The sequence below is a fragment of the Streptomyces sp. NPDC047917 genome (genome assembly GCF_043204345.1).
Lineage (GTDB): Bacteria > Actinomycetota > Actinomycetes > Streptomycetales > Streptomycetaceae > Streptomyces > Streptomyces sanglieri.
Window position 1 is genome coordinate 286,373 of sequence record NZ_JBIDCA010000011.1, and the last position, 56,223, is coordinate 342,595.

49 protein-coding genes and 1 pseudogene (2 of these 50 only partly in view) are annotated in these 56,223 nt (G+C 72.2%); 16 read left to right on the plus strand and 34 right to left on the minus strand.

What is annotated here, in order from left to right:
• Positions 1-811: the 5' portion of a helix-turn-helix transcriptional regulator gene (locus ACGF8B_RS27230; RefSeq protein ID WP_392743555.1), read on the minus strand. It extends 83 nt beyond the left edge of the window; only the first 811 of its 894 coding nucleotides appear in the window; it begins with the start codon at positions 809-811; its stop codon lies beyond the left edge, outside the window.
• 222 nt (positions 812-1,033) lie between these two features.
• Between ACGF8B_RS27230 and ACGF8B_RS27235 the strand changes: the two genes are divergently transcribed.
• Complete coding sequence (locus ACGF8B_RS27235; protein WP_392743557.1) at positions 1,034-1,885, plus strand: aldo/keto reductase; 852 nt, start codon at positions 1,034-1,036, stop codon at positions 1,883-1,885.
• Positions 1,886-1,935: 50 nt separating this feature from the next.
• Here the strand turns inward: ACGF8B_RS27235 and ACGF8B_RS27240 are convergent, their stop codons facing one another.
• Entirely contained in the window at positions 1,936-2,313 is a 378-nt protein-coding gene (locus ACGF8B_RS27240) for a TIGR03086 family metal-binding protein (RefSeq protein WP_392743559.1), read from the minus strand.
• A 159-nt stretch (positions 2,314-2,472) separates the two neighbouring features.
• On the opposite strand from ACGF8B_RS27240, the gene ACGF8B_RS27245 reads away from it, so the two are divergent.
• Positions 2,473-3,282 carry a methyltransferase domain-containing protein gene (locus tag ACGF8B_RS27245; RefSeq protein ID WP_392743561.1) on the plus strand — a complete coding sequence of 270 codons (810 nt, stop codon included), beginning with the start codon at positions 2,473-2,475 and terminating at the stop codon, positions 3,280-3,282.
• A gap of 61 nt (positions 3,283-3,343) precedes the next feature.
• Positions 3,344-3,700 (plus strand): VOC family protein, encoded by a 357-nt coding sequence (locus tag ACGF8B_RS27250; RefSeq protein ID WP_342285977.1) that lies wholly within the window; start codon positions 3,344-3,346, stop codon positions 3,698-3,700.
• A gap of 27 nt (positions 3,701-3,727) precedes the next feature.
• On the opposite strand, the gene ACGF8B_RS27255 is transcribed toward ACGF8B_RS27250, so the two are convergent.
• Positions 3,728-5,698, minus strand: a complete 1,971-nt coding sequence (locus ACGF8B_RS27255) for a DUF5107 domain-containing protein (RefSeq protein WP_392743564.1) — start codon at positions 5,696-5,698, stop codon at positions 3,728-3,730.
• Positions 5,699-5,952: 254 nt separating this feature from the next.
• Between ACGF8B_RS27255 and ACGF8B_RS27260 the strand changes: the two genes are divergently transcribed.
• A complete protein-coding gene (locus ACGF8B_RS27260; RefSeq protein WP_392743567.1) occupies positions 5,953-6,294 on the plus strand; it encodes a DUF6204 family protein in 342 nt (113 codons plus the stop codon).
• A gap of 75 nt (positions 6,295-6,369) precedes the next feature.
• On the opposite strand, the gene ACGF8B_RS27265 is transcribed toward ACGF8B_RS27260, so the two are convergent.
• The 18 genes and pseudogenes from ACGF8B_RS27265 to ACGF8B_RS27350 all read right to left on the minus strand — a co-directional run bounded on the left by ACGF8B_RS27265 (position 6,370) and on the right by ACGF8B_RS27350 (position 26,508).
• Positions 6,370-7,083 (minus strand): hypothetical protein, encoded by a 714-nt coding sequence (locus ACGF8B_RS27265; RefSeq protein ID WP_392743569.1) that lies wholly within the window; start codon positions 7,081-7,083, stop codon positions 6,370-6,372.
• A 405-nt stretch (positions 7,084-7,488) separates the two neighbouring features.
• Positions 7,489-8,826 carry an MFS transporter gene (locus ACGF8B_RS27270; protein ID WP_392743572.1) on the minus strand — a complete coding sequence of 446 codons (1,338 nt, stop codon included), beginning with the start codon at positions 8,824-8,826 and terminating at the stop codon, positions 7,489-7,491.
• A 422-nt stretch (positions 8,827-9,248) separates the two neighbouring features.
• Positions 9,249-10,676 carry a Cys-Gln thioester bond-forming surface protein gene (locus ACGF8B_RS27275; protein ID WP_392743575.1) on the minus strand — a complete coding sequence of 476 codons (1,428 nt, stop codon included), beginning with the start codon at positions 10,674-10,676 and terminating at the stop codon, positions 9,249-9,251.
• A gap of 249 nt (positions 10,677-10,925) precedes the next feature.
• Positions 10,926-11,690: an NADase-type glycan-binding domain-containing protein gene (locus tag ACGF8B_RS27280; RefSeq protein ID WP_392743848.1), complete on the minus strand. Its 765-nt coding sequence runs from the start codon at positions 11,688-11,690 to the stop codon at positions 10,926-10,928.
• Positions 11,691-12,377: 687 nt separating this feature from the next.
• Positions 12,378-12,440 (minus strand): annotated as a pseudogene (locus tag ACGF8B_RS27285) (zinc ribbon domain-containing protein); the annotation flags it as partial.
• 4 nt (positions 12,441-12,444) lie between these two features.
• Positions 12,445-13,008, minus strand: a complete 564-nt coding sequence (locus ACGF8B_RS27290) for a phage tail protein I (protein ID WP_392743577.1) — start codon at positions 13,006-13,008, stop codon at positions 12,445-12,447.
• Positions 13,005-14,966 carry a putative baseplate assembly protein gene (locus tag ACGF8B_RS27295; RefSeq protein WP_392743579.1) on the minus strand — a complete coding sequence of 654 codons (1,962 nt, stop codon included), beginning with the start codon at positions 14,964-14,966 and terminating at the stop codon, positions 13,005-13,007. The genes ACGF8B_RS27290 and ACGF8B_RS27295 overlap by 4 nt, the downstream gene beginning before the upstream one ends.
• Positions 14,966-15,391, minus strand: coding sequence for a GPW/gp25 family protein (locus ACGF8B_RS27300; protein WP_124720822.1), 426 nt, complete (start codon positions 15,389-15,391; stop codon positions 14,966-14,968). Before ACGF8B_RS27300 ends, ACGF8B_RS27295 begins: the two co-directional genes overlap by 1 nt.
• Positions 15,388-15,705: a PAAR domain-containing protein gene (locus tag ACGF8B_RS27305; protein WP_342286006.1), complete on the minus strand. Its 318-nt coding sequence runs from the start codon at positions 15,703-15,705 to the stop codon at positions 15,388-15,390. The genes ACGF8B_RS27300 and ACGF8B_RS27305 overlap by 4 nt, the downstream gene beginning before the upstream one ends.
• 132 nt (positions 15,706-15,837) lie before the next feature.
• A complete protein-coding gene (locus ACGF8B_RS27310) occupies positions 15,838-17,604 on the minus strand; it encodes a VgrG-related protein (RefSeq protein WP_392743584.1) in 1,767 nt (588 codons plus the stop codon).
• Positions 17,601-18,323: a LysM peptidoglycan-binding domain-containing protein gene (locus ACGF8B_RS27315; RefSeq protein ID WP_259929447.1), complete on the minus strand. Its 723-nt coding sequence runs from the start codon at positions 18,321-18,323 to the stop codon at positions 17,601-17,603. Before ACGF8B_RS27315 ends, ACGF8B_RS27310 begins: the two co-directional genes overlap by 4 nt.
• A 156-nt stretch (positions 18,324-18,479) precedes the next feature.
• A complete protein-coding gene (locus tag ACGF8B_RS27320; protein WP_093544217.1) occupies positions 18,480-18,905 on the minus strand; it encodes a phage tail protein in 426 nt (141 codons plus the stop codon).
• A 56-nt stretch (positions 18,906-18,961) separates the two neighbouring features.
• On the minus strand, positions 18,962-19,396 hold the full coding sequence (locus ACGF8B_RS27325; RefSeq protein ID WP_392743589.1) for a hypothetical protein: 435 nt from the start codon (positions 19,394-19,396) through the stop codon (positions 18,962-18,964).
• A gap of 2,647 nt (positions 19,397-22,043) precedes the next feature.
• Positions 22,044-22,202, minus strand: coding sequence for a DUF6760 family protein (locus tag ACGF8B_RS27330; protein ID WP_164495324.1), 159 nt, complete (start codon positions 22,200-22,202; stop codon positions 22,044-22,046).
• The gene (locus tag ACGF8B_RS27335) at positions 22,199-22,705 is read right to left on the minus strand and encodes a hypothetical protein (RefSeq protein WP_392743592.1); all 507 of its coding nucleotides are present in this window, start codon (positions 22,703-22,705) and stop codon (positions 22,199-22,201) included. Before ACGF8B_RS27335 ends, ACGF8B_RS27330 begins: the two co-directional genes overlap by 4 nt.
• Positions 22,702-23,142, minus strand: a complete 441-nt coding sequence (locus ACGF8B_RS27340) for a phage tail protein (protein WP_124720830.1) — start codon at positions 23,140-23,142, stop codon at positions 22,702-22,704. Before ACGF8B_RS27340 ends, ACGF8B_RS27335 begins: the two co-directional genes overlap by 4 nt.
• Positions 23,143-23,183: 41 nt before the next feature.
• Positions 23,184-24,710 carry a phage tail sheath family protein gene (locus ACGF8B_RS27345; RefSeq protein WP_392743595.1) on the minus strand — a complete coding sequence of 509 codons (1,527 nt, stop codon included), beginning with the start codon at positions 24,708-24,710 and terminating at the stop codon, positions 23,184-23,186.
• Between the two features lie 487 nt (positions 24,711-25,197).
• Complete coding sequence (locus ACGF8B_RS27350) at positions 25,198-26,508, minus strand: hydrolytic protein (RefSeq protein ID WP_392743597.1); 1,311 nt, start codon at positions 26,506-26,508, stop codon at positions 25,198-25,200.
• Between the two features lie 203 nt (positions 26,509-26,711).
• Between ACGF8B_RS27350 and ACGF8B_RS27355 the strand changes: the two genes are divergently transcribed.
• The 4 genes from ACGF8B_RS27355 to ACGF8B_RS27370 all read left to right on the plus strand — a co-directional run bounded on the left by ACGF8B_RS27355 (position 26,712) and on the right by ACGF8B_RS27370 (position 33,677).
• The gene (locus ACGF8B_RS27355; RefSeq protein ID WP_392743599.1) at positions 26,712-27,440 is read left to right on the plus strand and encodes a response regulator transcription factor; all 729 of its coding nucleotides are present in this window, start codon (positions 26,712-26,714) and stop codon (positions 27,438-27,440) included.
• Positions 27,441-27,640: 200 nt separating this feature from the next.
• A complete protein-coding gene (locus tag ACGF8B_RS27360; protein ID WP_392743602.1) occupies positions 27,641-30,787 on the plus strand; it encodes a hypothetical protein in 3,147 nt (1,048 codons plus the stop codon).
• Positions 30,784-31,533, plus strand: a complete 750-nt coding sequence (locus ACGF8B_RS27365; RefSeq protein ID WP_392743604.1) for a DUF4255 domain-containing protein — start codon at positions 30,784-30,786, stop codon at positions 31,531-31,533. Before ACGF8B_RS27360 ends, ACGF8B_RS27365 begins: the two co-directional genes overlap by 4 nt.
• Complete coding sequence (locus ACGF8B_RS27370) at positions 31,530-33,677, plus strand: AAA family ATPase (protein ID WP_392743607.1); 2,148 nt, start codon at positions 31,530-31,532, stop codon at positions 33,675-33,677. The genes ACGF8B_RS27365 and ACGF8B_RS27370 overlap by 4 nt, the downstream gene beginning before the upstream one ends.
• A gap of 47 nt (positions 33,678-33,724) precedes the next feature.
• Here ACGF8B_RS27370 and asnB read toward each other — a convergent pair whose 3' ends face one another.
• Entirely contained in the window at positions 33,725-35,572 is a 1,848-nt protein-coding gene (asnB, locus tag ACGF8B_RS27375) for an asparagine synthase (glutamine-hydrolyzing) (protein WP_392743609.1), read from the minus strand.
• Positions 35,573-35,926: 354 nt separating this feature from the next.
• On the opposite strand from asnB, the gene ACGF8B_RS27380 reads away from it, so the two are divergent.
• Together ACGF8B_RS27380 and ACGF8B_RS27385 are read left to right on the plus strand one after the other, a co-directional pair.
• Positions 35,927-36,883, plus strand: coding sequence for an ATP-binding cassette domain-containing protein (locus ACGF8B_RS27380; RefSeq protein WP_392743612.1), 957 nt, complete (start codon positions 35,927-35,929; stop codon positions 36,881-36,883).
• Positions 36,880-38,403, plus strand: coding sequence for an ABC transporter permease (locus ACGF8B_RS27385; RefSeq protein ID WP_392743614.1), 1,524 nt, complete (start codon positions 36,880-36,882; stop codon positions 38,401-38,403). Before ACGF8B_RS27380 ends, ACGF8B_RS27385 begins: the two co-directional genes overlap by 4 nt.
• On the opposite strand, the gene ACGF8B_RS27390 is transcribed toward ACGF8B_RS27385, so the two are convergent.
• Together ACGF8B_RS27390 and ACGF8B_RS27395 are read right to left on the minus strand one after the other, a co-directional pair.
• A complete protein-coding gene (locus ACGF8B_RS27390; RefSeq protein ID WP_384770187.1) occupies positions 38,372-38,935 on the minus strand; it encodes a GNAT family N-acetyltransferase in 564 nt (187 codons plus the stop codon). The two genes, ACGF8B_RS27385 and ACGF8B_RS27390, sit on opposite strands and share 32 nt — an antisense overlap.
• Positions 38,936-38,944: 9 nt before the next feature.
• The gene (locus tag ACGF8B_RS27395; RefSeq protein ID WP_392743617.1) at positions 38,945-39,472 is read right to left on the minus strand and encodes a hypothetical protein; all 528 of its coding nucleotides are present in this window, start codon (positions 39,470-39,472) and stop codon (positions 38,945-38,947) included.
• Between ACGF8B_RS27395 and ACGF8B_RS27400 the strand changes: the two genes are divergently transcribed.
• Positions 39,456-39,926 (plus strand): substrate-binding domain-containing protein, encoded by a 471-nt coding sequence (locus tag ACGF8B_RS27400; protein ID WP_392743620.1) that lies wholly within the window; start codon positions 39,456-39,458, stop codon positions 39,924-39,926. The genes ACGF8B_RS27395 and ACGF8B_RS27400 overlap by 17 nt on opposite strands.
• Before the next feature lie 72 nt (positions 39,927-39,998).
• Here ACGF8B_RS27400 and ACGF8B_RS27405 read toward each other — a convergent pair whose 3' ends face one another.
• From ACGF8B_RS27405 to ACGF8B_RS27425, 5 genes are all read right to left on the minus strand, one after another.
• A complete protein-coding gene (locus tag ACGF8B_RS27405; RefSeq protein WP_392743623.1) occupies positions 39,999-41,819 on the minus strand; it encodes a CocE/NonD family hydrolase in 1,821 nt (606 codons plus the stop codon).
• 127 nt (positions 41,820-41,946) lie between these two features.
• On the minus strand, positions 41,947-42,891 hold the full coding sequence (locus ACGF8B_RS27410) for an LD-carboxypeptidase (protein WP_392743626.1): 945 nt from the start codon (positions 42,889-42,891) through the stop codon (positions 41,947-41,949).
• On the minus strand, positions 42,888-44,867 hold the full coding sequence (locus ACGF8B_RS27415) for a prolyl oligopeptidase family serine peptidase (RefSeq protein WP_392743629.1): 1,980 nt from the start codon (positions 44,865-44,867) through the stop codon (positions 42,888-42,890). The genes ACGF8B_RS27410 and ACGF8B_RS27415 overlap by 4 nt, the downstream gene beginning before the upstream one ends.
• A 21-nt stretch (positions 44,868-44,888) precedes the next feature.
• Positions 44,889-46,241: a M20/M25/M40 family metallo-hydrolase gene (locus tag ACGF8B_RS27420; RefSeq protein WP_392743632.1), complete on the minus strand. Its 1,353-nt coding sequence runs from the start codon at positions 46,239-46,241 to the stop codon at positions 44,889-44,891.
• Positions 46,234-47,067, minus strand: a complete 834-nt coding sequence (locus ACGF8B_RS27425; RefSeq protein ID WP_392743634.1) for a M55 family metallopeptidase — start codon at positions 47,065-47,067, stop codon at positions 46,234-46,236. The genes ACGF8B_RS27420 and ACGF8B_RS27425 overlap by 8 nt, the downstream gene beginning before the upstream one ends.
• 206 nt (positions 47,068-47,273) lie before the next feature.
• On the opposite strand from ACGF8B_RS27425, the gene ACGF8B_RS27430 reads away from it, so the two are divergent.
• Genes ACGF8B_RS27430 through ACGF8B_RS27440 form a run of 3 tightly spaced genes read left to right on the plus strand, consistent with a single transcriptional unit; the run spans position 47,274 to position 49,642 of the window.
• On the plus strand, positions 47,274-48,218 hold the full coding sequence (locus tag ACGF8B_RS27430; RefSeq protein ID WP_392743636.1) for an ABC transporter ATP-binding protein: 945 nt from the start codon (positions 47,274-47,276) through the stop codon (positions 48,216-48,218).
• Positions 48,215-49,189, plus strand: a complete 975-nt coding sequence (locus ACGF8B_RS27435) for an ABC transporter permease (protein WP_392743639.1) — start codon at positions 48,215-48,217, stop codon at positions 49,187-49,189. Before ACGF8B_RS27430 ends, ACGF8B_RS27435 begins: the two co-directional genes overlap by 4 nt.
• 60 nt (positions 49,190-49,249) lie before the next feature.
• Positions 49,250-49,642 (plus strand): GntR family transcriptional regulator, encoded by a 393-nt coding sequence (locus ACGF8B_RS27440; RefSeq protein WP_392743642.1) that lies wholly within the window; start codon positions 49,250-49,252, stop codon positions 49,640-49,642.
• A gap of 62 nt (positions 49,643-49,704) precedes the next feature.
• On the opposite strand, the gene ACGF8B_RS27445 is transcribed toward ACGF8B_RS27440, so the two are convergent.
• From ACGF8B_RS27445 to ACGF8B_RS27455, 3 genes are read right to left on the minus strand one after another with little or no spacing between them, the layout of a single operon-like run.
• Positions 49,705-50,262, minus strand: coding sequence for a DinB family protein (locus ACGF8B_RS27445; RefSeq protein WP_392743644.1), 558 nt, complete (start codon positions 50,260-50,262; stop codon positions 49,705-49,707).
• Between the two features lie 32 nt (positions 50,263-50,294).
• Complete coding sequence (locus ACGF8B_RS27450; RefSeq protein ID WP_392743647.1) at positions 50,295-51,188, minus strand: alpha/beta fold hydrolase; 894 nt, start codon at positions 51,186-51,188, stop codon at positions 50,295-50,297.
• Positions 51,188-51,835, minus strand: coding sequence for a TetR/AcrR family transcriptional regulator (locus ACGF8B_RS27455; protein WP_392743650.1), 648 nt, complete (start codon positions 51,833-51,835; stop codon positions 51,188-51,190). The genes ACGF8B_RS27450 and ACGF8B_RS27455 overlap by 1 nt, the downstream gene beginning before the upstream one ends.
• A gap of 47 nt (positions 51,836-51,882) precedes the next feature.
• Here ACGF8B_RS27455 and ACGF8B_RS27460 point away from each other — a divergent pair, with 47 nt between their 5' ends.
• Positions 51,883-53,304, plus strand: a complete 1,422-nt coding sequence (locus ACGF8B_RS27460; RefSeq protein ID WP_392743653.1) for an amidase — start codon at positions 51,883-51,885, stop codon at positions 53,302-53,304.
• A 132-nt stretch (positions 53,305-53,436) separates the two neighbouring features.
• Here the strand turns inward: ACGF8B_RS27460 and ACGF8B_RS27465 are convergent, their stop codons facing one another.
• Complete coding sequence (locus tag ACGF8B_RS27465) at positions 53,437-54,438, minus strand: aldo/keto reductase (RefSeq protein ID WP_392743656.1); 1,002 nt, start codon at positions 54,436-54,438, stop codon at positions 53,437-53,439.
• A 110-nt stretch (positions 54,439-54,548) separates the two neighbouring features.
• On the opposite strand from ACGF8B_RS27465, the gene ACGF8B_RS27470 reads away from it, so the two are divergent.
• Positions 54,549-55,487 (plus strand): LysR family transcriptional regulator, encoded by a 939-nt coding sequence (locus ACGF8B_RS27470; protein WP_392743659.1) that lies wholly within the window; start codon positions 54,549-54,551, stop codon positions 55,485-55,487.
• Between the two features lie 97 nt (positions 55,488-55,584).
• Here the strand turns inward: ACGF8B_RS27470 and ACGF8B_RS27475 are convergent, their stop codons facing one another.
• Positions 55,585-56,223 carry the 3' portion of a chitinase gene (locus ACGF8B_RS27475; protein WP_392743661.1) on the minus strand. It continues 408 nt past the right edge of the window, so the window shows 639 of its 1,047 coding nt (coding positions 409-1,047); its start codon lies beyond the right edge, outside the window; it ends in the stop codon at positions 55,585-55,587.

The following is a 56,223-nucleotide window of genomic DNA, read 5'->3' on the forward strand; positions in this document are numbered from 1 at the left end:
TGCCGGGTTCGGCGGTGTAGACGCCGATGCGTTGGCCGGGGGTGCCTTCCACGTGCAAGGGCTGTGACGTGAGGGTGAGCGTGCCGACCTGCGGGTGCCGGAACGTCTTGCCGGCGGGCTTGCGTCCGGTCACTTCGTAGCGCTCCCAGAGGCCCGCGAACTCGGGGCTCTTGAGGAGGAGTTCACCGACGAGCCGGGTGAGGTCGGGGGCGTCGGGAGCGGTCCCGGCGGTGGCGCGCAGACGGGCGACGCAGGCGGTGATCCGGCGGTCCCGGTCGGTGAACAGCTCGCGGGCGGCCGGGTGCAGGAACAGACAGCGCGCGAGGTTTCGCTGCTTTACGGGCCAGTCGTCCAAGCCCGCGTACAGGGCGAGACCGCCGGGGTTCCAGGCGAGCATGTCCATGCTGCGGCTGATCACATAGGCCGGGTAGGGACGCAGGGAATCGAGCAGCAGTTTGAGGTGGGGTCGTACGGTGCGGCCGGGCGCGGGCCGTGGCTCGGGGATGTAGCGGGCGGCCCGGGCGGCGAGCTCGCTCAGGTGCTGGTGCTCCTGGTCGTCCATGTGCAGGGCGCGGGCGAGGGCGTCGAGGACGGCGGGGCTGGGGCGGGTCTCCTTGCCCCGCTCCAGACGCACGTAGTAGTCGATGCCGACGCCGGCGAGGGTGGCCAGCTCCTCACGGCGCAGGCCGGGGGTGCGGCGGATTCCCGCGCCGACGGTGAGGCCGACGTGTCCGGGGCGGGTCTGGGTGCGGCGGGCGCGCAGGTAGCGGCCCAGCTCGGCGCCTTCGCTCCGCACGCTCTCGGTTGCCATGACTCCGGTCTCCCCCGCGCCGGGCCCGGTGCGCGGGCGCGAGGGGGCCCTGTCATTACCCCGAAGAGCCCGCATTACCCCGAAGAGCCCGCCCTGCCGCATCGGCGCGATCCGCGCGACGGTGGACGAGGAAGACGCCGACGCGCCGGATCCCGCCGGTGGCCCCGGCGGGCACGACCTGCCGGGCCGGGCGAGAGTGAGAGTGCCGGGCGAGAACACCCCATGCAGTACGTGACCTTGAACAACGGCGTCGAGATGCCGCTGCTCGGCTTCGGCGTCTACCAGATCCCCGCCGAGGACACCGAACGCGCCGTCTCCGAAGCCCTCGCCACCGGCTACCGGCTGCTGGACACCGCGGCCGCCTACGGCAACGAAAAGGCCGTGGGCCGGGCCGTCAGATCCAGCGGCATCGCCCGCGAGGACCTGTTCATCACCACCAAACTGTGGGTCCAGGACGCCCCTGCCGAGGACAACACCAAGCGCGCGTTCGAGGCGTCGCTGGAGAAGCTGGGCCTGGACCACCTCGACCTGTACCTGATGCACCAGCCCTTCGGCGATGTCTACGGCCAGTGGCGTGCCATGGAAGCCCTGAACCGGGAGCACCTCGTGAAGGCGATCGGTGTCGCCAACTTCTACCCCGACCGGCTCCTCGATCTGATCATCGACAACGAGGTCACCCCGGCGGTCAACCAGATCGAGACCCACCCCTTCTTCCAGCGCGCCGACTACCAGGAGCTCATGCGTGAGCACGGCGTGCGGATCCAGTCCTGGGGCGGATTCGCCGAGGGCAGGAACGACCTGTTCACCAACCCGCTGCTGGCCGGGATCGGCAAGGAGCACGGCAAGTCGGTCGCGCAGGTCGTGCTGCGCCGGCTCACCCAGCGCGGCGTCGTCGCCATCCCCAAGTCGGTACGTGCCGAGCGCATGACAGAGAACTTCGATGTCTTCGACTTCCGGCTCGCCGACGAGCAGATGGCCCGGGTCGCCACGCTCGACACCGGTGCTTCGCTGTTCTTCGACCACCACGACCCCGAGATCGTCACCTGGCTGGCCGAACGTCGCGTGGATGCCTGACCCGGGAGGGGCGAGCAGCCGCTGACCGCACGGTCCGCCGCTCGCCCCTCTCACTTCCCCCCACCCACGTGCGAGCGCGCGGCGTCGGCGGCGGTGTCCCCGTACGAGAGGTCCACCGTCCGCTCCAGGGCCTCCGGCGCCTCGAACGCCCCGCGCGCCCCGGCGGCCGCCCGGTCCCACGCGGCCACGGGGTCCTCGCCCAGCACATCGCCGGCGAAGGCGCAGCCAGCCTCGGCGACGGTGCGGCCCCCGGTGACCAGCGGCGGCACCCAGAGCTGTTCGGAGGTCAGATGGGCGACCAGGTCCCGGACGGCCCATCCGGCGCACGGAGTGGGGGCGGACCACTGGTCCTCGCGCACCGCTTGCACCCGGTCGGTGAAGAGCCGGAGCGCCTCGCCGTGGCGTTCGCTCACGGAGACGGATGCCATACGTCCGCTCTTCCCGGCCCGGCGCCCGGACGTGAGCGGAAGTTGACCACATATCAAGACGCGTATCTCATAATTCGACACCACGGCGTACGGTGACGGTACCGATCAGCGCTTCGCGGCCCGCGGTCGCGGCCGCGTTCCGAGAAAGGATCCACGGCCATGCCGAAGGAGACCGCCGTCTACACCCACGGCCACCACGAGTCGGTGCTGCGCTCGCACCGCTGGCGCACCGCCGCCAACTCCGCGGCCTATCTGCTCGACGAGCTCCGCCCCGGTCTGACCGTGCTGGACGTCGGGTGCGGTCCGGGCACCATCACCGCGGATCTGGCCGCGCTGGTGGCTCCCGGCAGGGTGACCGCCGTCGACACCACCGAGGAGATCCTGTCCGCGGCGGCCGAGGTCGCGGCCGGACGCGGCCTGGACAACGTCGAGTTCACCACTGCCGATGTGCACGCGCTGGACTTCCCCGACGACTCCTTCGACGTCGTCCATGCCCACCAGGTCCTCCAGCACGTGGGCGACCCGGTGCAGGCGCTGCGCGAGATGCGGCGCGTCTGCCGCCCCGGCGGCGTCGTCGCGGCCCGCGACAGCGACTACGCGGCGATGGCCTGGTACCCGGAGGTTCCCGGCCTGGACCAGTGGCTGGACCTCTACCGCCGGGTGGCCCGCGCCAACGGCGGCGAGCCCGACGCGGGCCGCCGGCTGCTCTCCTGGGCCCGCCGGGCCGGTTTCACCGACATCACCCCGACCGCCGCCAACTGGTGCTTCGCCACCCCGGAGAGCAGGGCCTGGTGGAACGGCCTGTGGGCGGACCGCACGGTCGGTTCGGTGTACGCGAAGCTCGCCGTCGAGGGCGGCAGTGCGAGCACCGGGGAACTGGCGGAGATCGCCGCGGCATGGCGCGAGTGGGGCGCGGCGGACGACGCCTGGTTCATGGTCCCGCACGGCGAGGTGCTCTGCCGGGCCTGAGCACACCGCCCCCGCGCCGAATCGATCACATGCCCCGGTGTCGCCAACTACCCTTGCACGCATGGACATTCTGGGAACCACGCTGCGTATCTGCGTCGACGACCTGGAGGCCGCGGTGGCCTTCTACGAGGACCTCACGGGCAGTTCGGCGCTCCGTTTCGAGCGCGGTGGGGTCTCGGTCGCCGCGATCAGCTGCTTTCTCCTGATGAGCGGCCCGGAGTCGGAGCTGGAGATTCTGCGCAAGGTGACGGCGACGATCGCGGTCAAGGACGTCGACGACGCGCACGCCTCCCTCAGCCGGGTCGGCGCCCGGATCATCGCGGGTCCGGTGCCGACGCCGGTCGGCCGCAATCTGATCGCGGTGCACCCGGACGGCTCGGTCTTCGAGTACGTGGACCGGGTGCCGTCCGGCGGGTGAGGGCCGGACGGCTCCGGTGCGGCCCCGTCAGCGCTCGGGGCGCATCCGGAAGTTGTACCGGTCGGGCAGCGGCTCGTCCGTGATCCCGGCCCACACCTCGTCCAGGATCTGCGCGCCCTCACGCAGGTCCTCGACCTCGAAGCCCTCGTCGAAGACGGCGCGGGCGGCGGCCGGGTCGTCCTCGGCGGTCAGCAGCTGGGCCTCCAGCAGGCGGAACCGGCCGCGCTGCCGGATCGCCGGAGGCAGGGCGGCCCAGACGGACCGGGCCGCCGCGGGGCGCCCGGCCGTCAGCAGCGCCTCCAGCGCCTCCCGGCCCAGCGCCGCCGCGGCCGCCGTCCAGCCCTCGTCCTCGTCGCGGGGCTCCGCGCACAGGTCGTCGAACGCCTCGCCGTAGAGATCCGCGGCCCGGTCCCGCTGCCGGCCCTCCTCGGCGGCGACCGCGAGGCACCGCAGCAACGGCCAGCGGGACGGGGCGAGCGCCAGTCCGCGTTCCCAGCTGCGGACCGCCTGGGCCCGGTCGCCGGCATGCCACTGGGCGATGCCCAGGTGGTATTCGGTGAGGGGTTCGGCGGGGGCCGTCTCCAGCATGTCGCGCCAGTGCGGGGAGACCATGGAAGGGCCGGGCGGGGCCGCCCGGCGCGGCTCGGGGAAGGTGCCCTGGTCCAGCAACTCCAGCCAGGGCCGCTGCTGTTCACCGAGGGTGGATTCGGCGAACGGGGTGCCGGGGAGTTCGTACTTGCCCCGCCTGACCTCCAGCGCGCCCCAGCCCGATCCGGTGGCGAGCGACTCACCGGGTTCGGTGTCGGCGAAGGGGCGCCAGGCGGCGTGGGCGGCCTCGACATCGGCCCGCGGCAGCGCCTCGGCAAGCCGACGCTCGGTCTCGGCGCGGGCCGCCGCCCAGTCCTCGCCGTGCACGGCGAGCGGGTCCGCGGACAGCGGCCCGTACGACTCCAGCCAGCTGAACTCGGCGCCCGGTTCGAGGGGGACGTGCTCCAGCTGGGTGCGGGCGAGTCCGGCCTGGATCTCGGCGTATCCGACGGTGCCGGGCTCGGTCAGCCACTCCTGCCAGCGCCGCCCGCCCGCGCCGGCGCCCCAGAGGAACAGCTTGCGGCCGCGCAGCAGATCGGTCGACGTCTGGACGAGCCCGTGGCCGTTCTCGTCGAGCGAGGCTATCCAGCGCCGGGCGCCGTCGGGCACCTCGTAGAAGTAGTCGGCGGGGAACTCGCCGCGCAGCGGGTACGTCCGGTCGACGGAACCGGACACCGGGACCGGAACCCGGGTCAGGGTCCGTTCGTACCCGAAGTGCCAGGCCTCGTCCGCGGGGGCGAGGACGCGGGTGCGTTCCCCTTCGGGGACGGCGATGTTGGACCACCAGTACACCGGCGCGGTGTGTTCGTGCGGATTGCGGATCCGTACGCCCACGTGCAGGAAGTCGGAGTCCTCCGGCAGCCACAGGTCCACCTGGAACGGCAGGTCGCGCAGCCGTTCCCACTCCCAGAGGCGGACCATCTCGCCTCCGTCGGGCGCGGGGACCCGGGCCGCGTGGAGCGGGGCGCAGGACAGCGCGGTGTGGCCCGTGGCGCCGATGTTCCATTCGATGCCGCCGGAGAACCAGGCGCCGTTGAGCGCGAAGTCGGCGGGCTGCAGCACGGGGTTGCGGTAGAGGAGTTCCCGGCCGGTCGGCTTGTGGTGGAGGGAGTGGACGCGGCCGCCGAGACCGGGCAGCACGGTGGCCCGCAGCCGGTCGTTCTCGATGACGATCGCGTCGAGTGCGGTGGGGGTGCGCTCGCGCCCGTAGCCGTCGAGGATGCGCGTGGGCAGCACGGTGGACAGTGGTTGAAAGCCGATCTGACGTGCCATGTCGCGTGGCAGCGCGGCCCGGTCGCGTTCGTCGACCACATGGGTCTCGTCGAGCGGCCGCAGCGCGGGCAGCGGATTCTCCGGGCCCAGCGGCCCGGCGGGCAGAGTCAGTACGGTACGTCGCACGGTCGTGGCCAAGGCAACCTCGCTCCCTCGCGCGGGCCGCCACAGGTCCGGGCGCCCCCCCGATGACCATGGAACACGCTCGACAACACCCTGGCCAGGGGCTTCGCCGTCAGACTTCGGCAAATACCCGGTGGAGGCGGTCCCCGGGGTCCGCCTGCGGAAAATTCGGGTGCGCATCGCTCACACCGCCGTAGCCTTGGCCCTCGACGGGGATCGGTGGCAGTGGCCGGTGTGGCCTGCCCGAACGGAACGCGGAGCGGAACACGATGAGCACGCAGCACACCTACCGAGTGATCGTGCGCGGCACCTGGGACGGTCTGACGGACGAGGCCGGTGCCCGGCTGCTGTCCGAGGTCGACGATCACGGCCTGAGTGCGATGCAGTTCACCGAGGAGGGTTCGCTCACGTACGACCGCGTGCTCAAGCACTTCAGCTTCCGGTACGTCGTCGTCTGCGACGCCGAGGACGGCGAGGAGATGGCGGCCGCGATCGCCGAGGACCGCGCCGAGACCTGCCTCGACGGGCGCGGGTACGGGCATGGCGCACTGCGGTCCACGGTGACGGACATGGACACCATGAAGATCAACTACAAGGGGCGGCGCGGGTAGGGCCTTCCGCCGAACCGACGGCCGGGGTCTTCTGCCGAACTGCCGTCGCCGCCCGCAGGACGGCACGTGTACGGGCTACCGGGCGGCGCCGGAGGCGGCGCGGCCTGTCGCGGTGCGGCTGCCGCCGGAACGGTAGGCCGGCCTCGGTGTCCGGAACCGTCCTCCTGATCGCGGTGACACGGGCGTCGCGGGTGGTGGTGACGCGAGTGCGCCCTCGGCGGTACGGCGTGGGGAACGGTGGTCCTGGATCCAGGCCCTGAGGAATCCGACCCCGTGGGCCCAGGCGTCCTCGCACCGGGACAGGGCGGCCGGAGTGATGGCGAGCACGGCCACCGGCCGGCCGGGGCGTGCGCCGCCCCGCTCGACGCGGGTGGTGGCGGTGATCCCCCGGTCCAGGGTGAGGACGCCGTCGAGCGTCCCCGCCGGGTTCTCTCCCCCGGGATGCCAGGACCAGTCGGGTGCGTGGGGAAACGCGCGCGGTGCGATGCTTCCGGTCGCGCTCGTGGTGGTCAGGGAGTGGAGAGCGGCGAGCCATCGGTCGGGAGAGCATCGCTGTGCGGCGATCCGCAGCACTCCGGTGTCGGACGTGATGGTGACGCTCCCCCGGTATCCGGGATGCGCGGCCGACCGGGGAGCGTCGAAGCGCAGACCGATCGTGGTCGAGGGGCCGCACAGGTCGAGGGTGGCACCGCACTGCACGCCGGGCCGGTCCATACGCAACGCGTCGAGCATCTGCTGCCAGATGCCGGATGCGGCCAGGGCCGGGGAGAGGTCGTGGCAGGTGAACATGTCAGCGCTCCTTGCGACTGTGCTTGCCGTGAGCCCGGCGGGCGGGACGCAGCGGCTGGGATCGTGTCGTGTGGGGTACGCGCGCCCGGCCGCACGCCCCGTGCCCGTCCGAGCCGGTCCGGCCATCGGCCCGGGCTCACGGCGACATCTCCCGCCATGAAGATCACGAATGATGCAACGAACATCGTGCCGAAACGTTACGTCCGCGCCCCGCCAAGCGATCAGCGTCCCGGGGAAAGCGGGCGAGGTCGTGCGCGGGTTCATCTTGACGAGGGCGTACCGGGGTTCACTCGGTGGCGGCCGCGCCTCACCGCGGATCGCGATCGCTGTCACTGTCGCCGCCGCCGTCGCCGTCGCGGGCACGAATGTCGCGGGCAGTGGCGTCAAGGGCCGGTCGGCAGCGCGTCAGGCAGGGGCGTCACGGGCCGGTTCGGCCGGGGCGGGTCGCTCCACCCATCGGACCACGTGGGGTACCACGAGCCCGACGGCGAGGAAGAGTCCGCCCATCAGCAGCCAGCCGGGGGTGCCCCCGTCGAGGCACGCCCAGGCCAGAAGGGCGGGTGCGGCGACACTCGTCAGTCCGCTGCCGATGCGGAAGACACCCGAGTACTGGCCCTGGGCGTGGGCGGGGGCCAGGTTGTAGCGCAGCTCGAACGAGCCTGCCGCGTGCAGGAGTTCGCCGAGGGTGTGGGCGCCCACGCCGAGGAGGATCAGCAGGACCGAGCTCCACGCGGGCAGGCCGGAGGCGAGGCCGATCAGGGACAGCCCGGCCAGGAAGGCCCAGCCCGAGCGGCGCCAGGCGCGTGCCGCGGAGGCGTTGCTCTCGATGCCCCGGCTCGCCCTGACCTGAAGGAAGATCACCATGACGGTGTTGATCAGAACGCTGGTTCCGACGAACCAGCGGGGTGCGTCGGTGTGTCCGACGATCCACAGGGGCAGGGCGAAGACCAGGACGGAGCCGTGCATCGACATGATGCCGTCCAGTGCGGTGATCACCATGTAGCGGTGGTCCTTCAAGGCCGTCCAGCGTCCGGTTCCGGGAGGGACCGGAACAGGAGGCAGGGCAGGAAGGCGGCCCACGACGACAGCCGTTGCCACGAAGCTCAGGGAGTTGCCCAGGACCAGGCACAGATACGCGGCATGCGTATCCAGCTGCACGACCAGTGCCGCCAGGAGGGCGCCGACGCTGGAGGCCAGGTTCACGACGGAACGCAGATAGGCCCGGAACCTGGCGGGTCGCTCGCCGGCGAAACCCCGCACGATGGGGCCGCGGGCCGCCTGGCTGGCCGAACCGGCGAGTTCCGTCAGGCACACCACCACCACGAACAGCCAGAAGGTGTGGACGAGGACCAGCATCGCCATGGCGATGGCCTGCACGGTCAGGGTCACCATGTAGATCCCGCGCGGTCCGCGCCTGTCGGCGATCCGGCCGACCGGAATCCCGGACAGCAGTCCCACCAGGCCGCCCAGGCCCATGCCGAGGCCGACTTGAGACACCGGCAGCCCGACCGACCGGGTGAAGAACACTGCGGCACTGAGCATGAACACACCGCTGCCGAGCATGTTGATGAAGCTGGCGGTCGCCAGCGTGCGCCTCGGGCCGCGCTCAAGCAGGATGCCGCGCGCGACAAGCCGGCTCTCCCCACTCCCCCTGTTCCCTGAGCTTCCTGGGCCTCCTGGTCCTCCTGGTCCTCCGGTGGACGGTTCTTCGGGCACACGATCCGCGGCATCCGCCGTCAACATTCCCCCAAGTGTCCGATCGCTGTCTCTCACAACAAGTGGGGTGTGCGCTCGAAGCCTTGACCGGCACATCGCCGGGACCTTCAGCGAGCCGGCACCCCCACCGACGAGGGAGTATGAAGAGGCGAGGACACCCGTGGAAAGGCGTCGCGCCCGGGGGAAGAGTCACACGGGAATCGGGAACAACCCCCACGACGAGGAGCGTTCAGATATGTGAGGGCGTCACCGCGGAACCATGCGCAACCAACACGAATCACCCAACGCCTCCTTGATCCGGCCGGGGCACCGTCGGCGGGCCCGTGGCCGAGGTGGACTCCCGTGGCGCGGACGCGGCGTACGACCCGCAGCCGGTCGCCCGGCAGCACTTCGCCCCGCCGGACGACCGGCGGGGCGAAGTGCTGGGGCCGGGCCCCGGAGTTCGTGGGCTACTGGCCCGCGGCCTTCTTCCGGCGGAGGAAGAACACGGCGCCGCCGCCGAGCACGACGAGGGCCGCCGCGACACCGGCGATCACCGGCGTGGCGGAGGAGCTGCCGGTCTCGGCGAGGTCACCGTCGCCGGTGGCGGAGCCGGTGGCCGAACCGGTCGAACCACCGGTGGCCGGGCTCTCGGACGTGACCGGGGTGGGCGACTCGGACGGGGCCACGGTGGGCTTGGTGCCCGGGGTCGCCGTCTTGCAGTCGAGGACGCCCTTGAAGCTCTTCTCGAAGCCGTTCGGGCCGGTGATGGTGAAGTCGTAGGCCGCGTCCTCGGCGACGGGGACCGTCACCGTCTTGGTCCCACCGGCGGGAACGGTGTACTTCGCGCCCTTGAGGTCGAAGGTCCAGTCCTCGTCGCCCTCGTTGGTGGCGAGGACGCTCACGCCGCCCTTCACGCAGTCGTTGGCGACCGAGACGGCCGGGACGGCACCCTTCTTGGCCCATGCGGCGGTGGCCTTGGCGGTGACCGACGAACGGCTGGAGCCCGCCAGGATCAGCGTCTGGCTGGGGCCGTCGGTGCTGACGAAGGCCCGCCCGAGCGGCACCTCGGTGCCGGCCTGGGCGATCAGGTCGGTGGAGCCGTCGGCGGAGCCGGCGGGCACGTCCAGGAACACCTGGGAGCCGTCGCCCGCGGACTCGACCGGCTTGCCGTCCTTGTCGACGATCCGGGAACCGGCCGGGGCGCCGGGGGCCAGGGAGAGCGTGGCCGCCGACGAGTTCGTGCCGACGGTGATCGGTCCGAGCTTGTCACCGGACTTGCCCGCGACGGACGACGGGGAGAGGCTGAGCGACGCCTCGGGCTCCTTCAGGGCTTCCGCCTTGTCGAGGAGGTACTCGGTGAGCAGCTTGGCGTCGGCATCGGCCGGGGTGGCGGTGACCTTGTCCGAGAAGTGCCAGATCGCTGCCTGCGTCGCCGCGGCGGCGTCGCCCTTGTCGAGACCCTTGGCGCCCACCTTGCCGGCCAGGTCGTTCACGCCGACCTTCGGGTAGGAGTTCTCCAGGATCCAGAGGATCTTGCCCGCGTCGGCGTTGTTGTGCAGCGACGACTCGCCCCAGCCGACTTCCTTGTAGTTGTAGCCCTGCTTCGCCCCGGTCCGCAGGTCGATGCAGTACGTCGAGAGCGTGCCGCCCTGCTGGACTCGCATCTCGAAGAGCCCGGCGCGGCCGACGGACCAGCGGCTGCCGTCCGTCTCCTTGATTTCGACCTGGCCGTAGTCGGTCATGCCGCCGAGCTTCGCCGTGGCTCCGCCCGTACCCCGGGTGTTCTCGTCCGCTGCCGCGGAACCGGCCGTGGCTATCGCACCTGTCACGACCAGACCCGACGCCAGGGTCGTGGCGGCCAGGCGGGCAACGCGCCGCCGGAAGATAGAGATCATGGAATTCCCCTCTAGGGCAGGCCACTCCGCGTGGTCATTGCATGCGGAGGTGCCTGCGGAAGACTCAAAGGGCATATGCACGCCCCGAGTACGCGAAATCCTAGAGACGGAAATCCCGCTGCTTCCGGGCCATATGGCTCAGATAAGGATTCCGAGTCGGAATCGTGACCAAGAGGGAGGCGGAGCACGGAACGTGACAGAGTCACAGTGATCCCGCCCCGCCCCCTCTCGACTGCGACCCTGCGGGTCTCAGGTGCGTTTGAAGAACTCGACCTCCCCGACCGCGATCGGCCGCCCCTCGCCCTGGCCGGCCGCGGCCTTCAGTACCAGCTGGACGGACACGACGTCGCTGATCCCGGTCCGTACCGTCTGCCGGCCCGGCTTGTCGGTGAGCGTGACCGCCTTCTTCCGGAGCTCGCCGTCCTTCGTGGTGATGACCAGTTCGGCCTTGGTGGGCCTGGCCCCCTGCCGGAATTCCTCGGGCTTCGTCGACACGCCCGTGTACACCACGACGCCGACCAGCCGGAACGGCTTCTCGAAGACGCACGTCAGCGACGAGCCGAGGGCGGGCGCGCCCCAGTACCTGTTGGTGAGCCCGTCGATGGCGGCGGATGCCGGGTGGCCGGGGGTGTGGGCGCTCGCGGTGGCATCGGCCGGGCTGATCTCCGCCGTGCCGCCGAGTTTGTCCCGTACGTCCTCGAAGACGTAGCGCCCGGCGGGTACGAGCAGGAAGCCCGCGATCAGCAGCCCGACGATCACCAGCGCCAGCACGGTCCGCCGCAGCGCCCGGCCCGATCCGTTCCTGACCCGGCGGCGGAACGGCCACACCGTGCGCCACCAGGGCAGCGGTGCGGGCTGCTCCCGGGTCCGCAGCGGTGCGGCACAGCGGCGGCAGAACTTGCGTTCCGGCAGGTTCGGGGTGCCGCATGCCGGGCAGGGTGGCCCCTCCGGCTCCTCGTCCGCCGCCACGGGCCGCACGACGGGCCGCCGGACGATCGGCTGCGCCGGCTGCACCGCGCCCACCTGCTCGTCCGCAGCCGGTGAGTCCGGCCGTACGGGGGCCGGTTGCGCCGGTCGTACGGGGGCGGGCTGGGGCGGTCGCGCGGGCGGCGCCGGGGCCGTTGCGGGCGGTCGCGCAGGGGGCGGCGCCGTTGCGGGCGGTCGCGCAGGCGGCGGCGCCGTTGCGGGCGGTCGCGTGGGCGGCGGCGGTGCCGTTGCGGGCGGGACGGACGGTGGCTCGGCGGGGGCCGGGGCCGGTGACTCGGGCCGTGCGTCGGGCAGGGCTCCGGCCGAGGGTGGTGCGGGCTCCGGGTCGGGCAGGGCCTCGGGCACGGGCGGAGTACCTGCCGCGGGGCCGGCTGCCGGGTGCGCCGGGGCTGACGGCCCGGCAGGACCCGCCGCCGGGGCGGCCGGTTCCGTCGGGGCGGCCGGTTCGGTCGTGGGGCTGGAGGGCTCGGCCCCGGGACCGGCGGGTTCTGTTGCGGAACCGGCCGGTTCCGCCATGGGACGGGCCGGGTCGGTCGTGGGACGGGCCGGTTCGGTCGTGGTGCCGGAAGGCTCCGTCGCCGGAACGGCGGGCGCCGTCGTCGGAACGGCCGGGGCCGGCTCCGGAACGGCGGGCTCCGCCGTAGCTGGAGGGGCGGGCTCAGCCGTGGCGGGAGGGGTTCGCGGCGTCCGGGAGGACCAGCCCAGGTAGGAGCCGCAGTTCCCGCAGAATTCGTCGTCCTCGCGGTTGGCGGAACCGCACGCCGGACACGAGCGCATCGCGTCAGTCTCCTGTCTCGTCCGGTGGGCCCGGCAGGATCTCCACCCGGCATGTGAGGTGTACGGGGCACGAGGCGGCGACGACGTCCCGGACGCGGTCGGCGTCCACCGGTCCGCCGTGCGGCGCCCAGACCCGTACCAGCAGTTCCCCGGTCGGTGCCGGGGGCAGTCCGGCGCCGGGACGGGACGACCACGCGGCGCCGCCGCCGTCCTGGATGTCGGCGTGCACACCGAAGCAGAGCCGCAGTTGCTCGACCAGTCCGCGGCGGGTGCCTCGCCACCGGTGCAGCTCGACGGCGCGGGCGATGACGGCCCTTCGCAGCTCCTCGGGCCACTCCGGATCGACCTCGGCGGCCACCCACGACGAGAGCCAGGGCAGGAAGTCGGCAGGGGTCAGCGACGGGTCGAAGTAGGCGGGAAGGTTGTCCAGCGTGGACAGGACCGGCGCCAGGACGGTGTCCAGGCCCGCCGTGAACCGCTGGGCCAGGTCGTCGTCCGCGTACAGCGCCGGCAGCAGCCCGCCGATCGGATAGCGGCTGGCCAGCCCGGGTACGGCAGCTCTGGTCATGAGCCGTCACCGGCCGTGCTCGCGGTGACCTCGACCTGGTGCTGGTGCGAGAAGACCAGTGCGCCGGGGGCGACCTCGATCCGGTCGACCGCCGCCCCGCGCCGCCCGGTGATCGGGTCCGCGGGGAACAGCCGCACCTCGTCCACCAGGCCCACCCCCCGCACGCCCTGGAGCACGGCGAAGATCTCGCCGTACTGCACCGGCCTGCCGAACGGCCATCCCGTCCCGTCCGCCCCGCCGCGCAGCGGGTCGATGTGGCGGAACAGCGCCGCGATCGCGTCCGCGCGGACCCGGTCGACGTCACCACCGCTCGTCACCAGCCTGGCGACCACGGTGACGCCCTGGTACGCGGGCGGTTCCACCAGCAGCCGGGTGCCGAGCAGGCGTCGTTCGTCGAGCCGCGCCGTGACCGTGGAGAGCACCGGGTCCGACGGGATCAGCTGCTCGAACCGGAGTTGGCCGCCCTGGTCGATGACCGCGTCGGGAACCACCAGTACCCGTACCGCACCGGCCTCCCCCGCGACGGCGGGAACGCAGCGGACCCTGCGCAGGGAGGGCGCGGCCTCGCGGGCGATGGCCTCGTAGTCCCCGGCCGTGACCGCGCGTTCCTGTACCCGGAGGATGTTGGGCGCCCGGATCTTGGCGTTCTCCACGGTCTCGCCGTCGACCCCGCCGCCGGCCGCCTCTCGGTTGTCCACGCCCGCCACGTACGGCACCGAGCTGCGCAGTACGTTGATGGCGCCGCGGGCGACGTTGCCGGCCGCCCCGCCGCCCGTGCGGTAGCGGGGGACGCGCAGTTGGGCGCCCTTCTCGGGCACCGCACCGTAGGAGCGCATCGTGCCGTCCGGTTCGCGTACCTCGGGCGGGAAGGCGAACTCCCCCGACACCGCGTCGATCCGCACGTGCCGGTCGTGCGGGGCGGAGGCCCCGAAATGCTCCACGGCCGTCCAGACCTGCCAGCCCTCCGCGGAGGAGACCTGGACGACCGGCGGCTCCCCGTCCAGCAGCAGCGGCGCCCGGCTCACGGAGAACCGCTGCCCGGCGACGCCCTCGGAGACGCCGAGCGGCACGTCGAGGACGGTCTCCGCGTGTTCGACGTCCGCCGTGCCGCCGACGGTGAAGACCTCGGCCTCCCGGATCGTCGGCGACTCGGAGTAGAACGGCTGGCCCGGCTCCGGAGCGGTGACCCGGCAGCGCAGCCAGCCCGCCCGGGTCCCCGCGGTCACCGAGGCGGTGTGTCCGGCGGGGACGAACACGATGATCTCACCGGGCCTGTTCAGCCCGCCGGTACTGTCGGTACCGGTCCGGCAGGTGATCCAGCGGGCACCGTCCCACGCCTCCCAGACCAGCGGCGGCTGCCGCGGGTCGACGCCGACGCCCTCCACCCGGCTGTCCAGACGGACCGCGACGATACACCGGGGTACGGCGGTGGGCAGCCCGAACAGCAGGGCGTCGCCGGGTTCCGGCCGGGGCTGGAAGCACGGGATGTCCTTGCCCGCGCCGAGCGGTGCGGTGCGGTCGGTCTGGTCGCCCGACACCGGCGCGGTGACCAGCCGGATCAGCGAACTCGGCACGATCGGCAGTTCCTCGGAGGTGGAGAACACCACCGCCTCCTCGGTCTCGCCGCGTGAGGTGGCGACCTCGGTGCCCGCCGGGAGCCGCACGGTCTCCGGCTGCGGCGCGGAGAGCCAGAAGTCGACCTCGGCACGGGCCACCGTCGGCGGGAACAGGGTGACGCCCAACAGGTCCAGGAAGGCCGAGTAGTTCTTGTCCGGTACCCGGTTCAGCCGGTACAGCAGCTGGTCGACCATGTACGCGAACGTCTCGATGAGCGTGACCCCCGGGTCCGACACGTTGTGGTCGGTCCACTCGGGAGAGCGCTGCTGGACGTACCGCTTGGCCTCGTCGACGAGTTGCTGGAACCGGCGGTCGTCCAGATTGGGTGAGGGCAGGGCCATCAGCGCACTCCCGTTTCTTCGGAGCCCTCGGAGGACGGAATGGTGTAGAAGGGGAAGACCAGGTTGCGCAGGTCGTTGGTGGCCCGCACGGTGTAGTGCACGTCGATGTACAAGGTGCCCTCCTCGATGGCGTCGAAGGCGATCACCACGTCGGTCACCTCGATGCGCGGCTCCCACCGCTCCAGCGAGGTGCGGACCTCGTGCGCGATGCGCCCGGCGGTGGCGCCGTCCCCGGGTGCGAAGACGTAGTCGTGGATGCCGCAGCCGAACTCCGGGCGCATCGGCCGCTCGCCCGGCGCCGTGCCGAGCACCAGCCCGATGGCCTCCTCGATCTCCCGGTCCCGCTCGACCATGCCGATGCCCCCGGTGGCGCCGACCCGCAGCGGGAAGCCCCAGCCGCGTCCGATGAACCCGCTGCCGCTCACATCGGGCCCCCGATCAGGACGTTCAGCGCGCCGCTGACGACGGACCCGCCGCAGCTGGTGTTGTCCCGCATCCGGGCGGCGGGCAGTCCGCCGATCAGGACCTGACCGGTGACCGCGGCAGCCGGATTGGGCATGATCACATTGCCCGGCCCGAGCGCGGCGTGATGGGGGATGACGCACACGTGCAGGCTCCCGGTGACGGCCGCGGGCCGACCGCCGATCAGCACGGTGGCGACAGCCACCGCACCCGGGGGCGGGGTGCCGATGACGCCGCCGTGTGCGGTGCTGTCGCCCGTGCGAGCTGCGGGGGGCATGATCTCTTCTCCTTGCTGTGATGGGACTTCGCTGTGCGAGGGGCTCGGTCGTGATGGGGTTCGTTGTGGAACGGGGTTCGTCGCGGAAGGGGCTTCCGCGGCCGTCGAGCGGCACGGGCCCGGGTGCAGGCCTCAGTTGATCCGGATGAGCTTGGCCTTGAGCACCGCGAGCAGACCGCCGTCCACCGTGACCCCCGTCTTGCCGTTGATGGTCACCGAACGTCCCTTCACGTTGACGTCCCCCGTTCCGGCGTCGAGGGTGATCCCGGACGAGGAGAGGGTCACGGAGCTCAGCGCACGGGTGCCGCCGCGGGCGAACACGGTCAGGGCGATCTCGCCCCGCCGCTCGTCCAGGGTGATATCGAGTCGCTTGTCACCGGTGGCCAGCCGGACGCCGGACGGTCCGCGCGGGGCGTCCAGCAGTTCCAGCCGGTTACCCGAACGGGACACCAGCGAACGGCGGTTGACCTTTCCACTGGTCGGGTCGACCAGCGGCACGTCGTGCGGCGAGGGCTTGTCCACCCCGTTGTAGAGGCCACCCAGCACATAGGGGCTGTCCAGCATCCCCTGCTCGAACCCGACCAGCACCTCGTCGTTGACCTCGGGGCTGAACACCCCGCCGCCGCCCTGCCCGCCCCACTGCACCGTACGGACCCAGTCGGTCACGTAGGTGTCGTCGAGCCAGGGGAACTTCAGCTTGACCCAGCCCCGTTCGGTCTTGCCCTCGCGGATGTCGGTGACCACACCGATCGCGAGGCCGGGCATCCGCGGGCCGCGCGAGGGTGCGTTGGAGCCACTGGTCAGCCCCGCCAGCGAGCGGTCGGGCGCCGCGCTCACCTGCACGGTGGTGCGGTAGCCGCCGTTCGGTTCGAGCACGTGGTGGGCGGCGGTCGCCGTGTAGCGTCCGGCGAACGCGGGCCCGACGTTGCCGAGGGCCACCGGCAGGCCCGCCTTCAGCCGGGGGTTGCCCTCGGCGACCGCCTCGATCTCACCGAATCCCGAGCTCACCGACGCGGCCACCGACCCGGCCACGGCCCTGGCCTCGGCCTGGGTCCGGTACGGGGTGTCGGTGACCGTCATCCGGGCGCCCGAACCGAACGCCCCGGCGGCCAGCGACGGGCTCATCCCCGGGACCACGGTGTCGCTGCGGACGGACTGCTCGCGTGCCACCAGCCGGGTCTTGGTGTCGACGTTCCAACCGCGCACCTCCACACTGTCCGCCCCGTCCGCCCCGGTCAGCACGGCCCGCAGGGCCAGCAGGTTGCGCCCGTACTCCAGAACCATCGGGTGGCGGGTCGCGGAGGTGGCGGGCGAGGGCGCCGACGAGGCGGGCTCGGGCTTCACGAACTGCAACAGGCCCTTGTCGTCCACCCGTACGTGTGCGCCGCTCTCACCCGCGAGGTAGTGGAGGAACTCCCAGTCCGAGACGTTGGGCTGGGTCAGCTGCTTGTACATGATGGGCGCGGCCTCGATCTTCCCGCAGCTCAGCCCGGCACCGGCGGCGACCTTGCGGACGATGTCCGCGGTCTTCATGTTGCGGAAGGCCACCACCTTCCGGCCGCGCTGGAGCCGGTGTGCCTTGGAGAAGGCGCGCACCACGGTGAACGAGCCGGTGGTGTCGCTGTCCAGCTCGACCGCCGTGACCTCGCCGGTGAACAGCCGCTCGCGCACCCGCTCCTGCACGGTGACCACGGAGATCTTCAGCGGCGTGCCGATGGTGATTCCGGTGGCGGTGAGCAGTTTGTGATCGGGGTCGCGGTAGGTCAGCACGGCGGCGTCCGGCAGGCCCACGTTCTCGTCCACCACACAGCTCACCAGCTGGGCCACCCAGGCCGCCGGCAGCTCGCCGGGGGCCTCGACGATCGGATCCGCGGCGAAGGAACGCCCTGCGGCGGTCACCGGCCGGCCTCCGAAGCACGGTCTTCCAGTCCGGGCACGACCAGCTCCCTGCCGGGTGTCAACTGCATCGGGTCGTCCACGTCGTTGGCCTCCGCGATGGTGCGCCAGGCGGTGGCATCGCCGTACTCCCGCCAGGCGAGCAGCGGCAGACTGTCCCCGGCCACCACCCGATGGGTACGGCGCGCCTCCCGCGAGCCCGAGGTGGGGTTCTGGCCGGCCGGATCGACGCTCGCCTCCTCGATCGAGAGCGAGCAGGTGGCGCGCAGCGGCTTCCCGTCGACGTCGAACAGGGTGTACGAGACGGAGAGGTTGGACATCACGCCGTCGAACGAGGTCGTCTTCGACGTGCCCCAGTCGAACCGGACCCAGGGGCTGGCGGGCGTCTTGCGGGCCAGGCTGCTCGGGGTGGGTACACAGGCCGTCATGAGTTGTTCCACCGCCTTCTCCACCGAGTTGTCATGGGTGGCGGTGGCGTCCAGGAACACCTCCAGGGACAACGACCGGGGCCCGCTGCCCACGAATTCGGGCAGTGCGGACTGGCCCGCCATCCGGGACGGTGTACGCCGCCACTCGGTGCTCTTGCTCAGCGACAGCTTCGCGGGGTTGAACTGCAACGTGATCCGGGCGAGGCTCCCGCCGGGCTTGGCGCCGACGGTCGCCGGCGGTTCCATGATGGTCAGCTGGGCGCGAGCACGGCTCGTACGGACAGCGGGTGACATTGCGTTCCTCCTTCCCGGTCTTCTCCGGTGTCGGTGTCGGTGTCGGTGTCGGTGTCGGTGTCGGTACCGATGTCGGTACTGGTTTCGGAGTCGGTGTCGGTGTCAGTACCGGTTTCGGTGTCGGTGTCGGTTCCTGCTAAGGCATGTGGCGGAGCGTCAGGAAGGTTCCAGCCCCTCGTGTGCGATCTCCAGCGTCTCGATCGCCGCCTGCGAGTTGGCGGGGTCGAAGGACGGTCCCTGCCAGCGGACCGGCACGATCCCCTGCACCTGCCAGCTGATGATGCGGCTGAGGTCGGGGCGGAGCGCGACGATCTCGCCGTCCTTGGGCTCGACCCGTTGGATGGTCTCGTTCAGCCAGCGCGCGATCTTGAGCGTGTCGGCGGTGACGGGGCGGGTCAGTGTGATGTTGGTCCAGGTGATCCGTCCCGGCAGCTGCCAGGTGAAGCCGTTGTTGCCGCCCTCGGCGTACTGCTCCATCTCCACCTCGGCACCCAGACCCGAGCAGGTGTGGAAGGCCCCCAGGTCGCTGCCTCCGATGACGAGCTTGAAGAACACACTCGTCGCGAAGATGTTGTCCGTCATGTGCTTCTCTTCTTCTCTGCTGTCGCCACGTACGTTGCGGAAGGGAGCGGGCCTTGTCAGCGGCGGCCGTCGTACAGCCGTCCGGTACGTTCCCGCCCTCTGCGCAGGTCCGCGCGGATCAGCCGGCTCACCGGATCGATCAGCCGACGGGCCAGTTCCTCGATGTCCGTCGCGGTGACCCGGTTCGCGGTCGCCGGGTCACCGGTGGCCGGCGTGTCCTGGCCGGCCGGAGTGGTCCGGGCCGGCGGACCGGAGCGTCGCACCGGAACCGCCCGCACCGGGACTCCGGTGATCCCGGCGTCGGCCGCCACTCTCTGGAGCACTTCGGCCGTGGCCCGGGAGGCTGGGGTGGCGGCGGCCGGCGCGGCAGCCGGTGCCACGGCCCGGACGGGGCCCTGTGCCGTGGTCCGGGTGGGGTCCGGTGCGCGTTGCGGAACCCGTACCGCGAGGGTCGGTGGCCCGGAGGGCGCGGACCCGGCGGACTCGGGCATCGGTGCGACGGTGCCGGGAGTGGCTGATTCGGGCACCACCGGGAACGCCACCCGCTGCACGGGCGCGACGGCCGCGCCCTGCCGGTCCGTCCCGGGCGGGTGCGGACGAACCACCGGGACGGGCCGCGCGGCCGACCCCACGGGCGGGGTGCCCGGAGCGGCAGGCGCGGGGCGCGCCGGGGGCGGTGTACCGGGGCGGCGGGCGGCATGTGCTCCTGCGGGGCCCTGCTCCGGCGGGTGCGCGTCGGTACGGGACGGCGCTGTCGCGGGTGCTCCTGCCGCGCCCTCGCGTGGCGAACGCTGTACGAGCCGCAGGAGGGAACGGGCCGGCCCCGGGCCGCGCCCCGGTCGCGGGCCGGGCTTGGTGCCGGATCCGGCCCCGGTTCCGGCGTCGCTGCCGGGCATGCGGCCGGGGACACTGGGGGCCGTTCGGCCCGCGGGCGCACCGCTGGTCCCAACGGTGCCGGGCGCCGGGTTCCCGGACACGAGGCGCTGGGCAGTGCCGCCGGGGGCCGGCCCACCGGTCGCCGCCCCCGGGCCGGCGGCACGGGGGCGGCGGGTCGGAGTGGGCTCGGTGGGGCGGGTCTCGGTGGGGGTGGGGCGGGTGGGCGCGTGAGGAACGGGCTGCCGGGGTGCGGCGCCCGGCTGCGCCCGGTCTTCTCCACCACGCGGGTTCCCAGGCCCCCGCGAGGACGGCGAGGACGACGAGGACTGCGACGGCGCTTCGGACCCTGGCTGCCTTACGTCACGGCGCCAGGTGGCTGCCACTACGGGCCTGGCCGTGCTGCCCGCCGCCCTCTGTGCCGAAAACCCCTCGGCGGAGCCGGTGCTCACGTCCAGGGCCCTGCCCGCCAGGAGACCCCGCGACCGCTGAACGACGACCGCCGGTCCCCCGGCACCGGCGGTGGGCCCGGCCGCCCGCCCCTCCTCCCGCTCCCGGGTGATCCTGCGGACACGTACCGGCGCGACGGGACCGGACGGAGACGCCGAGGAGGACGGCGCCGGGCCGGCGGGGGGCGTGTTCGGACGCGCCGGGTCCACGACGCGCTGGACGGCCGCAGGTCCCGGTGCGGACCCGCCGGACCCACCGGACCCACCGGGCCGAGCGGGCGTGGTGGACGAGCGAACCGGCATCCCGGCAGGCGCGTCCGGGGCCTTCGGTACCGGCTCGACGGCTGCCGAGGCCGGGGACGAGGCCGGGGACGCAGTCGACGGCGGGGGCGCGCTTCCCGGCCGCGCCCGACGCCGGTCGCCGAGCAGCGGTGCGTCGTTCTGGAGCCTGGCGGTCGACGGAAGCGAGGTGAGCGGGGCACCGATCCCGCCACGGGCGCGGGCCGGTGAGCCGGACACGTCGCGCGGCGACGGCCGCGGAGCAGGGGACTCCGGCACCCTGCCGCCGGCAGGGGGAGGCTGACGTACCGACGGCCCGGCCGCCCCCGGCGACGACGTGTCCGCCGCAGTGGCCGCCGTGTCGGATGCCAGGCGTTGCAGTACGGGCATGGCCGCCGCTCCCTGCCCTTCCGGGGCGGACGGCACGACTCCGCCCGACGCCGCCGGGCCGGGGGTCACGGCCCCGGTGGGCAGCTCCCGTAGCGGCTTGCCCAGAGCGGGACGCACCGGTGCGGCGGTGGGACCGCCGGCAGTCCGGTCCGTCGGCAGGACGGCGCCCGGCGGGGCAGCGGGAGCCGCATCACCGGATCCGCCCTGCTGCTCAGCGTTGTCGGAGGCGGGTGCGGCGGCCGCAGCGGAGGCCGTCGGCGGCAGTACCCCGGCCATCCGACGCAACGCCATCGCCGGACGCCGGGCGATGATCAGCGGCGGGGCGGTCCGCCGAGGACGTACGGCGGCGTGCCCGGCCCGCCCGGGCGAAACCGGTGCCGGTGCGGTGTCCGTGGCCTGCTGTGACGCCGACGCGGTGGCCGGTTCCCGAGCCGTAGCCGCTCCCGCTCCCGGAGCCGCGCTGCCCGCCGGGGCCGCTGCTCCCGCAGTCCTCCCCGCGATGGCACCGCCCGCACGGTCCTGGTGCCCGGGATCCCCGTTCCCGGAGGAGCCGGGGGACTTCGTGCTGCTCGACCTCTGGACCGGCGTGGGGGCCGAGGACCGCCCGCGCGCCCTGTCGCTGCCGCCGCCGGTAGCCCTGCCCGCCGGGGCGGACGCCTGGCCCGCAGCGGCTTCCGCCTCCCCGTCCGTCCCGACCGGGGCGGCGCGCAGCAGCAGCGGCCCGCCGGGGGCCGTGGATCGTGCGCCGCCAGGACGGGCGACACCGTGGATCAGACCCACCGGTGCGGACGGCAGTACGGCATGGCCGAGTTCGCCCGAGAACGCGAGGTTCTGCCAGGACGCGAGGCCGTCCCGGAACCGCAGGCCGTCGCTCACCCCGATCGAGGACCGGGCGACGGTCACCGCAGGCGGGGCGACCCGCCGCCAGCCACCGTCCCAGTCGCCGTCGCCCTCGCCGGAGCCGCCCCGGGGACCGTCACGCCGATCGGCCCCGATGCCGTTCCGGCCGGGCTCCGGTTCCGGAGCGACGGCAGGGGCGGACGCGGGGCCGGCGCCGGCCCCGGCTCCGTCCCCGGACCTGTCCCGGGAAGGTGTCGGAGGCTGCTGTCCGCCCCCTCGGCGGAACCAGTTCCCGAGACCCACACGATCACCCGCCTTCGTTGACGCGGGTGTTGATCCGCGCTATCTCCCGTACCCACTCCTGACGTTCGGCGTGGGTGAGGTCGAGAATGTCCTCTCGTGGCCAGTGGAAGTGGTAGGCGACGTACGCGATCTCCTCCCGCAGCCGGGGAAGCGCGTACGTCACGATTCCCCCAGGCGCCCACCCGAGAGGTCCACCTCGAACGACCCGTGGCACAGCGGGCAGGTCACCGCGGCGTGCGTGTGGCCCTCGCTGTTGATCCGGCGGTAGAAGTCCTGGAGGAACGCCACGTCCGTGGCGTACATCCGCTCGACGACCCCGGCGTGCACATCGGTGATGGTGCCGAGCTGGGTGATCACCTGGCTCAGCAGCACCACCGACAGGTACGCCGGGTTCTCCTTCACCCGCAGGTCGATCTGCGGGCGCAGCTCGTCCCGTGCCGTCGCGAGCCGCATCGACCCGTGCCGATGGACCTGGCCCTCGTCGTCGACGTAGCCGCGCGGGAGCTCGAACTCGAACTCCGTACGCAGCTCCTGCTGGTCCCGGTCACGTTCCCGGGGCCGCGCCGCAGCCGGTGCGGGAGCTTCCTCGCCCGCGGCGGACGGGCCGGCCGCGAGGCTGTCGAGGACTTCGTCGAGCCCGCCCGACGTAACGGTCCTGCGCCTCATTCGACCACGATCTCCTCGAAGGTGATGGTCACCGTCTCGGTCGCGGCACTGGACTCGCCGGCCTTCAGCGACGGACCCTCCCACTTGCTGGCCCACCCCTGCATCAGCTGGATGCGCCGGACCGTCTCACCCTTCGAGTCCTTGATCTCGATGGTGAGGTTCTGGCGCGCGGTGTCGACCGCACCGTTGTTGAGCGTCTCCTTGATCCATTTGGTGAACTCGCTGCTCTTGTCGAGCCCGCGGGTGATCGTCACCTCGCCCGCCTGGCGTGCGCCGGGCTGCTTGCGGATGATCTGCTTGCCCTCGGCGGTCACTTGACGGACCTCGACGACTTCCTCCTCGACGGTCAATCCGCTGATCTCTTGGATCGACTCGACGAGATAGCCGCCCAGCTGCACGCCGAAGACGTGGGTGGAAAGAGCGTCGCCCTCTGCCATGACTCTGTGTCACCTGTTCTGTTCGGGGGGACCCTGTCGGGTCACTCGTTGACGAGGCTCGTGCTGTCGGAGAACTGCGCGAGGCGGAAGATCACGAATTCCGCGGGCTTCACCGGAGCCACGCCGATCTCGCACACGACCTGGCCGAGGTCGATCGACTCCTGCGGATTGTTGTCGCGGTCGCACTTGACGTAGAACGCCTCCTCGGCCGTGCGTCCGAAGAGGGCGCCGCGGCGCCACTCCTCGGTGAGGAAGGCGGTGACGTTGCGCCGGATGCTCGACCAGAGGCGGTCGTCGTTCGGCTCGAACACCACCCACTGGGTGCCCAGGAGGATCGACTCCTCCAGGTAGTTGAAGAGGCGGCGTACGTTGAGGTAGCGCCAGGCCGGGTCGGACGAGAGGGTGCGTGCGCCCCAGATCCGGATGCCGCGGCCGGGGAAGGCGCGCACGCAGTTGACGCCGATCGGGTTGAGCAGGTCCTGCTCGCCCTTGCTGAGGCGGATCTCCAGGTCCAGCGCGCCGCGGATGACCTCGTTGGCGGGGGCCTTGTGCACACCGCGCTCACCGTCGCTGCGCGCCCAGACTCCGGCGACGTGACCGCTGGGCGGCACCAGGGAGTTGTGGCCGGTGGCCGGGTCGAAGACCTTGACCCACGGGTAGTACACGGTGGCGTAGCGCGAGTCGTATCCGGCGTCGTCGTTGCGCCAGGTACGGACGCGCTGGGCGTTCATGCCCGGCGGGGTGTCCAGGATGGCGACCCGGTCGCCCATCTGCTCGCAGTGCGAGATCACGGCCAGCTGGACGGCCTTGACGCCGTCGGCGTCGATGTCCCCGCGCTGGTAGGCGCTCATCAGGTCCGGGACGGCGACCATGGTGATCTCGTCGATCGCTTCGAGGCCGGCGAACCCGGTGCGGGCGGCGGCGTCGCCGACGTATTCGGACGGGTCGAGCCGTGCGACACCGGCTCCGGGGGCTGCGGCGGGTGCCAGCGGGAGGCTCTGGTTCCCGGGGCGGGTCTGGGCCGTGCCGGGCTGCTCGGTGACCTGGATGAGCTTGGACTGGCGGGCCTGGGTGACGAGATAGCCCTTGACGTTCTTGCGGCTGGAGGCGTCGTAGGTCTCCACCACCTTGCCGGCCTGCCGCACCAGCAGCCGGAACCGGTCCTCCGGGGGGTTCTCGCCCTCGGCGTCGGTGATCTCGACGGTGAGGTCGGCGCTCGTACCGGGCCGCGCCGAGACCTGGAACCCGCCGAGTGCGGCGGCAGGCGCCGGCTCGGACACGGAGTTCCGCGCCGAGTCCTGCGCGGGGCCGCCGATGCGCACGATGTACGCGGCGCCGCCGCCGTTGGCGAAGTAGCCGTAGACCGCGGGGGCCAGATAGGTGTCGGCGGTGAAGGTGCCGAAGGTCTGGACGTACTGGTCCCAGTTGGTCACCAGCGTCGGCTGGTGGAAGGGGCCGGACTCCGCGAAACCGACGAAGGCTGCGACCGCGGTGCCGACTCCCTCGATGGGCCGCGCACCGGACTGCACCTCCTCCACGTAAACACCCGGGGTGAGGTACGACGGCATGCTCGCTCCTTCGCGTGGTCATTCGTTCGTCGCCGAGTCTTCCTCGGCGGCTGTGGCGGACAGTAGGTCTCAAGGTCCTGGGCACGGGGCAAGGGTGCTGCCTTCCCGGGCACCCCGGGGGGCAGGAAATACTTCCCTTCGCGGGCCGGGCGCCCGACGGCCGGCACATTTCCTGTTCCGGCCATGTGACAGCGGTGTGAACAATGGATTTCCGGAACCCACTCACCAGGGCAACGGCCGGTGTCCCGGGGGAAATTCGGGTACCCGGCCGCCGGTGTCGCATCGGCGGAAATCAGCCAGAATTCTCGGGCCTCGACGGCTCTGTCGGGCTTTGGCGACCGGATCCGGTCCTCGACCACCCTTCCCCACCTCCCGATGTGGGCAGGGGAAGGAAACCGCCAAAGACCGGCAAGCCGGGTTTCCTTGGAACGGGATGTCTGCTGTTCTCATCTTCTGCGGAGGAAGCAGGAGGTCAGACGCTTTGTTACTACGGTGCGACGTCGCTCAGCTCACCGCTGACATTGAGCACCTGGTGGCATTTGGAAGCCTGAGTTCCGGTTGCCGGGGTGCCAGGTTTGTTGCAGGTCACGGAGGCGGTGACGGTGTCGTTCTCCTGAATCTCGATGGGGGTGACCCAGTGATAGTCCTGGTTGCGGAAGGTCTCCAGAGCAATGGTGGTGATCTTCCGCTTTCCGAAGGAGATCGTCAGCACGCCTTCGTCACCCTGGAAGTTCGCCACCACGATGTCCGTGACTCCGAACACCTTTCCTTCCGGAACCTTGTACGTCCCCTTCTTCTGGGCCCCGGACCCGGTCTGCACATCGATCGTCGCCGAGCTCTGCTGGGTGCCACCGGTCCCGCCACCCGTCCCCGAGCCGCCCGAACCGGCTCCCCCGGACGTGCCGGGCTTGCCCTTCCCGTCACCCTTGTCCTGCCCCTGACCGCCGGTCGGGTCGCCCGTACCGCCGTCCGCCGAACCCTGCTGCCCGTCGGGCTTCTTCTCCTGGGCGGCCTCGTTCGCCGCCTGCTTCGCGGTGCTCCGCACCGCCGGCCTCACCAGCGCGAACCACGCAAGCAGCAGTGCGAGCAACGCGGCCAGAACGATCAGCAACCACCGTGGCAGGATGGGCCGTTGGGCGAACTCGCCGGGCAGCGTCTCGGACCTGCCGACCCGCTCGCCGTCGGTGTTCCCCTCGCTGCCCTCGGCTGCCTCGACCTCGAAGGGCCAGGTCACCGGCTGCCCGAACCAGATCAGTTTCCGGGCCCGTACCCGCAGGCCGGCCTCGGCGGACTCGCCCGGTTCCAGGCGCTGTTGGCCCTGGGTGAAGGCCAGACGGAGTTCCTCCCCGGCCTGCTTCCCGGAGAGCGCGATGTCGACCGGGGTGTTGCCGCGGTTCTGCACCGCGGCCCGGAAGCGGGCACCCCGCCAGCCGGAGCGCCGGCCCGGGTCGAGCTCCGCCCGGAGCTCGTGGAACGGTGCGACGATCACCGTGGCCTCGGGCACCGCCACCGATTCGGGGTGCTCCGCGGGCAGTACACGGACACCCAGGGGTATCTCGCCGGCCCGGACCTCGTGGGATCTGGGCGGCGCGAGCCGTACGGTCACCACTTCGGAGGTGCCCGGGTAGAGGGACACGCGGGCCGGCTCGACGGTGCTCCAAGCGGCGCAGTCGCCGACCACTTCGAGCGTGTACGCCTCGACGATGTCACCGTCGTTGCGCACCGTCAGGGTCGTCGTCGCTTCGGTGCCGGGCGACACCGTCACCGTGGGCGTTTCGAGTTCGGCAGATGTGGTCACGATGCGACGGTAGGCCCAACGTGCGGCCGCGCAGCAGAGACGCGAGGGCAACGAACGGGCAGGGGTGGTGCCCCGGCGGCCCAACTGCACGATGTCCCGGCGAGCCCTCCCCGGGCCCGGTCGCCCTGCCGGGACGGACGCGGTCGAGATCGGAATCCGGCGTATCGGACGGAAGTACCTGAGGAAGACAGGCACGCAGAAGAATGACGACAGCAGCAGAAACGAACGGCCGGGCAGTGGATCGCGGAACGTTCCGCAGATCCGCCGCCCCGGCGTACGCCGCCGTGGACAGTGCCCCCGAGGCCCCCCGGGGCAGAGTCTCCGTGGCGGTGTACGCGGAGGACCTGATACTGCAGACCGGCGTGGTCCAGCAATTACGCCCACGGCCGGAGATAGAGCTGATCCCCGAGTCCGAGGCGGACCGGGCCCAAGTCTCCCTGGTGGTGGTGGACATGGTGAACGAACCCACCGTCCAGCTCCTGCAACGCCTCCAGCGCAACACCTCGACCCGCACCGGACTCGTCGTCGGTTTCTTCGAATCGGGCGCGCTCCAGACCATGATCGAGTGCGGCGTCGCCGCGGTGCTGAGACGCGGCGAGGCCGATCAGGACAGCCTCGTCCACCTGGTGACGGCGATGGCGAACGGTGAAGGAGTGCTGCCGGGCGACCTGCTCGGAAAGCTCCTCACCCATGTCAGCAGCCTCCAGCGCACGGTCCTCGACCCCCGGGGACTCTCGCTCTCCACCCTCACGACGCGGGAGGCGGAGATGATCAGGCTGGTGTCGGAGGGCTACGGCACCGCGGAGATCGCGCAGAAGACCTCGTACTCCGAACGCACCGTCAAGAACGTGCTGCACGAGGTGGCGACCCGGCTCGAACTGCGCAACCGGGCCCATGCCGTCGGCTACGCCATGCGACACGGACTCATCTGAGTCCCGCCGGCGCGCTCCCGTGCGGCGACGTCGCACGGGGGGCGCCGGTGTTCGCGGAAAGGAGCGGCCGGGCGGGGCAGAAGCGCGCCGCAAAGGGCAACCTCCCCTTCCCCCGGGCCGGGTACTCGGGACCTGTATTTGCCCCGGGGTGAGCGGGATGCTTGTCGTGGAGAGTCATCGACAGAACTGTGAGGTGGGCCGTGACCGGCACCGCTGGCCCGGCGAGGAAGACCCGGCTGGGCCGACTGACAGGAGCTGTGGTGCTGTTGGCACCGCTGCTGGTTGCGGGTTCCGCGTCCGCACCGCAGGGTGCGCCGAGACTCGCCGCGGCGGCGGACGAGAGCCCCGCGGATGCCGGACGCATCACCTACGCCGGTACCGGACACCGCAGCCTCGGCCGGGTCTCCGACCCGGCCACCAGTGCACCGCTGTTCGGCACCGGCCCCGCCCACTACGACCAGGATCCCTTCGCGCGCGGTGAGACGGTGGTCTTCACCAGCCTGCGCGACAGTCTGCGACCGCAGGTGTACGTGCGCGACGCGGGCGGCGCGGTGCGCAGGCTCACCACCGACCGGGACGCCGGACACCCCGAACTCTCCCCGGACGGACGGACCGTGGTGTTCGACTCCGCGGAGCGGGGACCGGGTGATGTGGTCCAGCGTGAGCTGTGGACAGTCGGGATCGACGGCTCCGGTCTTCGACGGCTGACGGACACCCCCAACAACGAGACCTCGCCGACGTTCTCCCCGGACGGCTCGCGGATCGCGTACTCCTGTGACTCCGGTCCCGGGCGGAACGGGCTGATCTTCGAGATGGCCGTGGCCGGCGGCGCGGCAAGGGTGATCAGTGACGGCCCGGCCGGCGACGCCACCGAACCGGCGTGGAACCCGGTGGACGACGACACCCGCCGCGCCCGGGTCGCGTACACCCTCACGACGGACGCCGAGACCGGGCCCCGGCTCCGGGTGACCGAGGGAATCGGCAAGGACCGTCCCCTGCTGGCGGGTGTCCAGGCCGGCTGGCGCACCCGCTCGGCCGCCTGGCTGCCGGACGGGAACGACCTGCTCATCCTGAGCCCCGACACGACCTGCGGGTGCAAGGACTACGACCACGTCTACCGGACGACCGCCTTCGGCGAGGGCGAGCCGAGCCTGAAGCTCGGCGAGGACCGCAAGGTCGAATCGCCCACCTGGACCGGGTCCATGGACACCGGGACCGCCATCGTGGCACGGCGGACCCACCTGGAGGAGCACGAGGCGACGCTCCAGGACGTCCGGCAGGACGGTTCGGACCCCCGGGACCTCGGACTCCCCATCCTCAAGGAGGACCCGGACGCCGACTCGAACGAGGATCCCGCCAAGGACCCGCTGTTCAACCCCAGGGACGACTACGACCCGTGGACCGAGCGGCAGAACTACACACCGGACGGCCGGCGCATCGTCGTGACCCGCTTCGAGGGCAATGCGAAGGAGCGCGTCGAACGGATCTGGCTGGCCGACGCGGACGGCACCCACGAGACGGCCGTGCCGCTCGCCGGACGCGGTCCGCGCGACTGGGACACCGACCCCACGTTCTCGCCGGACGGCACCAAGCTGGCGTTCACCAGGACCTCACCGGGCGGGGTCGGCGAGGCCGCGGGGCCGAGCAGCATCCTCATCGCGGACGCCGTCTCGGGAGCGATCCTGGGCACGATCGTGCCCCCGGCCGGGCAGTCGACCGGCGGGGACGCCCAGCCGACGTGGTCGTCGGACGGCACCACACTCGCCTTCACCCGTAACCACGTGATCCGGGGTCTCGGCGGCATCAAGCACGTCTGGACGGTGCCGGTGGCGGCGCTCGACCAGCAGCGCGACCTCAGCGCCACCATCTGCCCCGGTGAGTGCAAGAAGATCGACGACAGCCCGGCCTTCTCCCCCGACGGCAGCACGATCGCCTTCAACCGCAAGGACGGCGGCGGCCGGGTCAATGAGCGCGACGGGATCATTGTCACCTCGCTGGACGGCGGCGACTGCCGGGTCGTGCTGCCGGCCGTCCGGCGCGGCGACCCCGACGCGTGCCACCAGGAGATCCCCGACACCTCACTGACCGGGCCCTTCCAGCCCCGCGACGTGGCCTGGTCGCCGGACGCGGAACGGCTGGTGTTCAGCTCGCGCAGGGCGCTCGCGCCGAACTCCCCGGAGCAGCTGTCCATGCTCGACCTCGCCTCGGGCGGTCTGACACCGTTCGGTGAGCGGATCGGCGGGCGGCAGAAGGAGCCCGGCTTCCAGCAGTCGGTCGACCTGGCCCTGACCGCGCCGCCCACCGGCCCCTCGGTGGAGGTCGGTTCCTCCGTCACGGTGCCGGTCACCGTCACCAACCGGGGACCCGCCGCCGCGCCCGGCACCGTACTGACCGCCGACGCCCCGCCCGGGGTGCGGCTGGAGGAGCTCACCACCCCGGCCGGCACCTGTGCCACCGACTCGCCCCAGTGCGAACTGGGCGTGCTCCGGCCCGGGGAGAGTGTGGAGGTCACCGCCCGGCTCACCGGCGTGACGAGCGGCGACCAGCGGATCGGCTGGTCGGTCACCGGAGCCGTGGTCGACCCGAACCCCACGGACAACGCCACCGAGACGGTCGTCCCGGTCCAGGACGCGCCCCCGGCACCGACCCCCACCCCGACGCCCACACCGCCCCGGCCGCCGGCCCCCGAGCCGCCCGCGCCCGAGGCGGGGCCCGGTCTCACGGTCCGGGCCCAGCCCAGCCCCGGCTACGTCGGCGGTCGGGTGGTCGTGACGTACACCGTGCGCAACGGCCGCAACGCGCTCGCCACCGGGCTGCGGCTGAAGCTCGGGCTGCCCGCACGGATCCCGGCGGGTCCGCTTCCGCCGGGCTGCAAGGACGGAGTGTGCACCCTGCCCGATCTGACACCGGGCGCGTCCACGGTCGTGCGGGTGGTGCTCAAGCCGGATCAGGCGCTGCGGACGACCATCACCGGAACGCTGACCACGACCGGCACCGACGCCGACACCGGCGACAACGTCGCCAGGAAGCCGCTGCGCATCCTGCAGCCCCGGATCATCGCGGTGCCCGCCGTCGGCAAACCGGGGTTCGTCACCTCGGTGCGCGGCAAGGACTTCCCGCCCGGTGCGCCCGTGAAGCTCACCTGGAAGCCGGGGATCACGGCGACCGCACCGCCCGCCTTCCCGCGCCGGGACGGAACGTTCATCGCGCAGTTGCTGATCCTGGCGAAGGACCAGACGGGGCCGCGCACGATCACCGCCTCGGGTCCGGGGTTCGGCCCCGTCACCACGCCCTTCCTGGTGGTGGCCGGGACCATCGTCCCGCCGGACGAGGTGGGACGCCGATGATCCACGAGGTCGATGAGGGGCTGCGGCTGTTGCTGGTCGACGCCGGGCTCCAGGAGAGCGGGGTGGACCTGGTCTTCGACGCACCGACGAAGGACTGGTCCGCCCGGCGCAACGCCCCCACGATCAGTGTGTTCCTGCACCGCATCCGTGAGGACGCGAGCCGCCGCCGCACCGGCGCGGCCGAGGAGCACGACGAGGAGGGAGTGGTGATCGGCCGGCGCACCCCGCCGCGCTGGTACGAGCTGACGTATCTGGTGACCGCGTGGACCAATCGCCCGCAGGACGAACACCGCCTGCTCTCCGAGGCGTTGCGCTGCCTCGTGCGGTCGGACGCGCTGCCCGCCCGCATGCACACCGGCAGCCTCGCCGAGCTGGGGCTGACCGTGGAGATCGAGGCGGCGGGCCCGGGTACCGACGGGCCGTCCGCCTCGGACGTCTGGTCGGCGCTCGGCGGTGAGCTCAAGGCCGCGATCGACCTGCGGGTGTGGGCGCCGCTGGCCGGTGAACGGACCGCCGCGGGACCGCCGGTCACCGAGGGACTGGTGGTGAGGAGCACGCCCAAAACGGATGGCGACCACCCGGACGGCGAAGGCACGGACGGCGAAGGCACGGACGGCGAAGGCACGGAGCCGGGGCGCCGGCTGCGCTACGACGGGGCGTCCGACCCCGGCGGGCAGGGCTTCGCGGCGCAGCGGCAACGGCAGCTGCCGCCCGGCCGGCGCAGGCGTGGGGGCGCGGCCCGGTGACCACGACACAGGGCGCCCGTGCCGTTCCCGGAACGGCCGACGCCCCTGCCTCGGTGGTCGAGGACCTCTGGGAGCGGCTGGTCCACGTGGAGCAGCGGGTCAGGAACGCCGTGGCCGCCAGACGGGCCGCCGACCCGCAGCCGGACGATCCGTACCGGGGGCAGTACCTCACCCCCGAGGCGGCCGGGCGGATCGTGGCGGCCCGCGACGCGTTCGCGCCCGTACCGGCGTACGCCTCCGGGCCCTCGCCGCAGTCCCCGCCGGGGAGCCGCATCCACCGGCTGGCCGGGAGCTTCGGCCTGGTGCCGCTGGACGTCGACCTTCTGCTGGTCGCGCTGGCCCCGGACATCGACAGCCGGTTCGAGCAGCTCTACGGCTACCTCAACGACGACCTGACCCGGCGCAGACCCACCATCGGGCTGGCGCTGGAGCTCTGCGGGCTGCCCGCCGCGAGCTCCGGCCGTTTCCGGTTCTCCCCGTCCGCCCCGCTGGTCACGGGTGGACTGCTGGAGGTCAGGGACGCCGAACGCCCGCTGCTTTCCCGGGTGTTGCGGGTACCGGACCGGATCGGCGCGCACCTTCTCGGCGACGACGAGATCGATGGGAGGCTGCGCGGCCTGGTCCGCGCGGCCGGGCCCGGCGCGCGGCCGGAGCCGGGCCCGGACAGCGGGCCGGAGGTGCTGCGGGTCGCGGCGGCACTGGGCACGGGCAGCGGTCTGGTGCATCTGCTCGACCGGGGCGGCGACCCGGGGAAACTGGCGGTCGAGGCGCTGCTCGCCGCGGGGCGTCGTCCGCTGGTGGTCGACATCGCGGAGCTGGCCGCCCTTCCCGAACCGGCGGAGGCCGTACGGACGCTGGCGGCCGAGGTCCGGCTGAGCAACGGCGGGATCGTCCTCGGGCCGCTCGAAGCGCTCGCCCCCGAACGCCCCGAGCGGGCCCGGCTGCTCGGGGCCCTGTGCGCGGCGGTCAGCGGTACCCCGCTGCTCGCGTACGGGAGGAAGAACTGGGATCCCCTGTGGGCCGGGGAGAGTCCGGTGCCGGTCCACGTCCTGTCCCCGGGCCCGACGGGCCTGGCACGGCAGTGGCGGCAGGCGCTCGCGGAGGCCGGCACGTCCGCCGGGCTGCCCGCCGGGAGCAGGTCGGCCGACGAGGAGGTCATCGAGGCCACCGCCTCGTACCGGCTCGACTCCGAGCAGATGCGCAAGGCCGCCGCGGTCGCCTCCCGGCTGGCCGTCCTGGAGGACCGCCCGGTGGACGTGCGGGATCTGCGCACGGCGGTCCGGGCGCAGAACGGCGCCGGGCTCGAACGGCTCGCCCGTCGCATCGAGCCCGCGGTCGGCTGGGACGACCTCGTGCTGCCCCCCGCGACCCGTCGTGAGCTGTCCGAACTCGCCCTGCGCGCCCGTCACCGCGAGCAGGTGCTCGGTCAGTGGCGGATGCGGCCGGGCGGCGGCCGGGGGCGCGGCATCATCGCGCTGTTCGCGGGCGAGTCCGGCACCGGCAAGACCATGTCCGCCGAGGTGGTGGCGTCGGAGCTCGGCATGGAACTCTATGTCGTGGATCTGTCGACGGTGGTGGACAAGTACGTCGGTGAGACCGAGAAGAACCTGGAACGGATCTTCGCCGAGGCCTCCGACGTCAACGGCATCCTGCTGTTCGACGAGGCGGACGCCATCTTCGGGAAGCGTTCGCAGGTCAAGGACGCGCACGACCGGCACGCCAATGTGGAGTCGGCCTATCTGCTCCAGCGGATGGAGTCCTTCGACGGCATCGCGGTGCTCACCACCAATCTGCGCGGCAATCTCGACGAGGCGTTCACCCGGCGACTCGATGTGATCGCGGAGTTCCCCATGCCGGACGCCCGGCAGCGGCTGGCCCTGTGGGACCGCTGCCTCGGCACGGCGATCCCCCGCGAGGCCGGGCTCGATCTGGAGTTCTGCGCGGGCCGGTTCGAGCTGGCGGGCGGCTCGATCCGTGCCTGTGCGGTGACCGCCGCCTACCTGGCGGCGGAATCGGGCCGCCCGCTCGGCATGGAGCAGATCGTCTCGGCGGTGATCCAGGAGTACCGCAAGCTCGGCCGGCTGGTCCGGGAGAACGAGTTCGGTACATGGCTGGACGGCGGGCGGGCAGGCGGCGGCGCATAGCGGATCCCCTGTGCCCCGGGCACCCGCCCGTGCCCGGGGCGGGCCGCTCAGCCGAGGATCAGCTCGGGTTCGTACAGGTCCAGCCAGGTGGCGAGGTCCAGGGTGCGTTCCAGGCCGCGGCGGGACGCCGAGGTGACCTGGGGCGCGTGGTGGTCGGCGGCCCGGCGGAGCCGGTCGCGGTCGACGAGCTCGAAGACCCGGTGGTCCGGGCGGGCGAGCAGCTCGCGGGCGTACCCCTGCAGGGCCATGGCGTACTTGGGATCCTGGGTCGACGGATAGGGGCTCTTGGTCCGGTCGTACACCGACCGGGGCAGCACATCGGCGGTGGCCTCGCGCAGCAGGCTCTTCTCCCTGCCGTCGAAGGACTTGAGGGCCCAGGGCGCGTTGTAGACGTACTCGACGAGCCGGTGGTCGCAGAACGGCACCCGGACCTCCAGGCCGACCGCCATGCTCGCCCGGTCCTTGCGGTCGAGCAGGACGCGTACGAAGCGGGTCAGGTGGAGGTGACAGATCCTGCGCATGCGGTACTCGAAGTCGCTCTCGCCGGTGAGCCGTTCGATGCCGGCGACGGCGGTCTCATAGCTGCTGCGAACGTAGCCCGGCAGGTCGAGGGCCCGGCCGAGGTCCTCCCGGAGCACGTCCGAGTCCTCGCCGAAGTGCTCGGCCATCCGGACCAGCCAGGGGAAGGTGTCGGCGGTCCGGGCCTGCTCGTCGAAGAACTGGAGGTAGCCGCCGAAGACCTCGTCGGCGGACTCGCCGGACAGCGCGACGGTCGAGTGTTCGCGGATGGCCCGGAAGAGCAGGTAGAGCGAGGCGTCCATGTCCCCGAGGCCCATGGGGAGGTCCCGGGCGCGGATCATCCGGGCCCGTACCTCCGGGTCGGCGAGGGTGTCGGGGTCGAGCACGATGTCCCGGTGCAGGGTGCCCGACCGTTGGGCCACATCGTGCACGAACGGGGTGTCGGGGGTGGTGCGCAGCTCGTCGGCGATGAAGTGCTCGGTGCGTCCCACGAAGTCGACGGCGAAGGTGCGGACCTTCTCGCCGCTCTCGGCGAGCTGCCCGGCGGAGAGCGCGGTGACGGCCGAGGAGTCGAGTCCGCCGGAGAGCAGGATGCAGCGGGGTACGTCGGAGACCAGCTGGCGGCGGACGATGTCGTCGAGCAGTGACCGTACGGTGGCGATCGTGGTGTCCCGGTCGTCGGTGTGCGGGCGGGTCTCCAGCCGCCAGTAGACGTGCCGGCGCAGCCCGCCTCGGTCCACGGTGACGACCGTGCCGGGCTCCACCTCGTGCATGCCGTCCCATACGGCATGGCCCGGGGTCTTGACCATGGTGAACAGTTCCCGCAGCCCGTCCAGGGTCACCCGGGGCCGGGCCAGCGGGTTGGCGAGGATGGCCTTGGGCTCCGAGCCGAAGAGCACACCGTCGGGTGTCGGCCAGTAGTAGAAGGGCTTGACGCCCATCCGGTCCCGGATCATGACGAGCCGGCCGTGACGGCCGTCCCAGAGCGCGAAGGCGTACATGCCGTTGAGCCGCTCGGCGAGGGCCTCGCCCCACTCCAGGTAGCCGCGCAGCACGACCTCGGTGTCCGATTCGGTGGTGAACCGGTGCCCGCGGGCGGTCAGTTCGCCGCGAAGCTCGGTGAAGTTGTAGGCCTCGCCGGAGTAGACGAGGGCGACCGGTCCCTCGGGGGTGTCGACGGTCATGGGCTGACGCCCGCCGGGCAGGTCGATGATCGCGAGCCGCCGGTGCCCGAGCGCGGCGTTCCCGTCGGTCCAGGTCCCCCGGTCGTCGGGGCCCCGGCAGGCCATGGTCTCCGTCATCGCGTCCAGCGTCGCGGCCGCCTCCGCCGCCCGTAGATCACGGTCGAAGGAGACCCAGCCGGTGATGCCACACATATCCGTCCTCCCGATCCGGTCCCGCCCGGCAGAACCAGTTGTACTTAGCAGCTATATGACGAGCGTCTGCCTGCGCTTGCGTACGGTCAACACGGTCGTTACCTGGACGGCGGCAAGGCCCCCATACTTTCGGCCGCAGTTTTCCGGTTCCTGTACGTGTCACCGCGCTCCGGAACCCGTGCGGGAGCAGCCCGTGGGCCCCGCGGGGGTACCGGAATCGGCCATCGGCAAAGACTTGCCCAACCCGGTGGGCCGGTGGGGTGGACCGGGCCGGTCGGCAGACGCCCCGATACGGCGGCCGGCTCGGGGCGCGGGTTGACCCTGACGCAGGGGCAACCTCCGAGCATGGTCGGCATGACGACGAGAACCAGTGCGATAGAGGTCATGGGGCTGCGCAAGTCGTACGGCGACCGGGAGGTGATCGCCGGAGTCGACCTGACCGTCCCCGAAGGCGCCGTCTACGCCCTGCTGGGGCCCAACGGGGCCGGCAAGACCACCACGGTACGGATCCTCTCCACCCTGCTTCCCGCGGACGCCGGTGAGGTTCGGATCGCCGGGTACGACGTACACCGCGAGGCCGACCAGGTGCGCGCGTCGATCGGAGTGACCGGGCAGTTCTCCGCCGTGGACGGCTTGCTGACCGGGCGGGAGAACCTGCGGCTGATGGCCGACCTCGGCCACCTCGACCGGCGCCGCGCGAAGGCCGCGGCCGAGCAACTGCTGGAGCGGTTCGACCTGGCCGATGCCGCCGACCGGCGGGCGGCGACGTACTCCGGCGGCATGAGGCGGCGGCTGGACCTGGCGATGACGCTGGTGTCCGGGCCGCGGCTGATCTTCCTCGACGAACCGACCACCGGCCTCGACCCGCGCAGCCGCCGGGATCTGTGGGAGATCGTGCGGGAGCTGGTGGCCGACGGGGTCACCGTGTTCCTCACCACCCAGTACCTGGAGGAGGCCGACCGGCTCGCCGACCGGATCGGTGTGCTCGACGGGGGTCGGCTGGTGGCCGAGGGCACCGCGGCCGAGCTGAAGCGGCTGGTTCCCGGCGGTCGCATCGAGCTCCAGGTCGCAGGCGGCGAGCGGGTGGCCGAGCTGGCGCGCCGGCTGCCCGGAGCGAGCCCCGATGCCGCGGCCCTGACCGTGACGCTGCCGCACGACAGCAGTCCCACCGCGCTGCGACGGCTGCTGGAGAGGATCGACGACGACGCGATCACCGGGCTCGCCGTGCATACCCCGGACCTGGATGACGTGTTCCTGGCTCTCACCGGCCGCCCCACCACGGACGGTTCGCCCGAAGAGGTGCCGGCATGAGCTCCGCCGGGTATGCCCTCCGCGACTCGGTGACCATGCTGCGTCGCAATGTGAAGCACATGGCGCGCTATCCGTCGCAGACGCTGATGCTGATCGGCCTGCCGCTGCTGTTCCTGCTGCTGTTCGTCTACGTCTTCGGCGACACCATGGGCGCCGGTCTGCCAGGAGCGCCGGAGGGCGGCCGTGGCGACTATCTGGCGTTCATCACCCCCGGGATCCTGACGATGACGGTGGCAAGCGTGTCCATCGGCACCGCCGTCTCGGTCGCCACCGACATGACCGACGGGATCATCGACCGGTTCCGGACCATGGCCATCGCCCGGGTCTCGGTACTCACCGGCCATATGCTCGGCGCGATGATCCAGACCGCACTGGCACTCGCAACGGTCTTCGGCGCGGCGTTCCTGCTCGGTCTGGAAACGTCGGCGTCGGCGGCGCAGTGGTCGGGCCTGGCCGGTCTGCTCGCGCTGCTGTCCTTGGCGATGACCTGGTTCGCCGTGGCTCTGGGGCTGGCCGCCCCGAACCCGGAGACCGCGAGCAACTGGCCGATGATCTTCATACTGCTGCCGTTCGTGGGCAGCGGGTTCGTGCCGGCCGAGTCGATGCCGACCGGGCTGCGGTGGTTCGCCCAGCACCAGCCGTTCACGCCGGTCATGGACGCCGCCGGGGGCCTGCTGGGCGGATCGCCGGACGGTTCGGACACACTGTGGGCCGTCGGCTGGTGTGACGCCAAAGGCCTGCTGCCGGAGCCGGAGCGGGACCACTCCGGCTATCGGCGGTACGGCGCCGGTGCCGTGGTCGAACTGATCAGGATCCGGACCCTCGCCGGGGCAGGGGTTCCACTGGCACGCGTGCGGGAGTTGCTGCAGGCCGACGAGGCGGAGTTCGCCGCGGCGGTCGCGGACATCGACGAGCGGCTGCGGGCGGAAATCCGGGAGCGGCAGCGGCATCGTGAGCGGATCGCCCGCCTCGCCTCCGGCGACAGCCTGGCGCTGCCGCCGGAGGTGGTCGAGTTCCTCGACCGGCTGCGGTCGCTCGGGGTCGACGAACGGATCGTCGAGGTCGAACGCGACGGCTGGATCCCGCTGGCCGCGCGCTCGCCCGGGCGAATCCCGGAGTGGGTGGCCCGAAAACGGCAGCAGATCGCCGAGCCGCAACTCATCGATTTCTACCTCACCCTGGGCCGGGCTCTCGACCGGACCGACGATGACCCGCGGTTGGCCGAACTGGCCGACAAGCTGGCCGACTACATCACGCGGATGGCCGACGAGCAGGGCGAGGACTACGTCGACGACGCCGACATCGAGCCGTTGTTCGCCCAGCTGATGGATGCGCTGGCGTTCGACACCGCGCCGCCGGCCCGGCGGCTGATCGAGCTGATGAAGGAGCGGGGCTGGACCGGCTGGACCAGGCTTGAGCGCGTGGATCCCACACGGGCTGTGAACGACACCGCCGCGCGCCGTTCCCATGACCGGCGGAACCACGGGGTCAGGGCTTCCCGCCCACCATCTCGGCCGTGACGGCCCACCGCTCGTGGTCGCGCCAGGCTCCGTCGATGAGGAGGAAGTCCGGCGAGAACCCTTCGAGGCGGAAACCGGCCCGGCGGACGAGGGCGAGCGAGCCCTCGTTGCCGGGCTGGATGTTGGCTTCGAGGCGGTGCAGGCCGAGCGGGCCGAAGGCGTACCGCAGGACCAGGTCCAGGCCCTCGGCCATCAGGCCGCGGCCCGCCGCGTGGGCGAAGGCGCCGTAGCCGAGGGCGCCGCAGCGGAACGCGCCGATGACGATGTTGTTGATGTTGATGAACCCCGCGATTCCGCCTGCGGGCCCGCTGCCGTCGCCGCGCTCGCAGACCAGGAAGCCCGCCTTCGTGGGGTCGTCGATCAGTCGTCCCGCGTAGGCGGCGTACGTGCGGGCGTCGGTGGGCGGGAAGAGCCAGGGGCTGTGCAGCTCCCGGCTCTCCCGGGCCCGGGTGGTGAACTCCTCGGCATCGGCGGGGGTGTAGGCGCGGATCGCCACCCGGCGTCCCTCGGCCAGATTGTGGATCTCGGACATCCGGCGAGCCTAGCGGCTGGAGTCCTCCCGGGGCAGCGGCACCAGGGCCACCGCGACCTCGCCGGTCGACGGGTCGCCGTGGTTGTGGAGGACGGCGGTGCCGTCCGGCGTGAACACCGGGTGCGGGTGCCTCGGGTGCCGGTCGGCCGCCGTCCGGGCCAGCAGGGTCCGGGCGCCGGTGGCGATGTCGACGAGCACCACGTCGGAGACCTGTCCGGCGTTCTGCCAGCCCCGGCCCGGGGCGTCCAGGGGCCCGGAGGTGTCGACGACGGCCCGGCGTCCGTCGCGGCTGATGTCGCAGTGCCAGTCGCGTTCGCCCGCGCTGACCAGGCGGGCCGGGCGGCCGTCCGGGTGGAGTGCGTACAGGCCGCGCGGGCCCGCCCCGCTCTCGCCGTACGCGCACACCAGGGCGCCCAGGTCGTGGAACATCCAGCGTTCGTGGCCCACGGCGAGCGTTCCCCCTTCCAAGCCGGGGCCGAGATCCTTCGCCACGCTCTGGGACGAGACCGACGTCACCAGCGTGACGGAGCGGCTCACCGGGCACGTCCAGGCGCTGCGGAAGCACGGCATCCTGGTCTCGCCGGAGCTCACCGCCCTGACGACCTATCACCGGCTCCCCGACGACCGCCGACTGGCGATGCTCACGGCCTTCCTCGACCGCCCGGAGCCGCCCACCGTGCTGCTCTGCGCCAACGGCCACACCCTGGCGCACGCCGCCCGGGACCTGTCCGTCCTCGGTCTGGAGGTGCCCGGTCAGATCGAGCTGGCCGGCATGGACGACGCCGGTCCCTTCGACCTGCTCCCGCTGACGGTGGCCGCCGCCCGGCTCCCCTCCGGGGAGATGGGCCGCCGGGCCATGGAGATGCTCGCCCGGCGCATCCGGAACCCGGACGGTCCGCACGAGGTGCGGCACATCCTGCTGCCCGTAGGTATCCGCACGCGTGACTCCGCGCAGGCGTATCTGCGGGTGGTCGGCGCCGGACGTGCGTGAGGGACCGGGCCGGCTCACGGTCGGCCCGATCCCTTGCGCGAAGTGCCGGTGCCCCTCCCGGTACGAACGGCTCTAGCCGTCGACCACCGGAAGCTCCAGCACGCCGGTGTCCTGCGGGGCGCTGACCACCGTGACCGGCTTGATCCCCCGGTTGCCCGCGTACGCGCTGTCGCTGGCCGCGATCACGAACTCCAGCCGGTGGCCCGCTTCGTACCGGTGGACGATGCCCGGCAGTTGCACGGTGAACGAGCGCGTGACGTCCGGCACCCGCACCGGGGCGACCAAACGGTTCACGAGCGTCCGGCTGCCGTCCGGGGCGACGTCGTAGACCTTGGCGAACAGGACGAGCCGGTCGGCGGCGTCGCCGCTGTTCTGGACCCGCTCCGTCTTCGGCGAGACGACCTTCAGGGTGGCCTTCGGCGCGCCGACCACGTCGAGGGGCGAGGTCAGCGGGGCGCTGCTCCAGCCGAGGTAGGTGCCCTTGGTGTCATAGGGCTTGGGGTCGGGCAGCCCGAGCAGTCCGGCGAGCGAGTTCTCCGAATGGCTCGTGGGGACCAGCCAGTTGACGTACTGGCGACTGCCCCGGGCCACCTCGGACCGGTTGTCGACGAGCTTTCCGTCGCCGGACAGGTACAGCTTCCGTGAGAGGGCGGGCACGGAGTCCGCGGTGCCGTAACCGCTCCGCCAGTCGCGGTAGTAGGCGAAGTCGGGCCCGGTGTCGGTGTTCGTCCGGTGCCGGAGGTAGCGGTCGAACCAGGCGAGGACGCGCTGTCCGACGTAACTGGTCTCCAGGTTGCCCTTGCCCAGGTCGAGTTCGCCGGGCACCTGTCCGCCGCTGTGGCCCCAGGCCTGCCAGATCATCTTGGTGGTGGTGCCCTGTGCCTTGAGGGTCTCGTACGTGGCGGTGGCCTCGTTCAGGTTGAACAGGCTGTCGGCCTGGCCCTGGACGAGCAGGGTGGGTGCCTTGACCTTGCCGAGGTGGTCGACGGGGGACACGCTGCGCGCGTAGTCGAGCATTTCCGTGGTCCGGTCGGCCGGGAAGCGGCCGGAGTTGAGCAGCCGGATGGTGTCGCAGGCCCGGGTCGCGAAGTGCAGACAGGTGAGGTTGTTGAAGCGGGACGGGTCGAGGCTCGCGTTGAGGATCGTCTGCCCCTCCCCCATGAGGTAGAAGCCGTTGGTCCACTGCCACTTGAACACCCCGGCGGTGTCGGACGAGACACCCTTGCGGGTTCCGGCGTTGTTCGGGGCGAGCGCGTACGCGAGGTCGTTCCAGGTGATCAGCGGCACGAGAGCGTCCACGCGCCGGTCGACGGCGGCGGTGGCCATCTGGATGGCACCGCCGTACGAGCCGCCGATCATGCCGACCCGGGGGTCGCCCGCGCCGTCCCCGGTGACGTAGTCGGCCTTCGTGCCGTCGTCGGCGGCGCGGGTTCCGGCGAGGAAGTCGATGAGACCGGCGGCTGCCCGGCCGTCGATGGCCGGGTCGTCGAGGGTGATCAGGCAGCCCGACTTGCCGAAGCCGAGTCCGGAGTAGACGAGGCCGACGTAGCCGCGGGACGCGAAGGCCTTGCCGATGGCGTCGGTCGTGCCGTCCGACTTGCTGCCGCCGAAGCCGTTGGTGGCGAGCACGGCGGGGGCCGGATGCTGGGCGTCGACCCCGGCGGGGCGGTACAGATCGGCGTCCACGGTGCAGGAACGGCCACCCGCCTGGAGGGTGAACTTCAGTGGCGTGACCGTGTACGGGGACGGTTCGGCCGCGGTCGCGCGGGCCGCACCGGTGAGGACCAGCGGTGCGGCGAGCGCGGCTCCGGCCACGTACGCGGCCGACTTCCGGGTGAGCGTCCGGTACCCGGACCGGGGGCGGGAAACAGCACGCGACACGAAGACCTCCACACCGAGGGCGACTTACCAACCGGTAAGTAACGGACCGCGCTCATGCTGTGACACGCGTCATAGCGATGTCAACGCCGGCAGGGGTGTTTCGTGAACGTTGCTCAACTTCTTTACCGTCCGGGCCCGTTCAGAGCAGCGCCGGCACCTCGGCCGTCAGGGTGGCGGGGCCGCCGTCGGCCGGGGCGTCCAGTACGGCCGGTACGCCGAGCGGGACGGTGAGCGCGGTCGGGCCGTGCCCGAAGCCCAGCTCCTCGACGACGGGTACGCCCAGCGGTCCCAGCCGGTCGGCGAGCACGGCCCGCACCTCCTCGTAGGGGCCGCAGCCCGCCCAGGAACCGCAGGCCACTCCCGCGATCCCGTCGAGCGCCCCGGCCCGCAGCAGCTGGGTGAGGATGCGGTCGACGGCGTAGGGGTCCTCGGTGGTGTCCTCGATCACCAGCAGCCCGCCCCGGGCCGATGCCCTCGCGTGCGGGGTGCCGAGTTCGGCGGCGAGCAGGCTCACACAGCCGCCGTAGGTGATCCCGCGGGCCCGGCCGGGGACCAGTGCCCGTGCCGTGGGCAGGCCGAGGGTGCGTACCGAGTCGGGCTCGAACAGGGTGGCCCGCAGGGACTCCTGGGTGTCCGGGTCCTTGAGGAAGGTCTCGGTGCCGGCCATCGGGCCGTGCAGCGTGGCGATTCCCATGCGCTGCGCGAACGCCTCGTGGAGCACGGTGATGTCGCTGTAGCCGACGAACACCTTGGGTCCGGCCGCGCGCATCGCCGCCCAGTCGACCAGGTCGACCATCCGCTGGACGCCGTACCCGCCCCGGGCGCAGATCACCGCGTCCACCGCCGGGTCGCACCAGGCCTCCTGGAGATCCCTGGCCCTCGCCCCGTCCGTGCCGCCGAGGTAGGCCAGCTCCGGGTGGACGTCGCGGGCGTGCGGGGCCTCGACGGGGTCCAGGCCCCAGCCGCGCAGGATGTCCAGGCCCGCGTCGAGGCGGTCGGCGGGCACCGGCCCGCTCGGTGACACGACGGCGACCCGGGCCCCGGGGCGCAGCCGGGCCGGGCGGGTCAGTGGTGCGAGGGTCACTTCTTCAGCTCCAGCCGCGGCACGTCGGTCCGCTCGATCCCGAAGGTCTGGGCGTACAGGGAGAGTTCCGCCTCCAGGGCGCGGATCATGGTGCCGGCGCGCCGGAACCCGTGTCCCTCGCCCTCGAAGGTGAGGTAGGCGTGCGGGATGCCGCGTCCGTCGAGCGCGGCCAGGAACCGTTCGCACTGGACGGGCGGGCAGATCGGGTCGTCCAGCCCCTGGAGCAGCAGGAAGGGGGTGGTCAGCCGGTCGGTGCGGCTGACCGGCGAACGGTCGCGGTAGCGCTGCGGGACTTCGGCGAGCGGGCCCACCAGGGACTCCAGGTACCGCGACTCGAAGTCGTGGGTCTCGTCGGTTCCCCAGCCGGTCAGGTCGAGGATGGGGTAGATGATCGTCCCGCAGGCGTAGACATCGGTGCCGGTCAGTGAGGCGGCGGTGGTCCAGCCGCCGGCGCTGCCGCCCCGGATGGCGAGCCGTCGCCGGTCGGCGGTGCCCTCGTCGGCCAGCGCCGCGGCGACGGCCGCGCAGTCCTCGACGTCGACGACGCCCCACTGTTCGCGCAGCCGGTTGCGGTAGGTCCTGCCGTAGCCGGTGGATCCGCCGTAGTTGACCTCGGCGACGCCGATGCCGCGCGAGGTGAAGTAGGCGATCTCCAGGTCGAGTACGAGTGCGGCGTGCCCGGTGGGGCCGCCGTGCGCCCAGACGACGTAGGGCGGGCGCTCGTCCTCGGGGCCGGTCCGGTCGGGGTTGCGGGGCGGATAGACGTGGGCGTGGATCTCGCGCCCGTCGGGCCCGCTGAAGGTGCGTTCCTCGGGGTGCGGGTAGTACGCGGGATCGACGGCGTCCTCGTGCGGTGACCCGATGACCCGGGTGCGGCCGGTCGCGGTGTCCAGCTCCACCACCTCGTAGGAGCTGTGCGGGCTCGCGGCGACGCCGATGACCCGGCTGCCGTGCACGGCGAGCGTCTCGGCCCATTCGGTCCAGGGCCCGGCGACGTCCACGAGTTCGCCGGTCTGCGGGTCGAGGATGCCGAGCGTGGTGGTGCCCTTGCCGTGGATGGTGGCGATCAGGCCGTTGTCCAGTGGCCGGAACCAGCTGAGCCCGATCTTCCAGAGCGGTCCGGCGAACTCCTGCTCGCGGGGGCAGAGCGGGATCGCGCCCCGGTCCGGGTCGGCCCGGTAGAGGTTCCACCAGCCGCTGTGGTCGCCGGCCAGGAGCAGGTGTCCGTCGGCGTCCCACTCGATCTGCGGCACCGACTCCTCGGGGCCGCCGGCGAAGGAGCGGGGGCGGTGGAAGGTGCCGTCCCCGGCGACGTCCGCGAGCATCACCTCGGTGCCGTCCCACGGCATCCGGGGGTGGTCCCAGGCGATCCAGGCCGCCTGCCGTCCGTCGGGCGAGAGTTTGGGGCCGGTGACGAACCGGCTGCTGTCGTCGGTGAGTTCGCGGACCGCGCTGCGGTCGTCGGCCGCCGAGCCGTCCAGGGGTACGGCGGCGATCACCCGGCGCAGGTCGGTGGGGCCCTCGCCGGTGAACTCCTCCAGGACGCACCAGACTTCGCCCCGGTCCGGGTGGAGCTGCGGATCGGCCCAGCGCAGCCCGCCGGCGGTGGCCGGGGCCGGGGTGAGCGGTACGGGTTCACCGGGCCCGTCGGGGGCGTAGGCGTACAGCCGCTGGTCGGCGAAGTGGACGAAGACGATGAGCGGGCCGCCCTCGGTCCGCGCGGTCCCGGCCCAGGGCACTCCGCCGTACTCGATGACCCTGCTCCGTACGTTCCACGGGGCGGGCAGCACACTGCCGGTGCTCCCGTCCGCCCGGCGGCGGACCAGGGCGCGGCGGCCGGCCTCGGCCGGGCGCGGCTCGGTCCACCACACCTCCTCGCCGACGGTGCCGACGTACTCCGGGCGTCCGTCGTGGGAGGCGGCGAGCGCGGCGTCGATCGGTGACGGCCAGGTTCCGTGGGCCCCGGTGGGCAGCATGATCGTTTCCCCCTGTAGCGGTCAGGCAGTACGCAGGTAGTGGTCGAGGACCCGGACGCCGAAGTGCAGGGCCTCGACGGGTACGCGTTCGTCGACGCCGTGGAACAGCGCCTGGTAGTCGAAGCCGGCGGGCAGCTTCAGTGGTGAGAAGCCGTAGCCGGTGATGCCCAGCCGGGAGAACTGCTTGGCGTCGGTGCCGCCCGACATGCAGTACGGGACGACGTGGCCGGCCGGGTCGAAGCGTTCGATCGCGGCGCGCAGTTTCGCGAAGGTCGGCGAGTCGACCGGGGCCTGGAGCGGGACCTCGCGGTGGTGGAACTCCCAGTCGACGTCGGGGCCGGTCAGCCGGTCCAGGGTGGCGTGGAACTCGTCCTCGCCGCCGGGCACCATCCGGCCGTCGATGAAGGCGGTGGCGTGGCCCGGGATCACATTGACCTTGTACCCGGCCTCCAGCATGGTCGGGTTGGAGCTGTTGCGGACGGTCGGCGCGACCAGGTCGGCGGCGGGGCCGAGCTTGCCGAGCAGTTCGTCGACGTCGAAGCCGGGGGCGTCCAGGTCGGGGCGTATGCCGTGCAGTGCGGCGATCTCGGTGAGCGCGGCGCGGACCGTCGGGGTGAGCCGGACGGGCCATTCGTGCTCGCCGATCCGGGCGACGGCCGCGGCGAGCGCGCTGACCGCGTTGTCCCTGTTGACCTTGGAGCCGTGCCCGGCCTTGCCGTGTGCGGTGAGCTTCAGCCATCCGGTGCCGCGCTCGCCCGCGGCGATCGGGTAGAGCGGCAGGTCCGGTCCGGCGTGGAAGGTGAAGGCGCCGGATTCGCTGATGCCCTCCGTGCAGCCCTCGAAGAGTTCGGCGTGCCGGTCGGCGAGGAAGCCGGAGCCGTCGTCGGCGCTGGCCTCCTCGTCGGCGGTGTACGCGATCACGATGTCCCGGCGGGGCCGGACGCCGGCCCGTGCCCAGGCGCGTACGACGGCCAGGACCATCGCGTCCATGTTCTTCATGTCGATGGCGCCGCGCCCCCAGACGACGCCGTCGCGGACCTCGCCGGAGAAGGGGTGCACGGACCAGTCGGCGGCCTCGGCGGGGACCACGTCCAGGTGGCCGTGGACGAGCAGGGCGTCGGCGGACGGGTCGGTGCCTGGAATCCGGGCGACCACATTGGTACGTCCGGGGGTCCGCTCCAGCATCGTGGGTTCCAGCCCCGCGCCGGCCAGCCGTTCGGCGACGTACTCGGCGGCCGGGCGTTCGCGGCAGTCGCCGCCGCCGCGGTTGGTCGTGTCGATCCGGATCAGTTCGGAGGTGAACGTCACCGATTCGTCGAGGGCCTGCCGGTCGACGCCGTCGGCACTCTCCGGGGGGCGGGTCGCCTCAGCCATATTGTTCCTCCACGGCGGACGACACGATCGTCGTCACCGCCTTGAACGTGCGGATTCCTTCGTACATCGTCGCGCTGGTGTAGGCGACGCGCCGTTCGCCGCCCGGCGCCACGCCGGGGACGACGGTGGCCGCCTGGGCCAGGTGTTCGGCGTCGAACTCCAGCTCCACGGTGAAGGGGCCGCCCTCCACCGGTGTGTGCCGCACGGCGAGCGCGGTGGCGTCCTCGGCCGCGGCCCGGATGTCGGCGGCGGTACGGGCCGGGGTGCGGCACACCGCCGCGTACCGCGACACGTAGTCCTTGACGGCGACCTTGCGGGCGCGGGGTGCGTACCCCTCGGCGTCCACGCAGGTCAGGTCGTCGCCGGTGACGAGGACGACGGGCACCCCGTACTCGGCCACGACGTGCGCGTTGAGCAGTCCCTCGCTCGCCCGGACGCCGTTGAGCCAGACCCCGGTGATGGAGTTGGCGAGATAGGTGTGCGCGAGCACGCCCTCCGCGCCGGCACCCGTGTGGTAGCCGACGAACGCGATGGCGTCGACGTCGCCGTGCTGGATTCCCTCGACCATGGAGAGGGACTTGTGTCTGCCGGTGAGCATCTGGACGCGGTCGTCGAGCTGCTCCAGCAGGAGGTTGCGCATCGACCAGTGGGCCTCGTTGACGAGGACCTCGTCGGCGCCGCCGTCGTAGAAGCCGAGCGCCGCCGCGTTCACGTCGGAGGTGAACATGGAACGGCACCGCTCCCACTGGGGAGTGCCCGGCAGCACATCACCCGGCCAGGTCACACCGGTGGCGCCTTCCATGTCCGCGCTGATCAGGATCTTCATGCCGGGTCACGCTACGCGCCCGAGAACCGCCAGGCCAGAGCCTCGGAGACGTTCAATGGTCCAGTCCTCCGAAGAGAGTGCGACGCACACCCCGAACAGCCGCAACACGGACATCCCACCGGGGCGGCCCCCCGGCCCGCCTTGACACCCTCTCCTGCGTCAGACCATGATTCCATTAATTGACTAATGGAATTGAGGCTGGGTGCATGGCAGACGCAATCACTCCGGACGGCGGGTCCGGAGCCTGGGCCCTGGAGGCCCGCGGGCTGGGTAAGCGCTACCGTCGCGGCTGGGCGCTGCAGGACATCTCGTTCCGGCTGCCGGCCGGCCGGATCTGCGGTCTCGTCGGCCCCAACGGAGCGGGAAAGAGCACGCTGCTGGGGATCGCGACCCGCCAGGTGCAGCCCACGGGAGGTGACTTGAGGATCTTCGGCGTGCCCGTGGACGACCCCGGGGCCATGCCGAAGTTCGCGTTCCTCGGCCAGGACAAGCCGCTGTTCAAGCGGTTCACCGTGGCCGAGACGCTGCGCATGGGAGCCGAGCTCAACCCCGGCTGGGACATGGCGGCTGCGGATCGGATCGTGCGGTCCGGCCAGGTGCCGATGAGCGCACGGGTCGGCACGCTCTCCGGCGGCCAGCGCACCCGGGTCGCGTTCGCGCTGGCCTTCGGTAAGCGGCCCGATCTGCTGCTGCTCGACGAGCCGATGTCCGATCTCGACCCGCTGGCCCGTCACGACATGAGCACCCTGCTGATGTCGGAGGCCGTCGAGCGCGGCACCACGGTCGTGATGTCCTCCCACATGCTCTCCGAGCTGGAGGACATGTGCGACTACCTGCTCGTCCTCGCGGGCGGCAGGATCCGGATGGCCGGTGACGCGGACGCGCTCGTCCCGGCCCACGCGCTGGTGACCGGGCTCGCCACGGACGGGGATCCGGCCGCCGCGCTGGCACCGCACACCGTGATCGAGTACCGCGTCCAGGGACGGCAGTTCCACGCGCTGGTCCGCCCGAACGGCCCGCTGTCGGGCGACTGGGTGGTCGCCGAACCGAGCCTGGAGGAGGTGCTGCTGGCGCATCTGCGCGCGCCGGACGCGCCTGCGCTGTTCACGCCCGGTGCCCGTATCGAGGCCGAAGGGAGCCACACCTCATGAGCACCACCCTGACCGACACGCCCCGGACCGGGCACACCCCCCGGCACCGCATGCTGCGCGGGCTGAGCTGGCTCGTCGCGCGCCAGCACCGGGCCGCGCTGCTCAGCCTGCTCGCCGTGACCGTCCTCGGCGCGATCTGGCTCGTCTACGTGCGCGGCCAGATGAAGGACGTCCTGGACGCCGCCGGCTGGCCGGCGAAGGAACTGGCGCAGCCGTCGTTCGACTCGGACGGCGTGGGTCTCGTCCTCACCGCGCTGGGCGGGCTGCCGCTGATCCTCGCCGTCTTCGTCGGCGCCCCGCTCGTCGCGGGAGATCAGGAACAGGGCACCGCGCAGCTCGTGACCACCCAGTCGGTTTCACGCATGCGCTGGGTGGCGACGAAGTTCGTCTGGATCTACGCGGCGGTGCTCGTGACCACCGTGGTGCTCTCGGTGGTGTTCACCTGGTGGTGGAAGCCCTACCGGTCGGTGTTTCCCAGCCAGTGGTCGGACGGATCGATCTTCGACATCACCGGTCCGGTGCTCCCCGCGCTCTGCCTCTTCATGACCGCCGCCGGCATCACCATCGGTGTGCTGGTCCGCCGCGTCCTGATGGCCATGGCGATCACGTTCCTGTTCGCCGGGGCCGCCGGGGTCTTCTGGGACCAGATGCTCGTCCACCTCGCCCCGACCCGCACGATCGTCTACCCGCTCGACGCGGACATGCCCGCCCGGCTCAACGAGTCGTGGGAGGTGGACCGCTGGATCGGTTCCGCCGACGGCCATCTCTACGGCTGGGGCCTGTGCTCCAAGTCGACCGAGGCGGCCTCCGACGCGTGCGTCAAGGAGCACGGCATCGTCAACAATGTGTACGAGTACCTCGGCTTCGACCAGATGCCGGCCATGCAGTGGACCGGGGCGGGCATCCTGCTCGCGGGTACCGTCGTGCTCACCGCGTTCGTCCTGTGGCGGGTGTCCCGTCGGCCCCTCTAGGACCTGCCGGCGCAGGTACACAGGGTTCCGGCAGTCGAACGGGAGGTGAAGGCAGTGGTCATGTTCCGCATCGACCGGCGCAGCGGAGTGGCGACGTACCTCCAGATCGTGCGGCAGGTCGAACAGGCGCTGCGCATGGGCGCCCTGGAGGAGGGGGACCGGCTGCCCACGGCGGCCCAGGTGGCGGCCGAGACCAAGGTCAACCCGAACACCACCCTCAAGGCGTACCGCGAGCTGGAGCGCGCGGGGCTCGCCGAGGTCCGGCAGGGGGCGGGCACCTTCATCACCCGTTCCCTGGTCCCGCCCCAGTCGGGCCCCGACTCCCCCTTGCGTGCCTCGCTCACCGAGTGGCTGGACGAGGCGCGGGCGCAGGGCCTCAGCGGCCCGGAGGTGGATGCCCTCTTCCGGTCGTCCTTCGCGGCCGTGTACCCGGGCGGGGCGGACGCCGGCTGAGGAGCGGCGCCGTGCGGCGCGCGGACGAGCAGCGGCCGGTCCCCGGTGGGGGCCGGCCGCTGTCATCGCGGTACGGGGTAGTCGCCCGTGGCACCGTCGGTCCGCTCGCGCAGCAGGTCCGCGTGGCCGTTGTGCCGGGCGTACTCCTGGATCATCACCAGGAACACCCAGCGCAGGCTGACGGTCCGGCCCCGGGTGGCCGACACGAAGGTCTCGTCGAGGCCCCGACCGGCCACGGCGGCCTCGCACGCGTCGACCTCGGCCCGGTACGCGGCGAAGTCGCGCTCGGCGTCGGCCGGTTCGACCCCTTGGAGCCCCTCGTCGCCGTCGCCGGGGGCGGTGAAGACATCGCCGATCGGCTCCCCCGCGAAACTCCGCCGGAACCACCATCGTTCGATCTCCGCCAGGTGCCGCACCAGCCCGAGCAGGGTGAGGCCCGACGGTTCGGCCGTGGTGTGCGCGAGCTGTGCGGCGGTGAGCCCGGCGCACTTGGTGAGCAGGGTCTCCCGGTGCCAGCGGAGCCAGCCCTCCAGCATGGGCCGCTCGTCCGTGGTGCTCGGAACGTTCAGCTGGTCGCCGTCGGCCGTCGTGCGTTCGATGCGAGGTGCCGTCCATGTCATGGCGGCCATCCTCACACCGGCGGGCCCACCGCTCAGGTCAGTTCCCGCAGGAGGGGTTCCGGGTCCGCGAGGAGGAACAGGTGTCCGCCGTCGGGGACGGTGCGCAGCTCGGAGCCGGGCATCTGTGCGTGCGCCCAGCGCGCCACCTCGATGGGGACATTGCCGTCCGCCTCGCCATGGATGAACAGGGTCGGCACGGACACCGAGCCCAGCGGGTCCGGCAGCGGGCGGGAATAGCCGGCGAGGTCGGTGATGACCTCGTCCACGCCCTGGCGCTGGCCTTCGGTGGTGTCCACCTCGGACAGTGCGCGGAAGGCGGGGGTGCTCATGATCAACCGGTCGGAGCGGGGCCAGGCGTCGAGGTTCGGTTCGTTCCTCGTCTTCTTGAAGATCCCCTTGCCTGCGAGCATCGGCCGGGCCAGCGCCGGGGCCCAGACGACGATCCGGTTCATCCACTTGACCAGCGGGATCCGGCGCGCGTACGCGGAGCCGGGAGCTCCGGGGACCGCGGCGCAGGCGAGAATCAGTCTCGTGACCCGGGCGGGGTGCTTCTGGGCCGCCGAGAGCGCGTACCCGCCGCCGCCGGAGATCGCCACCAGCGTGGCCCGCTCGTGGCCGAGGTGGTCGAGCAGAGCCACGAAGTCGTCGTTCCAGCGGTGGAAGCCGCGACCGGGCACGGGGTCGGTCTCGCCGTACCCCGGGCGGTCCGGGAAGACCAGATGCAGGCCGGCGTCCACCGCCGCCTGCCGCAGGGCGAGGCCCTCGTAGCGGCTGCCGGGCGTGCCGTGGAGCACGATCACGGGCGGGGCGGTGGGATCGCCGTACGAGCAGTACGCGATGCGGCGCCCGCCAGGGGCCGTCAGGCGGTGCGTCTGCGGCAGGTCCGTCTCCGGCGTCTTCGGCAGGTCCGGCGGGGAGGGGGTCATCACTGCTCCTCGGGGGGTGCGGGGGTGGCGGCAGCGGCGGCGATTCCGCCGATGACGAAGTCGAGGCCGAAGGAGAACCTGCGGTCGTAGTCGTGGTGGTCGGCGAACACCGAAGCGGCCCACCGTTCCGGCGGGAGCTGGATCGGTTCCAGATCACCGCGGCCGAGCCGGATCGCCACGTGCCCGGTGACGAAGTCGTGCAGGGTGCCGTACGCGTACGCGGCGGCCTCCTCGTCGAGCCCGGCGCTGCCCAGCGCCGCCACGACCCGGTACGCGACGTCGTCGGCACCGGGCCCGACCAGGGAGGCGCGGCGGTGCGCCTCCAGGATGACGGGGTGCCGCATGAGCAGGTCGTGGAGCGTGTCGGCGAACAGCCGGACAACGCCGCGCCAGTCGTCCGGCCAGTCCACCGACCGGGTCACCTCGCCGACGATCCGGGACACCAGTGCGTGCTGGAGCGCGTCGATGCCGCCCGTCGTGCGATGGATCGCCATCGGTGACACGCCCAGCCGGTCGGCCAGCGCGCGGAAGGTCACGGCGTCCAGCCCCCGGTCGTCGGCCAGCTCGGTCGCTGCGTCCAGGACCGCGTCGAGCGTGACCGCCCGGGGACGGCCGTTCTTCGAAGTGCTTGCGTTCTCGACCGCCATGACCGCACCATATCGATACGCGTAACGAAACTTCAATGGGAGCGCGCATGACGGAGTTGCACGACCTCACGGCACTGGAGCTGGCCGCCGCCTACGAGAGCGGCGGGACGGGGCCCGTCGAAGTCGTGGATCATCTGCTGGCCCGGATGGCGGACGGCGACCGGGTGGGGGCGTTCACCACCGTGTCGGCCGACCGGGCCCGCATCGCGGCGGCCGGGGCCGAACGCGTACTGCGCACGACGGATCGCGCCGGCCTGCCGCGGCTGTTCGGCGTGCCCACCGCGGTCAAGGACCTGGAGGCCACCGCGGGCGTACGCACCACACTGGGTTCCGCGCTGTTCCGCGACTGGGTTCCCGGGCACAACGACGAGATCGTGGACGTCATGTCGGACGCCGGGCTGATCAGCCTCGGCAAGACCACCGTTCCCGAGTTCGGGGCCGCCTGCTACACCGAGCCCGAGGTGTCCGGTCCGGCCCGCAGCCCGTTCGACCTCACCCGGAGCGCGGCCGGCAGCAGTGGCGGCGCGGCGGCGGCGGTCGGTGCACTGCTGGTGCCGATCGCGCAGGGCAGCGACACCGCGGGCTCGGTGCGCTCCCCCGCGAGCGCCTGCGGGGTGGTCGGGCTCAAGCCCAGCCGGGGCCTGGTCACCGCGGGACCGAACGGGAATGACGGGATGGGGCTATCCGTGCGCGGGCCGCTCGCCCGCACTGTCCGCGACACCGCCGCGTTCCTCGACGTACTGACCACCCGTACCGGCGCCGGTACCGTGCATCCGCCCCGGACCGGCAGCTACGAGCGCGCCTGCGACGCACCCGTGCCGAGGCTGCGGATCGCGCTCGCCCAGGGGTCGGTCTCCGGCTCGCCCGTGCACCCCGAGGTCGCCGCCGCCGCGGAGCTCACCGCCCGGACGCTGGCGGGCCTCGGGCACGATGTGTTCATCCGGGACCAGGCACCGGACCCCGAGCTGACCGAGGGCTTCCAGGTGATGTTCACGGCACTGGTCGGGTCCAGGACCATGCCGTTCGACGAGTCGTCACTGCGCCCGATCGTCCGTCATCTCCGGTCCCGGGCACAGGAGTTCAGCTCGGCCGAGCTGGCCGCCTCGATCGGTGCGGTCCAGGCCCGCGCCCGCGCCTGGGCACTCGACCACGCGGACGCGGACGTGGTGATCACCCCGACCGTGACCACCCCGCCGACGCTCGTCGGTCAGCTCCGCGACGACGCCGACCCGGCGGCGGAACTGGCGGCGATGACCGCGTTCACCGGCAACACCGTCCTGGCGAACGCCACCGGCTTCCCGGCCATCAGCCTTCCGCTGGGCTGGAGTGCGCAGGGCCTGCCGCTCGGGGTCTCGCTCACGGCCGGTTGGGGCCGCGAGGACCTGCTGCTCGGCGTATCGGCCGCGCTGGAGGAGGCCCTGCCGTGGGCCCATCGCTACGGAGGCCGGCCCCGGGACACCCTCGCGTGAGCAGGTGGGGTGGCGGGAAACAGCTCGCCGTCCCGCTCCGCGGTGACGTCCGGGGACTCGGCGGGGGCACCGGGCGGCCGCCCGGCCCCGGAGGCGCCGGGCGGCTCCGGGGGCTCCGAGGCGCCGGGCGGCTCAGCCGGTGGTCCGTCCCTTGAGGATCTCCTCGATCCGGGCCAGCTCCTCGTCGGCGAAATCCAGGTGCCGGACCGTCTCGACGCTGTTCTCCAACTGGGCGACACTGCTCGCCCCGACCACGGCGGAGGTGACCCGGCCGCCCCGCAGCACCCATGCGAGCGCCAGCTGCGCGAGGGACTGGCCGCGTGCGGAAGCCACTTCGTCGAGCGCCCGCAGCCGGTCCACCAGCTCCGGGGTGACCGCTTCGGGCGTCAGGAAGGGGCTGCTGCCCGCGGCGCGCGAGCCTTCCGGGATGCCGCGCAGATAGCGGTCGGAGAGGATGCCCTGCTCCAGCGGCGAGTAGGCGATCGATCCGGTGCCCAGCTCGTCGAGCGCCGTGAGCAGACCGTCCTCGGCCCCGCGGTCCAGCATCGAGTAGCGCGGCTGGTGGATGAGCAGCGGCGTGCCCAGCCCGTCGAGGATCCGGGCGGCCTGACGGGTCTGCTCGGCCGAGTAGTTGGAGATGCCGACGTACAACGCCTTGCCCTGACGCACCGCCGAGTCGAGCGCGCCCATCGTCTCCTCCAGCGGAGTGCCGGGGTCGGGACGGTGCGAGTAGAAGATGTCGACGTGGTCGAGGCCGAGCCGGGTGAGGCTCTGGTCCAGCGACGAGAGCAGGTTCTTCCTGGACCCCCACTCCCCGTACGGGCCGTCCCACATCAGGTAGCCCGCCTTGGTCGAGATGACCAGCTCGTCGCGGAGCCGGGCGAAGTCCGTCCCCAGTGCGCGGCCCATCGCGGACTCCGCGGCGCCGGGCGGCGGTCCGTAGTTGTTGGCGAGGTCGAAGTGGGTGATGCCGAGGTCGAAGGCTCGCCGCAGGATCCGGCCCTGGGTCTCCGGCGTCCTGTCGCTGCCGAAGTTGTGCCACAGGCCGAGGGAGAGCGCGGGAAGCAGCAGTCCGCTGCGTCCGGCGCGCCGGTAGGGCATGGCCTGGTAGCGGTCGGCGGACGGAAGGTACATGCGGGCTCCACAGAAGAGGCGGGTGCGGTTCGCAGGTCCAGGTTGGCCGACAGCGATCCAGCAGTCCAACAGAAGATTCTGCTGGGATTCAGCACCTATATTTCTCAATCATGGAGCTGCGTCAGCTGGAACACTTCGTCGCCGTCGCCGAGGAACAGCACTTCACCCGGGCCGCCGAGCGTCTCGCCGTGTCGCAGTCCGGGCTCTCCGCCTCCGTCCGGGCCCTGGAGCACGAGCTCAGGACGCCGCTGTTCAGCCGCACCACGCGCAGCGTGCGGCTGACGGAGGCCGGGCACGCACTGCTGGTGGAGGCCGAGCGGACGCTGGCGGGGGCACGGGCCGCGCGGGATGCCGTCGACGCGGTACGGGGGCTGCTGCGCGGCACCCTGTCGGTGGGCGTGGAGCAGTGTGTGCCGGGGGTGCGTCTGCCGCGTCTGCTGGCGGCCTTCCACCGGAAGCATCCGCTGATGGAGATCCGGCTCCGCCAGGAGGGCACCACGAGCCTGGTGGACGGGGTGGCCGGCGGGCGGCTCGACGCCGCCTTCGCCGCGACGGTCGGTGCCGACGAGTGGCGCGGTGATCTCATTCCGCTGGCGCGCGAGCCCATGGTCGTGCTCTGTGCGCCTGGACATCGGTTCGCGGCGGCGGAGCGTGTCGCCTGGCGTGAGCTGTCCGGTGAGTCGTTCATCGACTTCCACCCCGACTGGGGTCCGCGGCGGGCGGCGGACGGGGCGTTCGGCCGGGCGGGGGTGCGACGCACGGTGGGGCTGGAGGTGAATGACGTGCACAGCCTGCTGGAGCTGGTGCACGAAGGGCTGGGCATCGCGCTGGTACCGCACCACTTCTCCCGCAAGCCCGAGGCCCGGGGACTGGTGACGGTGGACCTCGAAGGGCCGCGACAGCCCTGCTACGAGAGCGTCGTGGTGCTCCCGGCGGCCCAGTACATGAGCCCCGGCGCGCGGGAGCTGATGACTCTGCTCCGAAGCGACGGTGCGAACGACGGCGGTGCGAGCGGCGAAGGTGCGAGCGGCGATACTGCCGCGTTGTGACGGTGGGCGGGGCCCGAGGAGCCGTTCCGGGAGCGCGGTACCGGGAGATCATCGGTGGGCGGCGTCGGTGGGCGGGTGTCGGTGGACGGCTCCGTGGTCATCCGCCCAGTGCCTTCGCGAACGCTCCCGTCTCCTGTGCGACCCCGCTGCACGTGTCGTCGGCCTTCGTGGAGTTTCCGTCCGCGCACTCCTGGTCGCGGAAGGTGGCCCACTGGGAGAGCGCGCCGACTCCCCTGCGTTCGGCGAAGGCACGCAGTGACGCCGCGTCGGAGAGGGTGAACGTCTCCCCCGCCACATCGTTGACACCGATCATCACGGTGATGTGCAGCGCCCGCCACGCCGCGGCGTCCGACAGGCCCAGTACATCGGTGAGCTGGTCGTGGGCCGCTTCGGCGGCCTGCTGCGCGTAGTCGCCCATGTCACCGTCGTACGAGGAGCTGTAGTTCATCGCCATGATGTTCACGGCGGACACGTCGACATCCCGTTCCACGGTGTCGCTCAGCAGGGCGGTCCCGGTCGCCTCCAGACCGTCCGGCATCACGGGCAGTGTGTACGTGACATCGAGGTCCCGCTCCTTCTGGAGGAGGCGCAGTGCCTGGTCGCGGCGGGTGATCGACGCCCGGTCGGTGAGCGCGTCGCCCTCGATGTCGAAGTCGGCCTGGTCCGTGCCGACCGCGTCGAGCACCTTCGCGTAGGCGTCGGCCAGTTCCCGGGCGCTGTCGCAGGTGAGTGCGAG

What these genes read in the sequence shown, in the direction of transcription:
- ACGF8B_RS27420 (WP_392743632.1), bottom strand. Translation starts at nt 46,241, where the DNA reads ATGGCTGAGGCGACCCGCCCCCCGGAGAGTGCCGACGGCGTCGACCGG.
- ACGF8B_RS27435 (WP_392743639.1), top strand. Translation starts at nt 48,215, where the DNA reads ATGAGCACCACCCTGACCGACACGCCCCGGACCGGGCACACCCCCCGG.
- ACGF8B_RS27465 (WP_392743656.1), bottom strand. Translation starts at nt 54,438, where the DNA reads ATGTACCTTCCGTCCGCCGACCGCTACCAGGCCATGCCCTACCGGCGC.
- ACGF8B_RS27315 (WP_259929447.1), bottom strand. Translation starts at nt 18,323, where the DNA reads ATGTCACCCGCTGTCCGTACGAGCCGTGCTCGCGCCCAGCTGACCATC.
- ACGF8B_RS27295 (WP_392743579.1), bottom strand. Translation starts at nt 14,966, where the DNA reads ATGGCCCTGCCCTCACCCAATCTGGACGACCGCCGGTTCCAGCAACTC.
- ACGF8B_RS27245 (WP_392743561.1), top strand. Translation starts at nt 2,473, where the DNA reads ATGCCGAAGGAGACCGCCGTCTACACCCACGGCCACCACGAGTCGGTG.
- ACGF8B_RS27260 (WP_392743567.1), top strand. Translation starts at nt 5,953, where the DNA reads ATGAGCACGCAGCACACCTACCGAGTGATCGTGCGCGGCACCTGGGAC.
- ACGF8B_RS27240 (WP_392743559.1), bottom strand. Translation starts at nt 2,313, where the DNA reads ATGGCATCCGTCTCCGTGAGCGAACGCCACGGCGAGGCGCTCCGGCTC.
- ACGF8B_RS27440 (WP_392743642.1), top strand. Translation starts at nt 49,250, where the DNA reads ATGTTCCGCATCGACCGGCGCAGCGGAGTGGCGACGTACCTCCAGATC.
- ACGF8B_RS27290 (WP_392743577.1), bottom strand. Translation starts at nt 13,008, where the DNA reads ATGACCAGAGCTGCCGTACCCGGGCTGGCCAGCCGCTATCCGATCGGC.
- ACGF8B_RS27430 (WP_392743636.1), top strand. Translation starts at nt 47,274, where the DNA reads ATGGCAGACGCAATCACTCCGGACGGCGGGTCCGGAGCCTGGGCCCTG.
- ACGF8B_RS27325 (WP_392743589.1), bottom strand. Translation starts at nt 19,396, where the DNA reads ATGCCCGAGTCCGCCGGGTCCGCGCCCTCCGGGCCACCGACCCTCGCG.
- ACGF8B_RS27380 (WP_392743612.1), top strand. Translation starts at nt 35,927, where the DNA reads ATGACGACGAGAACCAGTGCGATAGAGGTCATGGGGCTGCGCAAGTCG.
- ACGF8B_RS27275 (WP_392743575.1), bottom strand. Translation starts at nt 10,676, where the DNA reads ATGATCTCTATCTTCCGGCGGCGCGTTGCCCGCCTGGCCGCCACGACC.
- ACGF8B_RS27445 (WP_392743644.1), bottom strand. Translation starts at nt 50,262, where the DNA reads ATGACATGGACGGCACCTCGCATCGAACGCACGACGGCCGACGGCGAC.
- ACGF8B_RS27335 (WP_392743592.1), bottom strand. Translation starts at nt 22,705, where the DNA reads ATGAGGCGCAGGACCGTTACGTCGGGCGGGCTCGACGAAGTCCTCGAC.
- ACGF8B_RS27355 (WP_392743599.1), top strand. Translation starts at nt 26,712, where the DNA reads ATGACGACAGCAGCAGAAACGAACGGCCGGGCAGTGGATCGCGGAACG.
- ACGF8B_RS27390 (WP_384770187.1), bottom strand. Translation starts at nt 38,935, where the DNA reads ATGTCCGAGATCCACAATCTGGCCGAGGGACGCCGGGTGGCGATCCGC.
- ACGF8B_RS27340 (WP_124720830.1), bottom strand. Translation starts at nt 23,142, where the DNA reads ATGGCAGAGGGCGACGCTCTTTCCACCCACGTCTTCGGCGTGCAGCTG.
- ACGF8B_RS27455 (WP_392743650.1), bottom strand. Translation starts at nt 51,835, where the DNA reads ATGGCGGTCGAGAACGCAAGCACTTCGAAGAACGGCCGTCCCCGGGCG.
- ACGF8B_RS27385 (WP_392743614.1), top strand. Translation starts at nt 36,880, where the DNA reads ATGAGCTCCGCCGGGTATGCCCTCCGCGACTCGGTGACCATGCTGCGT.
- asnB (WP_392743609.1), bottom strand. Translation starts at nt 35,572, where the DNA reads ATGTGTGGCATCACCGGCTGGGTCTCCTTCGACCGTGATCTACGGGCG.
- ACGF8B_RS27460 (WP_392743653.1), top strand. Translation starts at nt 51,883, where the DNA reads ATGACGGAGTTGCACGACCTCACGGCACTGGAGCTGGCCGCCGCCTAC.
- ACGF8B_RS27425 (WP_392743634.1), bottom strand. Translation starts at nt 47,067, where the DNA reads ATGAAGATCCTGATCAGCGCGGACATGGAAGGCGCCACCGGTGTGACC.
- ACGF8B_RS27270 (WP_392743572.1), bottom strand. Translation starts at nt 8,826, where the DNA reads ATGTTGACGGCGGATGCCGCGGATCGTGTGCCCGAAGAACCGTCCACC.
- ACGF8B_RS27415 (WP_392743629.1), bottom strand. Translation starts at nt 44,867, where the DNA reads ATGCTGCCCACCGGGGCCCACGGAACCTGGCCGTCACCGATCGACGCC.
- ACGF8B_RS27345 (WP_392743595.1), bottom strand. Translation starts at nt 24,710, where the DNA reads ATGCCGTCGTACCTCACCCCGGGTGTTTACGTGGAGGAGGTGCAGTCC.
- ACGF8B_RS27265 (WP_392743569.1), bottom strand. Translation starts at nt 7,083, where the DNA reads ATGTTCACCTGCCACGACCTCTCCCCGGCCCTGGCCGCATCCGGCATC.
- ACGF8B_RS27250 (WP_342285977.1), top strand. Translation starts at nt 3,344, where the DNA reads ATGGACATTCTGGGAACCACGCTGCGTATCTGCGTCGACGACCTGGAG.
- ACGF8B_RS27450 (WP_392743647.1), bottom strand. Translation starts at nt 51,188, where the DNA reads ATGACCCCCTCCCCGCCGGACCTGCCGAAGACGCCGGAGACGGACCTG.
- ACGF8B_RS27470 (WP_392743659.1), top strand. Translation starts at nt 54,549, where the DNA reads ATGGAGCTGCGTCAGCTGGAACACTTCGTCGCCGTCGCCGAGGAACAG.
- ACGF8B_RS27365 (WP_392743604.1), top strand. Translation starts at nt 30,784, where the DNA reads ATGATCCACGAGGTCGATGAGGGGCTGCGGCTGTTGCTGGTCGACGCC.
- ACGF8B_RS27235 (WP_392743557.1), top strand. Translation starts at nt 1,034, where the DNA reads ATGCAGTACGTGACCTTGAACAACGGCGTCGAGATGCCGCTGCTCGGC.
- ACGF8B_RS27320 (WP_093544217.1), bottom strand. Translation starts at nt 18,905, where the DNA reads ATGACGGACAACATCTTCGCGACGAGTGTGTTCTTCAAGCTCGTCATC.
- ACGF8B_RS27305 (WP_342286006.1), bottom strand. Translation starts at nt 15,705, where the DNA reads ATGCCCCCCGCAGCTCGCACGGGCGACAGCACCGCACACGGCGGCGTC.